Source organism: Brucella haematophila (assembly GCF_005938105.1).
Classification (GTDB): domain Bacteria; phylum Pseudomonadota; class Alphaproteobacteria; order Rhizobiales; family Rhizobiaceae; genus Brucella; species Brucella haematophila.
On sequence record NZ_VCPE01000010.1, the window covers coordinates 1 to 57,671 of the forward strand.

Genomic DNA, 57,671 nt, shown 5'->3' on the forward strand with positions numbered 1-57,671 from the left:
GAAACTTGACCGTGAATAAAAACCCGAACATTAATTAAAAGGCGGGTCAATTCTCGGTGGAAAAACCGGGTCACTTCTCAGCGGCAATCAACACTCGCCATCATATTCGGCGAGCGCAACAAGGCGTTGGCGATCGAGAATCTCGACCCGGTTTGAGCGGAAGAGGACAAGCCCTTCTTCGCGCAGATCCCGCAACATGCGATTGAGGTGGATTGGCGTTAGTCCCAGCGCATCGGCCAGCTGATATTGCGTCAGTGGACAGTAATAGGAATCGGGGTCGTCAATGCAGCAGGCTTTGACCCGGTCCGACAGTTCCAGCAGCAGATGTGCGGTGCGTACAAAGGCACTGCGGCGACCGACATTGGTCAGATGCTCGATCAGCATGGCGCGTTGTCGCGACAAAAGCTCGATGAAGATCATTGCCAGACGCGGAACACGCCGGATCGCGCTTTCAAGCGAAGCCAGTGGAATTTCAATGACTTTCATCGGCGTGATGGCCGATATCGTATTGTAGCTATAGCCGTCTGCGGTGCGAAGGCCGATGAAATCGCAACGCATTGGAAAGTCGATGATCTGCCTCTGGCCGCCGGACAGATCGCGATAGACGCAGCCCCAGCCGGACACGACCATATGCACGTTTCTGACGCGCTCACCCTGTTCTATGATGACGGTATCGGTGGTAAAATTGTTTTCTGTGATGACAAGAGAAGCCAAAGCACCAATCGCATGCGCATCAAGGTCCGCCAGAATCGGAGAAGATTCCAGTAAGTCGATCAGCACCCCCACCGAAGGTGCCGCAATGCCTCTACCACTATGCATAACACTTCCGTACTAAACGAAAGATATAGTTTTATATCTTCCTACTGTTTAAGTCGCTCTTACGGACAACATAAATTTTCGAACTTGCTAACATAAATTAATGACACGATTGCTTTGAGGTAGCAATATTAGCCCATGGAATGGCGGGAATTCGTCAATATAAGTCATAAGCATCATTTAAATACCGATCTTGCGGCGGGGCAGGACCGGCGGATCACTGTGTAGGAGTTAGTAAACCTTCGTGCCGGGGAGACGCGCCGATGTTGGATGCCAGGGGTGCCAGCCTGTGGGCTGTACCGGAAGAAAGAGACAATGGAGCGGTTGGTGTCGGCGTTCTGCCGAACAGTGACCGCCATCTGCTACTCGTATGCAAAAGCAATCTGGAGCGGGAGTGCCTTTTCAACGGCCTCCTGATGAATGGGTTGAAAATGCCGGTAACGTGCTACGCCTTTGTAGAGCAGGCGAAGGCGTTCAACGGCAGTGCTGTCATTTTGCTGCATATCGGCGCCAAGCGGCTTGCCGATCCGTTCTTCTCCGAAGAAATCCGCTCCCTCGTGGAAATGTGGTCGCCATCGCCGATTGTGCTTCTCGCCGAACGTGAGGAATGGGCGCAGGTGGTGCGGGCCATGGAAATCGGCGCAAGAGGCTATATCCCCACCTCGGTCGATGTTCGTGTCTGTGTCGAGGCGATCCACCTCGCCAGCGCGGGTGGCATGTATATTCCTGCTTCCATGGCCATCAAGTCGCCGCCGCCGGATATTGATGAGGATGTGCTGGGCGAATTGCTGACCGCACGCGAAATCGAGGTGGTGCATGCGATTCGCATTGGTCGCTCCAACAAGGTGATCGCTTTCGAACTGGGCATGAGCGAAGGCACCGTGAAGGCACATGTCCATAACATCATGCGCAAGATCGGTGCTGCCAACCGGACCGAAGTGGCCTGCAAGCTGCACAATATGTACAACAGCACTTTGGGCGACGATTGAGCGGTTTCGCGTTGGATAGTGCGTGAAAACAAAACAGGCTTTGAAAACGGTGCAGACAGGCATAGGCGGTTGCTTTCTCTCCGAAAACAGAGACATTACAGGCTCGCAATTCTAACAAACTCAGCGCGGGCAAAAAATGCAGCTTACCCCTCGTCACAATGCAATTCTGGACCTTGCCCGCCGTCAGGGGCAGGTCCTGGTGGACGATCTGGCTGCGGCTTTTGATGTCACGCCGCAAACTGTGCGCAAGGATCTCAACGATCTGTGCCGCGCGCGCCTGCTGCGCCGCATTCATGGCGGGGCGCTTTATCCATCCGGCGTTGAGAATATGGAATATGAGGCGCGCCGCCGGATCGCCGCCAATGAAAAAGAATCGATCGGCAAGGCGGCAGCCGAAATCATCCCGGATGGCGCATCCCTGTTCATCAATATTGGCACCACGACCGAAGCCGTCAGCCATGCCCTGATCGACCATAGCGAGCTGATGGTCATCACCAACAACATCAATGTCGCCAATACGCTTCGTGTGCACACTTCCATCGAAGTGGTCATTGCCGGCGGTGTGGTGCGCTCGTCCGACGGCGGCATCGTGGGTGAGGCGGCAGTGGACTTCATTCGCCAGTTCAAGGTCGATTATGCCATCATCGGCGCTTCGGCCATGGACGAAGACGGCGCGCTGCTGGATTTCGATTTCCGCGAAGTGAAAGTCGCGCAGGCGATCATCGCCAATGCGCGCCACGTCATCCTCGTTTCCGATTCCACCAAGCTGGAACGCACTGCACCGGTACGAATCGGCCATATTTCGCAGATCAACACCTTCATCACCGACCGTTGCTCGTCGCAGCAGCTGCGCGATCTGTGCGCGGAACATGAGGTTGAGCTGATCGAAACCCTTAATGATAGCGGGGCGGCGACCAAAGCGGGGTAGTTTCGTTTATTTTCGCTTTGCTTTCATATTAAATAGTTTTATATTCGCTTTGGTGTTCTGAGGCGCGTCCGGTGATGCGCTTTAAAATGAATGTTCGAGCGTCTGTCTGCTGCAAGCGCTCTGAAAGCCGCTTTCAAGGTTTGCCATGGTGCAGGAAAAAATATTCGACATTTTCGTCATCGGCGGCGGCATCAACGGATGCGGCATCGCGCGCGACGCGGTTGGGCGCGGCTTTTCTGTTTTCCTGGCGGAAATGAACGATCTGGCGAGCGGCACTTCGTCCCGCGCCACCAAGCTGATCCATGGCGGCCTGCGTTATCTGGAGCATTACGAGTTTCGTCTGGTGCGCGAGGCGCTGATGGAGCGTGAGGTTCTGTGGGCCAATGCGCCGCATATCATCCATCCGATGCGCTTTGTGCTGCCCTATCATAAGGGCGGGGTGCGTCCGGCATGGCTGCTGCGGCTGGGCCTGTTCCTCTACGATCATCTGGGTGGTCGCAAGAAGCTCCCGGCGACGCGCACATTGAACATGCGTACTGATCCTGCTGCTCAGCCGCTGAAGCCGCTTTTCACCAAGGCATTCGAATATTCAGATTGCTGGGTTGATGATGCCCGTTTCGTAGCGCTGACTGCGCGCGATGCATCCGACCGTGGCGCATCCATTCGCACCCGGACAAAGGTGGTGGCCGCACGACGCGACAGTCAGGGCTGGACGGTGACGATTGAGAATACTGACACCGGACATCAGGAAGAAATTCGCGCCCGTTTGCTGGTCAATGCCGCGGGTCCGTGGGCCGACAAGGTGTTGCAGGGCGTCGAAGGTGATCGCCAGTTGCACAATGTGCGTCTGGTGCAGGGCAGCCATATCGTGGTGCGCAAGAAATTTGCCGATCCGCGCTCTTATTTCTTCCAGAACAATGATGGCCGCATCATCTTTGCGATCCCCTATGAAGACGATTTCACCCTGATCGGCACCACCGATCAGGACTATAAGGGCGATCCCGCCAAGGTGGCGATCACCGAAGCCGAAACCGATTATCTTTGCGCGGCGGCAAGCGAATATTTCGCAGAACCTGTGCGCCGGGAAGATGTCGTCTGGACCTATTCGGGCGTGCGCCCGCTCTATGACGATGGCGCAAGCAAGGCGCAGGAAGCAACCCGCGACTATGTTTTGAAGGACGATGCACCAGCCGGTCTCGCGCCGCTCATCAATGTCTTCGGCGGCAAGCTGACGACGGCGCGCAAGCTTGCCGAACATATGCTGGAAAAGATCGAGCATCATCTGGGTAAGAAAGGCGCGCCGTGGACCCATGCGGCAGCGCTGCCGGGCGGGGATTTTCAGGAAGTTGCTTTCGAAAGCGAGTTGCGGAAAATACAATCGGCTTATCCGTTTCTGTCGCCAGCTCATGCCCGCCGCCTGTTCCGCCTTTATGGAACGCGTGTTCACGAGCTGCTTGGCAAAGCCGCATCGCTCGATGATCTTGGTCTCCATTTCGGCGCTGATCTCTATCAAGCCGAGGTCGCCTATCTCCTTGAAAATGAATGGGCTTGCACGGCAGAGGATGTCTTGTGGCGGCGCACAAAACTGGGCCTGCGACTGACCGCAGCAGAAGCAGAAGGGCTGAATAATTTCATAAAAAACCGAGAAGAAGTTTCATCGCGATTTGTTGCGGGTGTATAATAGCAATCAAATGATTGTAATTTTCAATTATTCTTTTGTGTGATAGTTTAACAGAGTACTTAAAGACTTTTTATACTTGAAAATTTTTAAAACTACTTTAAGAATGCGGTGCGGATGCCGATCGACTCCTCCCGATACCATTCTGTCCGATGTATTTAGGCCAGGGTGAGATCAACTAGATTGGTTCCGCACCGTTTATCAGAGCTTGAATCAAAAAGCGGCATGTGTGTGCGAAAATGGTGATTTTCGAGTACCGGAGCGGAGCGTACTATTGGTATGTGAGCACCGGAATGCAGAAAATTGCCATTTGCAGCCACACAGGACGACTTTTGGAACAGGCGCTCAGATGATGGCCTCTCACGAGGTTCATACCGCCGACAAATACATACCTCCCAAAGACCACACCGCACGCACGGCCCGGCGAATTTTTCCGCCGGGCCGTTTTTCTGGCTGGTTTCATCGCTTTGACGATGCGCTTGCCAGTTGTGGGGGAACAGGCCATTATCACTGGGAGCGTGCCCGGCAGGACTGTTTAGCGGTTCAGTCTTCGGGGATGTTCAGGGCGAATTCAGCGGTTCCAGCCTTCCTGGGAGGAGAAAGATGGGTGCACCGCAAGAACGGGTTCATGCGGACCGGATTCTGTCCGCAATCCACACCGGCGGGTCTGCCCGCTCGGCGCTGGTAGCGTCGTGGCAACGCTCCGCCGAACTGCACAAGCTCGACCCTGCCGATCCGGGCGCCGTGCGCACGCTTTCCGAAGGGGAGTTCCGCACCGCGCATGAGCGGGTGGAGCGGCTGGTCAGTGTGGCACAGGCCAGCATGGATCGTCTTTACATGGCGGTCGGCGGCGTCGGCTGCTGCGTGCTTCTGGCCGATAGTGAAGGCGTGCCGGTGGAGCGGCGGGGAGCCGCGAGCGACGACGACACATTCTACCGCTGGGGCTTATGGACAGGCGCGGTGTGGAGCGAGGAAAGCGAAGGCACCAACGGCATCGGTACCTGCATCGTCGAACAGCGTGCGCTCACCATCCATCGCGACCAGCACTTTCATTCGCGCAATATCGGCCTGTCCTGCACGGTGGCGCCGATCCACGACCATCAGGGCCGGATGATGGCGGCGCTCGACGTGTCGTCGTGCCGTTCCGATCTGACGGAAGCCTTTGCGCAGCTCATCTCCGTGGCGGTGATCGATGCGGCGCGCCGGATCGAGGCGGAAAATTTCCGGCAGGCTTTTCCAAAGGCCCGCATCATGCTGGCCCCAAGCGTGGACCGCAGCGGCGGTGCTTTGATCGCGGTCGACAAGGACGATCTGGTGATTGGTGCGACACGGGCTGCCCGTCTGGCGTTGGGTCTCGATGATGCGGCGCTGGCAGGCCCGCTGCCCGCTGCCGATATTCTCGGCTGGAATGCCGATCCGCGCGAGGATCTGGCTGAGTCTGAACGCGGGGTCATCCTGCGGGCGCTTGCCCGAGCCGAGGGAAATATTTCCGCCGCCGCCGGACTTCTGGGCATCAGCCGCGCGACGCTGCACCGCAAGCTGAACCGTCTCAAGATCATTCGCCCACATTAGAGCCTGTTCCAAAACTCGTCCTGTGCGGCTGCAAATGGCAATTTTCTACGTTCCGGTGCTCACGTACCTTTAAGTACGCTGCGCTCCGGTACTCGAAAATCACCATTTTCGCACTCACATGCCGCTTTTTGATTCAGGCTCTTAAACCTCTCTCAAAATCACCTGACGCAACTGTCTCAATATTGCGACACATGATCTTGCGAGCGTTAAAACACGGGATGACTCTCCCCCGCTATCGCGCGATCCTCCTTATCGAAGCGCTGTACACGACAGCTGCAAATTCGTCAGGCCGTGGCGAAAAGAGTGATTTTAGAGCACCGGAGCGCAACGTACTTCAAGGTACGTGAGCACCGGAGCGCAAAAAATTGCTCTTTGCAGCCCGGCGTCACGAAGAATGCAACTGTCGTGGTGGAGGCAGCGTTATTTCGGGAGGAAGTCATGAATAAGGTTGAATTCAGCCGGACGGTGAAGCCGGCTTTTGCCAAACGTTATGGAAACTTCATCGGCGGCAAATGGGTCGAGCCCAAGTCTGGCCGCTATTTCGAGAATACCTCGCCGGTCAATGGTCAGGTTCTGTGCGAAGTGGCACGGTCTGACGCAGCGGATGTTGAAGCAGCGCTCGATGCTGCTCATGCTGCCAAGGATGCATGGGGCCGTACCAGCGCAGCCGAACGCGCGCTGATCCTCAACCGGATTGCCGACCGTATCGAAGAAAACCTGCCCGCGCTCGCTGCTGCCGAAACATGGGACAATGGCAAGCCGATCCGCGAAACCACCGCTGCCGATCTGCCGCTGGCTGTCGATCACTTCCGCTATTTCGCCGGTGTCATCCGCGCACAGGAAGGCGGCATTTCGGAAATCGACCACGACACGGTCGCCTATCACTTCCATGAGCCGCTGGGCGTTGTCGGCCAGATCATTCCGTGGAACTTCCCGATCCTGATGGCGGTTTGGAAGCTGGCTCCGGCACTCGCCGCCGGCAATTGCGTGGTGCTGAAGCCCGCTGAACAGACCCCGGCCTCGATCCTCGTCCTGATGGAACTGATTGCCGATCTGCTGCCTGCAGGCGTGATCAATGTCGTCAATGGCTTCGGTCTTGAAGCGGGCAAGCCGCTGGCATCCAGCCCGCGCATTGCCAAGATTGCATTCACCGGCGAAACCACGACCGGTCGTCTCATCATGCAATATGCCAGCCAGAACCTCATTCCGGTTACGCTGGAACTTGGTGGCAAGTCGCCCAACATTTTCTTCAAGGATGTGGCTGCGGAAGACGACGATTTCCTCGACAAGGCCATTGAAGGCTTCGTCATGTTCGCGCTCAATCAGGGTGAGGTCTGCACCTGTCCGAGCCGCGCTCTTGTCCATGAGTCGATCTACGACAAGTTCATGGAAAAGGCGCTGAAGCGTGTGGAAGCCATTGTGCAGGGCGATCCGCTCGATCCGGCAACGATGATCGGCGCGCAGGCTTCGAGCGAGCAGCTTGAGAAAATCCTCAGCTATCTCGACATCGGTCGTCAGGAAGGCGCGGAAGTGCTGACCGGCGGTGAACGCAATGTTCTGCCGGGCGATCTGGCTGGCGGCTATTACGTGAAGCCGACCGTGTTCAAGGGTAACAACAAGATGCGTATCTTCCAGGAAGAAATCTTCGGACCGGTCGTGTCCGTTGCGACCTTCAAGGACGATGCGGAAGCACTGTCGATTGCCAATGACACGCTCTATGGCCTCGGCGCCGGTATCTGGACCCGTGACGGAACGCGGGCCTATCGCTTCGGTCGCGCTATTCAGGCTGGCCGTGTGTGGACCAACTGCTACCATGCCTATCCGGCCCACGCGGCCTTCGGTGGTTACAAGCAGTCGGGCATCGGTCGCGAAAACCATCTGAAGATGCTGGAGCATTACCAGAACACCAAGAACATGCTGGTGAGCTACAGCCCGAAGAAACTCGGCTTCTTCTAAGCCCTGACCGACTGCGAAAAGTGATGCGGGGAATTAACGTCTCCGCATTGCGTCTAATCAAAGCGTATTTACGTCTTCCATGTCAGTATTGCGTTGGAAGAACGGCATCGGTTCACCCTCCCAGGGGACTGCGAAGGGGCCTGGGCGAAAATGCCCGGGCAACCCTTGAATGGTCCTGCAAGTCGCCATTGCGTGGCGGGCTGGACGCGGCACCCGGGTGCTCCATATTCCTGTTACTCATTTCTTCCATCCCGTTTCGGGAAGCAGCTTGAAAGAAACTCAATTCGATAACGAAGGAGAGACTTCATGGCCAAGACAATGAAAGCGGCAGTGGTACGAGCATTTGGCAAGCCGTTGACGATCGACGAAGTGCCGATACCGGAACCGGGACCGGGACAGATACAGGTCGCCATTCAGGCTTCCGGCGTCTGCCATACCGATCTTCATGCCGCCGAAGGCGACTGGCCGGTGAAGCCCAATCCGCCATTTATCCCCGGACATGAGGGCGTGGGTTTCGTGTCGGGCGTGGGTGCTGGCGTCAAGCATGTGAAGGAAGGCGACCGCGTCGGCGTTCCGTGGCTTTATACGGCCTGCGGTCATTGCCGCCACTGCCTCGGCGGTTGGGAAACCCTGTGCGAGGAACAGCTCAATACCGGCTATTCGGTCAATGGCGGCTTTGGGCAATATGTGGTTGCCGACCCGAATTTCGTCGGCCACTTGCCGAAGAATATCGATTTCAATGAGATCGCGCCGGTGCTCTGTGCCGGTGTCACGGTCTATAAAGGCCTCAAGGTAACAGACACCAAACCGGGCGACTGGGTGGTGATCTCCGGCGTTGGCGGTCTCGGCCATATGGCGGTGCAATATGCCAAGGCGATGGGAATGAACGTTGCCGCCGTTGATATCGACGACAAAAAACTCGAACTGGCGCGTAAGCTTGGCGCGACGGTGACCGTCAATGCCAAGACCAACAAGGATCCGGCGGCCTATATCAAGAAGGAAACCGATGGCGGCGCACAAGGCGTGCTGGTGACGGCGGTTTCGCCCATCGCGTTCGAACAGGCGCTGGGCATGGTGGCGCGCGGCGGCACGGTGTCGTTGAACGGTCTGCCGCCGGGCGATTTCCCGCTGTCAATCTTCAACATGGTGCTGAACGGCGTCACCGTGCGCGGTTCCATCGTCGGCACCCGGCTTGATTTGCAGGAATCGCTCGATTTTGCTGCCGACGGCAAGGTCAAGGCGACCATCCGCACCGAGAAACTGGAAAATGTTAATTCCATCTTCGATGATATGCGCAAGGGCAACATCGAAGGCCGCGTCGTGATGGATCTGACGCAGTAAAGCGTGCAGGATAGGCTTTACATGTTCTGAACGGGCGGACCTGTTTCGCCCGTTCTCATGCGAGGGAGGAGAGAATGTTGCAAGAAAACCCGCAAAAGGGTTCTGCGAGGAATCCCGAAACGAGCGCTGGAGATGATGGCAAGGGCCAGGTCAGCGCCACGCCTGCCGCGCTGGATCTCATCGCCGAATTGCAGGCGGAATATGGACCGATCATGTTTCATCAGTCGGGCGGCTGCTGCGACGGTTCTTCACCGATGTGCTATCCGCAAGGCGAGTTTGTCGTCGGAGACAACGATGTCAAACTGGGCGAAATTGGCGGCGCGCCGGTCTATATCAGCGGCCCGCAATATGAAGTCTGGAAGCACACTGAACTCATCATCGATGTCGTTCCGGGGCGCGGGGGCATGTTCTCGCTCGATAACGGGCGTGAAGTGCGTTTTCTGACGCGCTCCCGCATATGTTCCATTCCCTGAAGCGTTTGGCCTTTTCGTTATCCGACGAACAGGCTAGTGGATTGAATTTGACGTTTGAATCCCGACTGACGCATATGCTGTTTCAAACGTCAAATTCGAAAAATCCACTAGATACATATACTTGCTAGTGGTCTTTTTGATTTCAACATTTGCTTAGCGCTTGTGCCGAGGGATGCAAATGTTGAAATCAGACCACTAGAGCATTTCCAACAAAAGCGTGTAGCGGTTTTGTGTTTGGGAGTGCGCAGAAGTAGCGAACGCTTCGAGGAGGAAGACGATCCCATATGGCTGCAACAGGCAAAAGAGCGACGATACACGATGTGGCGCGTCTGGCAGGCGTGTCGATCAAGACCGTTTCGCGTGTTTATAACGACGAACCGAATGTGCGCGAGGCGATCCGCGAAAAGGTGCGCGAAGTGGGGCAGGAACTGCGCTATCGGCCCAATGCGGCGGCGCGCAACCTGGTGGAGCGACGTTCGCATCTGATCGGTCTTTTCTTCGAAAACCCCAGTTCCAGCTATGTGACGGAATTGCAGATGGGCGCGCTGGAACGCCTGCGCGGTACGCGCTATCGCCTGCTGATCTTTCCGGTCGAGAACCGCGCCGATATTCGCGGCGCGCTGATCGAAACCGCCCATGCGTCAGGCCTCGACGGCATCATCGTGACGCCGCCCATGTCGGACGATCCGGAAATTTTGCAGGAGCTTTCAGCCTCGGCCATGCCGTTTGCGCGTGTGGCGGGCGACGTCAATGTGCATCCGACCGACAGTGTTTCCATCGACGATGAAGCAGCGACCGTCGATCTGATGGAGTATCTTCTGAAACTCGGTCACAGGAAGATTGCCATCATCATCGGCGACCCGACCCATCGTTCCGCGGAATTGCGGCTGGCCGGTTATCGCCGGGCGCTTGAAGCGGCAGGGATCGAGCGCAACCCCGATTATGAAGCGCAGGGCGGCTTCAGTTTTGCCAGCGGTCTTGTGGCGGGAAAGAAACTTCTGTCACTCGAAAATCGCCCGACGGCGATCTTCGCCTCCAATGACGATATGGCGGCGGCGGTGGTGCAGATGGCGCATGACCACAAACTGTCCGTTCCGCGTGATCTCACCGTGGTCGGTTTCGATGACAGCTCGATTGCCAGCATGGTATCGCCGCAGATCACCACCGTGCGCCAGCCGATCTTCGAAATGACGCGTGGCGCAGCCGATATGCTGTTGAACCATATCGAGAACGGCCAGACCTCACCGGCCCGAAAGATCGACTACAAGCTGATCATTCGCCAGTCTGCCGGCAAGGCGCCGGCATAAACACCGCGATCAGCTTTGTGAAGGGGCCGGGAAAAACCGGTCTCGCGCATAGCTGCTGCCAAAGATCATGTCATATTGCAGCATCTGGTAGTCGCGCAGGAGCGGCGCGAATGGCGGGCGCTGCTGCCAGCCTTCATCGGCATTTTCATCGCCATCGAACACGGCATGCGCATCAACAACGCGATACTGGTCGTGCAACTGACGCAGGAAGCCGGTGTAATAGGGATGCTGCATCCCGGCCATTTCGAGAATCTGCATCGGCAGGAAAGCCGGGCTGATCGTGCCGGTGCCGCGTTCTGCGCCGCGCTTGTTCGACCACAGCACCAGCGGCGTTTCATGCTGGAGAAGCATGTCGGCGGCAGGCGCAATGCGGCTTGCGACGCGATCCTGCATGAAGCCGGTTTCGGTATAGACCGGGCCGAGCGGTGGCAGATGATCGCCGAAGAACACCAGAATGGTCTCGCGTTCGCGCTTCGACGCCCAGTCCATCAGACGGGCGAGGCTGACATCGGCATCCATCGCCCCTTGCGAATAGCTACGGATCGACTGGCGCACAGCTTCGCTGGCGTCGGTCTGCACATCGAGCTTCGAATCCGGATAGCGGTTGGCCTCATAGGGGCCATGGCCTTGCAGCGAAACAGCGAAGAAGAAAAACGGATCTTGCTGCTCGTCTGCCTCGCGAATGATCTCGGTGGTCAGCGCATCGTCCGAGGCAAGCGTGCCGCGCTTTTCCAGCGGCGGCATGTTTTCTTCCGACATGAACTTGTCGAAGCCCATGTTTTCATAGACGGGACCGCGGTTCCAGAACCACTGGCGATAGGGATGGATTGCCCGCGTTGCATAGCCCTGTTCCTTGAAGAAGCTTGCAAGCGAAGGCAGCGGACGGCGAATATATTGCTGATAAGGAATGCTACCCGAAGGCAGGAATGCCTTTGAAAAGCCTGTCAGCGCTTCAAACTCGACATTGGCGGTCATGCCGCCGAATTCCGGCGAGAACACATAGCCGGATTGTTCTGCGCGCACGGTCGGGATCGGATCGGCGCTGAAGGCGACGCCCGGCAGGCGGGTCGGGTCCCAGAACGACTCGCTCATGATCATGATGACGTCGGGCTTGCCGGTATCAAGCGCGGCAGGGATGAGCTGCGCTGGCGGTTCAATCGACGCCATGGTTTCCGGGGAGTAGCCTTCCGGCGCGAAGACGGTTGCCATTGGCACGTTCAAAATGAAGGCCATGGTGAAACCGTTATGCGCGTAATTTTCCTTCTGGTCCCACATGATGGGCAGAACGCGCAGGCGGTCGCGCGCCAGCGAAAAACTGGAATAGTCGGAAATGAAAGCGAACCAGCCGAGCAGCGGCAGCGCGAAGGCCAGACGAAGCGCGCGCCCTTTCCAGGGAATACGGTCGAAACGACGCCACCAGAAAAGGCTCGCGGCAATCAGCAGTGCAGCGCTGGCAATCAGGAGAATGGCGATGCCGACAGCGCTCCACGGACGCTCACGCACCAGAAGCGGCAGCAGATCGACGATCTGGCGGGCATAGAGAAAATCGCTCGGATAGAGCGGGTCGCCGAGATAGAGGCTTTTTTCACGCGCCGTCGTGGCAGCAATCAGCGCCAGCGGTCCCACCACGAAGAGCCCGTAATGGATACGCCCGAAAAGCGCGTCGCTGGCGGTCAGTACCACGACGAAGAAGGCAACCGTTGTCCATGCCGGCTTGTGCGGGGTGCGAAAAAACTCGATGGCTTCGGCAAAGGAACCGCGGAAAATCCATTCGACGGAGAAGACGAGCAGAACGGACAGGACGATGGAGGCAAGCGCAACCCAGACGAAGCGCACCGGCCACGAGACATGCGAAGCGCCGAAAATGGCCGCATCGCTCCAGCGACGTTCGCCCGCGTTTTCCACTACTCCAGACATATCTTACCCGCTACTATTTCCTAATATGAGAAATTTCGTGTCACATTTCTGTCATGGAAATGTCAAGCCACGGTTGAGCGGCGGGTGATACCGGACGTGATCTGAATGCAGAATGAATAGAAAAAGCCCAATAAAAATAGGGCCGGAAGTGATTCCGGCCCTGTTCTTTAGGCGGTGACTATATTCGGGGTCTAGAGGACGTCCTCAAGACCCTTCGTCAGTTCCAGCGCCTGCCGTTCGAACAGACGACGGTAGATGCCGCCCGGCTTGCGGATCAGCGCATCGTGGTCGCCTTCCTCGATGATCTGACCCTTGTCGAAGACCAGCAACCGGTCGAGTGCGCGCACCGTCGAAAGCCGGTGAGCGATGACGAGCGTGGTGCGCCCGACCATCAGGCGTTCCATCGCCTGCTGGATCAGCACTTCCGATTCCGAGTCGAGGCTTGACGTCGCCTCGTCGAGGATCAGAACTGGCGCGTCGGCCAGAAACGCCCGGGCAATGGCCACGCGCTGGCGTTCACCGCCCGACAGCTTCACGCCGCGTTCACCCACCAGTGTCGCATAGCCCTTCGGCAGCCGGGTGATGAAGTCATGCGCGCTGGCAAGGCGTGCCGCTTCCTCAATCTGGCCTTGCGTCGCGCCGGGGCGGGCATAGGCGATGTTTTCGGCCAGTGTGCGGTGAAACAGGATCGGCTCCTGTTGCACGATGGCAATCTGCGACCGCAGCGACGCCTGGGTGACCTCGGCAATGTTCTGACCGTCAATGCGGATGGCGCCGTCCGTGACGTCGTAAAGCCGCTGGATCAGCTTCACGAAGGTGGTCTTGCCGGAGCCGGAATGGCCGACAAGGCCAACCCGCTCGCCCGCATCGATCTTGACCGAGAAGTCGCGGTAAAGTGCGTCTTCATGGTTGCCATAATGGAACGTGACGTGATCGAAGGTGATCTCGCCAGCACCGATCTTGATGGCGGGAGCGCCAGACCTGTCAGCAATGCCATAGGGATGTGCCTCGATATCGACCAGTTCTTCCATGTCGTTGACCGACCTTTGCAGGTTGCGGATATGCATGCCGACATCGCGCAGATAGCCCTGCAACATGAAGAAGGCTGTCAGAACGAAGGTGATGTCGCCTGCCGTGGCCTTGCCCTGGCTCCAGAGATAGAGCGCAAAGGCAATGACAACACCGCGCATGACCAGAAGGTTCGCGCCCTGAATGAAGCCGTTCAGCGTGCCGATCAGCCATGTGCGGCGCGTGCGACTGCGCCACTTGGTGACGACCCTGGACAGACGAACATCTTCACGGCTTTCCGCGCCAAATGCCTTCACGACAGCATTGCAGGAGATGGCATCGGCCAGCGAGCCGCCCATGCGCGTGTCCCAGCTATTGGCAAGCGTTGCGGCAGGGGCGACGAAGCCGAGCGAGATCACGATGGTGCAGACGATGAACAGCACAGAGCCGATGGCAACCAGCAGCCCCATCAGCGGCCAGTACCATGACAGAAGCACTACCGAACCAACCAGCATCAGGATTGACGGCAACAGCGCCACGATCAGCGTGTCATTGAGCAGATCAAGCGCCCACATGGCGCGCGAAACCTTGCGGACTGTTGATCCGGCAAAGGCATTGGCGTGCCAGTCGGTCGAAAACCGCTGCAACTTGTGGAACGAGCTTGCCGCCATGTCGCTCATGATCTTCAAAGTGAAGTCGGTGATGACATAGAAGGTGAGCTGGCGGGTGATCAGCGCCAGCGCGCCCAGCGCCAGCAGCACGACAAGCGCCTGAATGGCGGCATCCCATGCACCGTTATTGCCAAGCGAAAGCGCATCGACCAGCCGCCCTGAATAGAGCGGGGTCAAAACATCTGCGGCTGTTGCAAGCAGCATGCCGATTATCATCAGCGCCAGCCGCAAGGGCTGACTTCGCCAATGGCTGAAAGTGTAGCCGAGGACATTGCGGAACGCAGGTCCCCGGAAATCTAAACGAAACCGAGTCATATCCATATTACCAGCCTGTGCTCGCGCGCAGAACGGGCCCTTGATTGAGAAAACAAAACAGTCGGCTCCCGGAGGAGCCGCGAACAGCGATGCTTTTGGAAAGATGCTCCGAAGGAGCGATTTTAGCCCGCGAGGCGGGCCGCGGACCTAGCGATTAGAGGCGCCCGCGAAAACACTGGGCACCATTGGGAATGGATAATCGACACGCATCTCATACCTCCTGCCAGTGTTTCAGATGGCTGCACAATAAATGAGCAAAATCGTTTGCCAAGGCCTTAAATGCAATTTCTGGTTCGCAATGTGTGGGGTGTGGCAATTTTGCAAGAATGTTGATTTTGGGATTTTAAAAGTAATACTTTTCACATTTTCTGCTAAAAGCCCGTTGCAACCTTGCATTCGCTGGTTCGATGCGCGAATGAAAGTGAGATATATCAGAGCCGCACGGCTGATATCGGGAGAGAGAGTTCATATGACAATTCATCAGAATCTGATCGCTGGCGAGTGGGTTGGCGGTGACGGCACTGCCAACATCAATCCGTCCGACACCAATGATGTGGTGGGCACCTATGCCCGCGCGACGGCTGAAGACACGAAAGCGGCGATTGCAGCTGCGAAGGCCGCTTTCCCGGCCTGGTCACGTTCCGGCATTCTGGAGCGCCATGCGATCCTGCGTAAGGCAGCTGACGAGATTCTGGCGCGCAAGGACGAGCTTGGCCGTCTCCTGTCGCGTGAAGAAGGCAAGACGCTTGCCGAAGGCATCGGCGAAACCATCCGCGCCAGCCAGATTTTCGATTTCTTCGCAGGCGAGTGCCTGCGCCTTGCCGGTGAAACGCTGCCTTCGGCGCGTCCGGGCATCGGCGTGGAGGTCACCCGTGAAGCTGTTGGTGTCGTCGGTATCATCACGCCGTGGAATTTCCCGATCGCCATCCCGACTTGGAAGATTGCGCCCGCACTCTGCTACGGCAACACCATCGTCTTCAAGCCAGCCGACCTCGTGCCGGGCTGCTCCTGGGCGATTGTCGATATTCTGCACCGCGCCGGACTGCCGAAGGGCGTTCTCAACCTCGTTATGGGCAGGGGTTCGGTCGTCGGCCAGACCATTCTGGACAGCGCCGATGTTCAGGCAGTGACCTTCACCGGCTCGACCGGCACGGGCAAGCGCGTTGCCGCTGCCTCCATCGAGCACAATCGTCGCTTCCAGCTTGAAATGGGCGGCAAGAACCCGGTCGTCGTTCTGGATGATGCTGATCTCAATGTCGCGGTTGAATCCGTGGTCAATTCGGCCTTCTTCTCGACCGGCCAGCGCTGCACCGCATCCTCGCGCATCATCGTGACGGAAGGCATCCACGACAAGTTCGTTGCTGCTGCCATCGAAAGGCTGAAGGGCGTTGTGGTCGACAATGCGCTGAAGCAGGGCACGCATATCGGCCCGGTCGTTGACGAAAGCCAGCTTCAGCAGGACATGGACTATATTGAGCTTGGCCGCAAGGAAGGCGCGAAGCTTGCTTTTGGTGGTGAACGCCTGAACCGCGAAACGCCGGGCTTCTATCTCCAGCCAGCACTTTTCACCGAAGCCACCAACCAGATGCGCATCAGCCGCGAGGAGATCTTCGGCCCGGTCGCTTCGGTCATCCGCGTCAAGGATTACGAAGAAGCGCTGGCCACCGCCAACGATACGAACTTCGGCCTGTCGTCGGGCATCTGCACGACGAGCCTGAAATACGCCACGCATTTCAAGCGCAATTCGGAAGCGGGCATGGTGATGGTCAATCTGCCGACCGCCGGTGTCGATTTCCACGTGCCGTTCGGCGGGCGCAAGGGTTCGAGCTATGGTCCGCGCGAGCAGGGCCGCTACGCCGCCGAGTTCTATACGACGGTTAAGACGGCCTATACGCTGGCCTGACACTACAGTTGCAAATTCGTCAGGCCGGCATCACGAAGAATGCAGCTGTAGTGCTAATGGCGGTCTGAAGGAATGTGAAAACCGGCGGAGACCCCGCCGGTTTTTTTATGCGGTTTTTTTCGGCCAGGCGGCAAGCTTGCGGGCGAAATGCGACACCGTGCCGTGCAGCAGCATGGTGAAAGCCGCCAGCACGAACAGGCAGGCGAACATCAGATCCACCTTGGCGCGTCCATTGGCGAGCAGCATCAGATAGCCGAGGCCCTTCGATGCGCCCACCCATTCGCCCACCACTGCGCCGATGGGCGCATAGACGGCGGCAAGGCTCAGGCCCGACGCCAGTGAGGGAAAGGCGGAGGGGATGCGGATGCGAAACAGGATCGCCATGCGTCCTGCGCCCAGAATTTCCGCCGCGTCGATCAGGCTGCTATCGGTACGCCGCATGCCGTCGAAGAAGGTGGAAACAATGGGGAAGAAGATCATCAGCACCGTAACCGCGATCTTCGATGCAGGACCGTAGCCGAGCCACAAGGTTAAAATCGGGGCGAGCGCAAAGATCGGGATCGCCTGACTGAACACCATGGCGGGCATGACAAGCCGCTGCGCCAGCGGCGACATCATCAGGCAAATCGCGGTCGCGATGCCGACCGCACTGCCAAGGACGAGACCGCCCAGAACTTCGCCAATCGTGGCGGCGGCGTTTTCAGTGATCAACCCGGCATTGGCGATCAGCGCCTGCACCACATCCAGCGGGCCGGGCAGAATGAAACGCGGCATCTGGCCGATGCTCACCACCGTCTGCCAGATGGCCAGCGCCACCGCCGCTGACAGCAAGCCGTCGGCGATGCGCCTTGTGCGGGAACGATTTGAAATCGTAGCGTCCAACTAAGCCACTTTTCCTGAAACTGCTTTCAACCCCATCGACCAGAACTCGGCTTCGAGCCTGCTTGCGGTGGCAAAAATCTGGCAGAGTCTTGGCCAGCGCGGGCTTTTCTCGAAGTCGTCGCCGATGCGGTCTTTGGCAGCCTGATCAAACAGCTTGCCGACCGTGTGGCACATGTCCTGATATTCGGCCCCCGCATAGGTATCGATCCACTCCTGATAGGGCGTGCCGGGCAGGGCGGTCACGGCGAGATTGAGGCCGATCTCGCCATAGCCATGCGCGCAGGGCACAAGGGCGGTCAGGAGATCAAGGAAGTCGCCCGCCTGTCCGCAATCGAGCACATAGCGCGTATAGGCTAGATTTTCCGGCTCTTCCTTCGTCGCGTAAAGCTCGTCTTCGCTGATCCCCTCGCGGGCGCAGATGCTGACATGCAGCGGCAGCTCCATATGGGCGAGACCATGCATGATATCGGCGCAGAGCCGGGTTTCCTGTAGCGTATTGGCCTTGACGACACCAAGCGCAAAGGCGCGCGCATAGTGGTGCAGATAGACATAATCCTGACGGAGATAATGCAGGAAGGCGGCTTTCGGCAGCGTGCCATCACCCAATCCGCGCACGAATTCATGCTCGATATAGGGCTTCCAGTCGCCAGGCGTCGCGGCGCGCAGGCGCGTGAACAGTTCGGATGAATAATGCGGCTGCGGCTGGCTCATGACTTGCTCCCTTCGGCGTTGACGTCGATGGCGAATTTCTCGACCGGCAGGATGGAGGGCACCAGATTGTTTTCCTTGAGATAGGCCTCATAACGCTGCCAGCGACCATAATCGAGGCTTGCGGGGGAGCGCGAAAAGCGCGCGACAGTGTCTTTCCAGGCGCGCTGGTTCAACTCGTCCTTGAGTTCGGTGCTATAGGATGAAAACAGCTCATAACCCTTGTCCGGGTGATTGACGATATATTGTGCGGCCTTCTCGGTGGCCGAGAGGAAGCGCGAAATCTTGTTCTTTTCCGCCGCGTCCAGCTTGTCGGAAGCGGCGACATAGACCAGCTCGTCATAAACCGGCACGCCTTCTTCCTCGACAAAGAAGCATTTGCCGGGCACGCCTTCGACGGCCAACTGGTTCAGTTCGACATTGCGGTAAGCGCCCATAACCGCATCGACCTGCTTCGACATCAGCGATGGCGCCAGCGAGAAATTCACATTGATCAGTTCGACATCGGACAGTTTGACACCGTGCTGGCCGAGAATGGTGCCGAGCAAAGTTTCCTCGGTTCCGGCGACCGAATAACCGATCTTCTTGCCCTTGAGATCGGCGATGGAATTCACCGATCCGTCGTCGCGGGTCATCAGGCAGTTGAGCGGTGAGTCGATCAAGGTGCCGACGCGGATAAGCGGCAAGCCTTCATGCACCTGAAGATGCACCTGCTGCTGATAGGAAATGGCGAGGTCAGCCTGTCCCGCCGCCACCATCTTGGTGGGCGTCGAGGCATCGGCAGGCGCGACGATATCCACGTCCAGCCCGGCATCCTTGAAGTAGCCGAGCTTGTCGGCAACGATGATGGGGCCGTGATCCGGGTTCACATACCAGTCGAGAATGAGCTTTAGCTTGTCGTCAGCGTGAGCGGCGGTGGCAGCGGTGAAAGCGAGGCCGAACAGGGCGGCGAAGACGGTCTTTTTCATTTGCGTTGCCTTTCCATGGGAGTCTGCTCCAGAGCGTGGCCTGCATAAGCGCGGGTGGTTTCGATCCATTGGCGCAGGCGGCTTTCGGGGTCGGCATTGAGGGTGATGTCGGTGACGACGGAAACGATATCGGCACCCGCTTCAAAAACGCCCGGTGCGCGTTCGACGCTCATACCGCCGATCCCGACCAGTGGAATGTCGCCAATCCGCGCCTTCCATTGGCCAAGGCGGGGCAGGCCCTGTTCGTGCCATTTCATCTTTTTCAAAATGGTCGGGTAGATGGGGCCGAGCGCGATATAGTCAGGCTTTACCGACAGGGCACGGTCCAGTTCCGCCTCGTCATGGCTCGAAACACCCAGTTTCAAACCACCGGCGCGAATGGCGTCAAGATCGGCATCGTCGAGGTCCTCCTGTCCGAGATGGATGAAGTCGCAACCTTCCTCCAGCGCCAGCTTCCAGTAGTCGTTGACGATCAGCTGGCAGTCATGGGCAAGGCAGATTTCGCGTGCGGCGCGGATTTCACTGCGCAGCTCCGGCTCGGTCTTGTCCTTGGCGCGCAGCTGCACCAGTTTGACGCCGAGCGGCACCATGCGCTCCAGCCACTGTGCGCTGTCGAAAATCGGGTAGAACGGATCGAGGGCCATTACAAAAATGCCTTTCCGAGAAGAGGGGTTGATGGCGCGGCCATGTCGCGCGCTTCGATGGCGTCCGCTTCGAAAGCGAGCCGTCCGGCTTCAACCGCCAGTGCGAAGCCGCGCGCCATGGCGACGGGATCGCCAGCCTTGGCGACAGCGGTGTTGATGAGCACGGCGTCATAGCCCAGTTCCATCGCCGCAGCCGCATGGGACGGCACGCCGATGCCGGCATCGACAACAAGCGGAATATCGGGGAAATGCGCCCGCATGGTCTTCAGCGCATATGGATTGTTGAGGCCACGACCCGAGCCGATAGGCGCCCCCCAGGGCATCAGTACCTTGCAACCGGCTTCAATGAGCTTTTCCGCGACGACCAGATCGTCATTCATATAGGGAAAGACCTCAAAGCCATCGTCGCAGAGTATGCGCGCTGCTTCGACAAGACCGAACGGGTCGGGCTGCAACGTGTCGTGGTCGCCGATCACTTCCAGCTTGATCCAGTTGGTGCCGAAGATTTCACGCGCCATTTTGGCGGTGGTTACCGCTTCACGCGGCGTGTGGCAGCCTGCCGTATTGGGCAGAACGGCGACGCCCAGCTCGCGGATCAGCGCCCAGAAGTCCTGTCCGGCGCGCGCATCACCGCTTTCGCGACGCAGCGACACGGTGACGATATCGCTTTGCGAAGCGCGCACCGCATCGGCCAATATGGCGGGCGATGGATATTGCGCCGTGCCGAGCAGCAGACGGCTTTCAAATTGTTGGCCGTAGAATTCCAGCATCTCAGCCTCCCTGCATCGGGGCCAGAACTTCGATGCGGTCGCCAGCCGACAAGGTCGCGGCTGCGCGCTCGTCGCTGGCCACGAATTCGCCGTTCAGCGCGGTTGCAACAACCGCTTCGTCCAGTTCGATCTCGGTCAGCAGCGCCGCCAGATTGGCAGCTGCCGTGGTGATGACTTCACCGTTCAGCACGATCGTCATGCATAATCCTCCACAAATTCAGGCATGGTTTCGGGCGCGGTCGCGGCCGCAACCGCCATGCGTGCCACGGCTGGCGAAAGCAGGAAGCCGTGGCGGTAAAGCCCGTTGACATAGATGGTTTTGCCACGCCGTCTCACGCGGGGCAGGTTGTCTGGAAAGGCGGGGCGCGCATCGACGCCGGTTTCGAGAATCTCCGCTTCGCCGAAGGCTGGATGCAGGGCGTAAGCCGCGCTCAAAAGTTCCAGTGTGGAACGCACGCTGATGCCACTGCGCTGATCGCTTTCGATCATCGTCGCGCCGATCATGTGCACGCCGTCGCCGCGCGGCACGATGTAGAGCGGAATGCGCGGATGCAGGAGACGCACAGGCCGCGAAAGGTTGATGTCACGCGAGCGGACAACCAGCATTTCACCTTTGACGCCGCGCAGATCGGGCAGCGCATCGCGGGCGCTAAGACCACGGGCATCAACGATGATATCCGCGTCGATCTTCGCTTCATGCGCTTCCGTATTGAGGTGGAAGACGACGCCTTTTCTTTGCAGGTTTTCGGCCAGCTCGACCAATGTCTTGCGCGGATCGAGATGGCCTTCACGTGCGAAAAACAGGCCCTGCCGGAAACGCCCGGCCAGATCGGGTTCCAGTGCATCGATGCGTTCATGGTCGATTGTGTCGAAAGCTTCCGTCCGGCGGGCGAAACGGCGCAACTCGCTGGCGTCGCGGTTGTGCGACAGAACCAGCGTGCCTTCGCGCTTGACGCCGGAGACGTGCTTTTCCCACCAGCCAATCGCTTCCTGACCGAGCCGCACCACAGGTTCTTCGGCGCTTTCGCCTTCACACCATGGCGCCAGCATGCCGCCTGCAAGCCAGGAGCAGCAGTCGGAACCGATCTGCGGGCTGCGGGCAATCACCGTGACGGCATGGCCCTGATCGGTGAACTCGGCGGCGGTGGCTAGACCGGCGACACCCGCTCCGATGATGGTGACGCGCATCACGCAATCTCCTCCGTGCGGGTTTTCCAAAGGTCATGGAAATGGTGCACCGGCCCGTGGCCGTGTCCGATCTTCAATGTGTCGGCAGCGCGGATGGCCCCTTGCAGATAGGTGTGGGCTGCAAGCACGGCTTTTTCGAGCGGCAGGTTCCGGGCAAGCTCCGCAGCAATGGCCGAGGAGAGGGTGCAGCCTGTGCCATGGGTGTTGCCGGTCAAGATACGCGGCGCCTCGACACGCAGCGTCGGCTGATCGCGGCGAACGAGCAGGTCGACGCAGATTTCGCCTTCCGCATGGCCGCCCTTCATCAGAACGGCTTTCGCGCCGAGTTCGAGCAGTGCGCGGCCTTGTTGTTCGGCGTCTTCATCATCAAGCGCCAGACCGCTGCCGAGCAGGCAGGCCGCTTCAGGCCGGTTTGGGGTCAAAAGCGTTGCGAGCGGCACCAGTTTCTGGCGCAAAAGCGCAATGGCGCTTTCGCTCAAAAGCCGGTCGCCGGACTTGGCCACCATCACCGGATCGAGCACGATGGGGCCGGAAAAATGGGCAAGCCCCCGCGCAATGGCTTCGATGGTTTCGGGCACTGAAACCATGCCGATCTTCACTGCGGCAACGTCGAGATCGCTGAAAACGGCGTCGATCTGCCCTGCGACGATGGCGGGCGGGATATCGTGCACCGCGCTCACCGTGCAGGTGTTCTGCACGGTCACGGCGGCAATGACGCTCGCGCCATAGACGCCGAGCGCCGAAAATGTCTTGAGGTCGGCCTGAATGCCAGCACCGCCGCCGCTGTCGGAACCAGCAATGGTTACACAGATTGGGGGCACAGACCGTGTCTGGCCATTGTTGGATTTGGTTCGGGAGAAACTATGTTTCTGGTTCATCGTGTCGTCTCTCATTCCGAACGGAAAGATGAGACGTCATGAACCTGTATGGAGCATAAGCTCCGAGTGGGATGAACCCTGTCCGCGACGCGTCAAACTCCGTTCCCTACGCAGGTATTACCCGGATCAGGTTCAATGGGTTAACGCGTGAACGCGCCTCTCAGCCTCTTTCGAGGCACCCCAACGAATTTTGCATCCATAGGCATAGGCCGGAAGTTTTGAGCGGTCAAGCTATCTCAAGCAGTCTCGCGCGAGGTCTGACGCTATAAAAACAAGATCATCAGAAAAAACTAAATGAGTACCTCCTTCATATATGGTTTGTTAAAACCATTGGTCGTATTCTCCCTGCGGGGAAGTGCGTCCTGGTGGCGGTCCTCGCCTGTTTGTTCGTGCCTGTCTGGTCATGAACTCATGCGGAATATGATGTTCCAGTGAGAGGTTTTGTTGGCTAATTTAGACTGACGACATGTGTCGGCTTGGGGCAAGGGGTATATGATGGCGAAGCGGAAAGCCGGTCCGACAGAGGCGGGAGGCTCCATGGCGAGCACGTCCCAGCAGGATTTCCGTATCCTTTTCACCACCCATCCGACACCAATGTGGGTCTATGACCCTCAGACCCTCGGCTTCATCATCATGAACGACGCGGCCTATGCGCTTTACGGCTATACGCCTGATGAGCTGCCGGGCATGACTGTTCTCGATATTCGTCCGCAGACCGAGCGCGAGCGCATGCTGAGCGCTGTCCGGGATCGCAGCGATCTGGAGCGCCCCGAGCGCTGGCAGCACCGGCGTGCCACGGGCGAAATCATTGAAGTCCTGACTTACGGGCGGGAAGTGCAGTTCGACGGTAAGGACGCCATCCTCGCCATCGTGCAGGACAGGACTGAACTTGCCGAGGCCAACCGGCAGGCAATCCATGCGCAATCATTGCTCGATAGCCTTGTCAGCAATCTGCCGCTCGGCGTGTTCATCAAGGACATGCAGGACGAGGGGCGTTACGTGCTCTACAATCAGGCGGCATCGCAGGCGAGCGGCAAGGCAGTCGAGGCCGTGGTCGGCTTCACCGATGCGCAACTGATGACGGATCTGGAGCGCCGCCAATATGCGCAGCAGGATCGCCAGGTGATGAGCAAAGGCGAAGCGCTCAGCGTCGAATATAAATCCCGGCATGATGATGGGACGCAGCGCATTCTGCGTGTCATCAAGAGTTCCATTCCACCGGTCGACGACGGCACACCGCGCTATCTGATCGGCTTGATCGAAGACATTACCGAACGACGCGAAATCGAGGAGCGCATGGCCCATATCGCCATGCATGACAGCCTCACGCGGCTGCCCAACCGCGCCTATTTCTCCCATCATGTCGAGGACTTGCTGAAAAAGGGCGGCGATGCGGAGCCGTTTGCGCTTTTCTATATCGACATAGATCACTTCAAGAGCATCAACGACAATATCGGCCATCAGGCAGGCGACCAGCTTTTGCAGCAGGTGGCCGAGCGGTTGCGCCAGATCACCACGAGCGACCAGTTCATTGCGCGGCTCGGTGGCGATGAGTTCGCCGTCATTTATCGCAGCGGGACCGTCGGCCAGATCGCCATGTTTGCGGATCGGGTACTGTCTGCGTTTCAGGAGCCGTTCAAGCTCGGCGACAATTCCGAATTCGTCACATGCAGCATGGGCATCGCACAAGCGCCGCTGCATGGCGACAATTCCGACGTGCTGATGCGCAATGCCGATCTTGCGCTTTACGCGTCGAAATCGAGCGGTAGGCGCACCTTCCATTTCTACCAGCATTCGCTGCGTCTGGCCGCTGAAAAGCGCCACATCATGACGAGCGAACTGCGTCAGGCGTTGCTGTCCCAACAGTTCGAACTGCATTACCAGCCGATCTTCAATCTGGAGAGCGGGCTTATTTCCGGCTTCGAAGCGCTGATCCGCTGGCGTCATCCCGAGCGCGGCATGATTTCACCGGCGGAGTTCATTCCGCTCGCTGAAGAGACCGGACTGATCGGCCCTATCGGTGACTGGGTGCTGCTGGCCGCCTGCCGCGAAGCGGTTTCCTGGCCGGAGGATATCAAGGTTTCGGTCAATCTGTCGCCGGTGCAGTTCAGCCAAAGCTCGCTTTTGCGCTCTGTCACCGATGCGCTGGATGCGGCCCGCCTGTCGCCGAACCGGCTGGAACTGGAAATCACCGAGTCGGTGTTTCTGTCCAACAGCAAGCACAATATCGAATTGCTGTTCGAGCTGCGCCGCCTTGGCGCTCGCATTGCCATGGACGATTTCGGCACCGGTTATTCCTCGCTGAGCTATCTGCGCTCGTTTCCGTTCGACAAGATCAAGATCGATCGCAGTTTCGTTTCCGGTATTGAAGCCGATACGCGCGATCTCGCCATCATCCAGGCGGTGGCAACGCTGGGCGCTGGCTTCAACATTGTCACCACCGCCGAAGGCGTGGAAACGGCACAACAGCTTGAGCGACTGAGAACCGAACGTTTCGGCGAGGTGCAAGGCTATCTGACCGGACGCCCGATGCCAGCCAGCGATGTAAAGGCCTTTATCCAGAGCAATAACGGCACCGGCCTAGCCATGCCCCCGGCGCATAATCGGCTTCCGGTCTGATCAGAAAATCCGGAAAAACGCTTCCGCATTTCTGCTTTCAAAAAAAGCGCTTGACCTTCCAACGGTGGGAAGGATTACTTATATGGCAATTCAGAAATCTAGCCTCTGCTAGAGCATTTCCAGCAAAAGTGCGAAGCGGTTTTGCGTCGGATAATGCGTAAAAACAACAACTAGAGCGCCGATCCGATTGATCGGATCGAAACGCGCTCTAAGCGTGAAAAGAGACTGCTAAAGGTCTCGAAGAGGATTGCCATGAACAAGCCCGTCGATCACGAATCCATCAGCTTTCCCGTTCCCGTGGAAGGCATGAGCTGCGCATCCTGTGTTTCCTCGGTCGAAAAGGCCGTGTCGAAGGTCGCAGGCGTCGACAAGGTTTCCGTCAATCTCGCCACCGAGCGCGCCGATGTTACTTTCAAAGGTGCTCCGGATCTGCCTGCCGTCATCGATGCCATCCGTAAGGCAGGCTATGAGGTTCCGTCAGGTAGCGTTGATCTCGCCATTGAAGGCATGAGCTGCGCCTCCTGCGTCAGCAAAGTTGAAAAGGCGCTGAATGCAGTGCCGGGCGTGACCCGCGCCAGCGTCAATCTGGCGACCGAGCGTGCGCATGTGGAACTGGCCGGACAGGTCGAGACCGCCGAACTCGTCAAGGCCGTCGAGAAAGCCGGTTACGAGGCGCGGTCGCTGAATGATCGTAGCGAAGAGGCTCAAGCCGAAACCGGGCAAAAGACCCAAAGCGAAAAGCGCGATGCTGAAGCTGCGGAACTGAAAAAGAGCGTTCTGCTGGCGGCAGTTTTGACCCTTCCGGTCTTCGTGCTGGAAATGGGATCGCATCTCATTCCCGCCGTCCATATGTTCGTGATGGACCGGGTCGGCATGCAGAACAGTTGGTATCTGCAATTTGTACTGACCACGCTTGTCCTGTTCGGACCGGGTCTGCGCTTCTTCAAGAAAGGCATTCCGGCTCTGCTGCGCGCAACACCGGATATGAATTCGCTGGTCGTCGTGGGCACGCTTGCAGCCTGGGGCTTCTCGCTTGTTGCAACCTTCCTGCCGGGCGTTTTGCCTGCGGGCACGGTCAACGTCTATTTCGAGGCGGCCGCGGTCATCGTCACGCTGATCCTGATCGGGCGCTATCTTGAAGCGCGCGCCAAGGGACGCACCAGTGCAGCGATCAGCCGTCTGGTCGGCTTGCAGGCCAAGTCGGCCCGCGTGGTGCGCGATGGCGAGCCGGTCGATGTGCCGCTCGAAGACGTGCGCGCAGGCGATATCGTCCAGGTGCGCCCCGGCGAGAAAGTACCGGTCGATGGCGAAGTGATCGAAGGTTCGTCCTATGTCGATGAATCGATGATCACCGGCGAGCCGGTGCCGGTTGCCAAAGACAAGGGTGCGGAAGTGGTCGGCGGCACCATCAACAAGACGGGTGCTTTCACCTTCCGCGCCACCAAGGTTGGCCGCGACATGGTGATCTCGCAGATCATCCGCATGGTGGAGGATGCACAGGCCGACAAGCTGCCCATTCAGGCCAAGGTTGACAAGGTGACAGGCTGGTTCGTGCCCGCCGTCATGGCTGCCGCCGCACTGACCTTCGTGCTCTGGCTCGCCATTGGCGGCACGGCAATGCTCGGCTATGCGCTGGTCAATGCCATTGCCGTGCTCATCATTGCCTGCCCATGCGCAATGGGGCTGGCAACCCCGACGTCGATCATGGTCGGCACCGGTCGTGCAGCAGAGTTCGGCGTTTTGTTTCGCCGTGGCGATGCGCTGCAAACCCTGCGTGATGCAACGATCATCGCTGTCGACAAGACCGGCACGCTGACCCAGGGCAAGCCTGCTCTGGCGCATTTTGCAACGGTCGACGGTTTCGACAGACAAGAACTGCTGGCGCTGGTCGCCGCTGTTGAAGCCCGTTCCGAACATCCGATTGCCGACGCCATCGTGACGGCTGCAAAGGAAGAGGGCCTGAAGCTTGCTGATGTCTCGGCTTTCGAAGCAGTGCCGGGTTTCGGTCTCAAGGCGACGGTCTCAGGGCATGAAGTCGCCATCGGCGCCGACCGCTATATGGCAAAGCTTGGCCATGATGTGGCGGTGTTTGCCGAGGATGCGAAGCGTCTGGGTGATGAAGGTCAATCGCCGCTTTATGCCGCCGTTGACGGCAAGCTTGCGGCCATTGTGACCGTCGCCGACCCGATGAAGGAAACCACGCCTGCGGCCATTGCTGCGCTTCACGAGCAGGGGCTTACCGTGGCGATGATCACCGGCGACAACCGCCGTACCGCACAGGCCATCGCCAAGCGGCTTGGCATTGATGAAGTGGTGGCGGAAGTGCTGCCGGACGGCAAGGTCGAAGCGCTGAAGCGGCTTTCGGCTGGCGGCAAGCGGATCGCTTTCGTCGGCGATGGCATCAACGACGCTCCGGCACTGGCCGCAGCAGATGTTGGCATCGCCATCGGAACCGGTACGGATATTGCGATTGAAAGTGCAGATGTGGTGCTGATGTCGGGCGACCTGCGCGGTGTTGCAAACGCCATCGCCATATCCAAGGCGACAATCCGCAATATCAGCGAGAACCTTTTCTGGGCTTTCGCCTATAATGTGGCGCTCATTCCGGTCGCTGCCGGCATTCTCTACCCCTTCACCGGCACTTTGCTGTCGCCGGTTCTGGCAGCAGGCGCGATGGCGCTGTCGAGCATCTTCGTGCTCAGCAATGCGCTGCGGTTGCGCCGGTTCAAAAGTCCTCTGGGCTAACGAGGCCAGCACGGCAGGATTACGAAAACTGAAAACGGCGGCTCTTTTGGGCCGCCGTTTTTCGTGAACTGTTGACGTATTTTTGCGGGGGATTGACGGCATCATCGGCAATTGCCACCATAGGCTGTCATATTTACTTTTGCCTACTCTGGTCTTTTTCGTTTCACGCCTAATTTTATTTGAAGGCAGAGAGTGTTGCTGCATTCGAAATGCAACGGCGCTCCCACCCATCAGGACTTCTCGCATTCGATGTTTTCCGTGCATTCGGGTTCAGGCACGGCGGTCTGCAGTCACACTTGAAGGGGTAATATTTTGCTTATTTCCTTGACTTCTATCGTCCTTGTGCTGGTCGGGCTGGCGCTCGGCTGGGGCGGCGTCCAGCTCGTTACCCTGGGGGGCAGCTGGTACTATATCATTGCGGCTGTCGGCTTTTTGCTGACAGGCGCTCTCCTCTTGAAAAGAAGCGCTGCGGCCCTGTGGCTCTATGCGCTGATCGTGATCGGCTCGCTGGGCTGGGCCGTTTATGAAGTCGGCTTCGACTGGTGGCAGCTTGGCGCGCGCGGCGGCATCATTGTGCTGCTCGGCCTCTGGCTTCTGACGCCGTGGATCCGCAAGCCGCTGAACGGGGGCAAGGGTGGCGGCGGTCTGCCGCTGACGGTCGCGAGCGTGGTTGCGCTTGCAATCGCCGGCTATTCCATGACGCAGGACCCCTACAATATCGCGGGCAGTCTCCCGACAGACAAGGTTGCGGCGACACCCGATCTGGGTGGCAATGTTCCTGATGGTGAATGGCACCAATATGGCCGCACGCCCTATGGCCAGCGTTATTCGCCGCTGTCACAGATCACGCCGGACAATGTCTCCAAATTGCAGGTTGCCTGGCAGTATCAGACCGGTGACGTGAAGCAGCCGCAGGATGTCGGCGAAACCACCTATCAGGTGACGCCGCTCAAGATCGGCGACTCGCTCTATCTCTGCACGCCGCATAACTGGGCGATTGCGCTCGATGCCGCGACCGGCAAGGAAAAGTGGAAGTTTGATCCGAAAGTCGGCTTCAACACCGACCGCCAGCACCAGACCTGCCGTGGCGTGAGCTACTGGAAGGACGCCAATGCAACGGCTGGCGCCAAGTGCGCCGAGCGGGTCTATCTGCCGACCTCGGATGCGCGCCTGATCGCGCTTGATACGGCGACCGGTGAAATCTGCACCGATTTCGCCAATGGCGGCACGCTCGATCTCAGCCATGGCATGAAGTTCAATCCGGCCGGTTATTATTACTCGACGTCGCCTCCGGCTGTGGTCGGCGACAAGATCATAGTCGGCGGTGCCGTCAACGATAACTACTCGACGGAAGAACAGTCGGGCGTCATCCGCGCTTTCGACATCCGCACGGGCCAGCTTATCTGGAACTGGGATTCGGGTAATCCGGATGTCACGACGCCGCTGCCGGAAGGCCAGTTCTACACGACGAATTCGCCCAATAGCTGGTCGGTCTCCAGCGTGGATGAAAAGCTCGGTCTGATCTTCGTGCCGCTTGGCAATCAGGTGCCCGACCAGCTTGGCATGGGACGCAGCGAACATGTGGAGAAATATTCCTCCTCCATCGTCGCGCTCGATGTGAATACGGGTCAGGTGAAGTGGGTGCGCCAGACGGTCCACCACGATCTGTGGGATATGGACGTTCCGGCGCAGCCGGTTCTGCTCGATATCAACGGCACGCCAGCGCTGGTCGGTCCGACCAAGCAGGGCGACCTTTATGTGCTCGACCGTCGCACCGGTGAGTCGATCATTCCGATCAAGGAAATTCCGGCCCCGACCGGCACCATCCCGGAAGATCATTCGTCGCCAACGCAGCCGATTTCCGATCTGACCTTCAGCCCGCCAGCACTTCGCGAAAGCGATATGTGGGGCGTGACGATGTTCGACCAGCTCGCCTGCCGCATCAAGTTCCACCAGCTGGCTTATGAAGGCCGCTACACGCCGCCGTCGCTGAAAGGCACCATTGTCTATCCGGGCAATTTCGGCGTCTTCAACTGGGGCAGCGTGGCCGTCGATCCGGTGCGTCAGGTGATGTTCGGCATGCCGACCTATCTGGCCTTCACGTCACGCCTTGTTCCGCGTTCGGAAATTCCGCCGAAGGGACAGGATGAAAAGGGCAGCGAACAGGGCCTGAACCGCAATGATGGTGCGCCTTATGGCGTCTTCATGGGACCGTTCCTCGGCCCGCTCGGCATTCCGTGCCAGACCCCGCCATGGGGCTATGTTGCGGGCGTCGATCTGCGAACCGGCAAGACCGTCTACAAGCATCGCAATGGCACCATTCGCGATATGGCGCCGGTTCCGCTGCCGCTGAAAGTCGGCGTGCCGGGCATCGGTGGTCCGATGATCACGGCAGGCGGCGTTGCCTTCCTTGGCGCGGCTGTCGACGATTATCTGCGCGCCTATGACCTGACCAGCGGCAAGGTGCTCTGGGAAGCGCGTCTGCCTGCAGGCGGACAGGCGACGCCGATGTCCTATACGGTTGGCGATCAGCAATTCGTGCTGATGGTTGCCGGTGGGCACGGTTCGATCGGCACCAAGCCGGGCGATTATGTCATCGCCTATACGCTGCCGAAGAGCTAACTTCCAAAGGAAGTTGCAATAAAAACGCCGGGAGAAATCCCGGCGTTTTTATTGAATATGTGGGTTGGTCAGACCTTGCTGTGCAGCAATTCGCCCTTGCGCGCGGCGGGGCGCTTTCGCGGCTCGGCGGCATTTTCCGCAAGCTGGTGGATGATCGGGCAATCGGGGCGGTTGTCGCCATGGCAGTTCTTCGCCAGATGGCGCAGCGTGTCGGCCATTTCCTGAAGCTGGAGCATCTTGGCTTCCAGCTCCTCAACATGGACAAGCGCGACCTTCTTCACATCGGCGGATGCGCGGTTGCGATCACGCCAGAGCGCCAGCAGTTCCTTGATCTGCTCGACCTGAAAACCGAGATCGCGGCTGCGGCGGATAAAGCGCAGCGTCTCGACATCTTTTTGCGTATAGACGCGATAGCCGGAATCCGTGCGATCGGCAGCCTCGATAAGCTCGATGGTTTCATAATGGCGGATCATCTTCGCCGATATGCCTGATGCTGTGGCTGCCTGCCCGATATTCATTCCGTTCCTCACCCAATGTTGGTTTAACAGGATATAGGAGCGCAATATGGCTATTCAAAGGGGTACGGGCCGGTTCAGGCGTCTCTTCCGGCCTGTTTCATGAGATAATGTTCGAGGGTTTGAAAGCCGTCGAAGATCAGAATGGCCAGTGCCGCGACGACGAGGCCGCCTTGCAGCACGAAAGCGAGGTTGTTGGAGATGAGACCGGCAATGATCACTTCGCCAAGCGTGCTGGCCGCGACCGTCGAGCCGATGGTGGCGGTGGCAAGGCCGATCACTGCCGACAGCCTTATTCCGGCAAGGATAACCGGCATGGCAAGCGGCATCTCAACTTTGACCAGACGCTGCATTCCCGTCATGCCCATGCCGCGCGCTGCTTCCACGACTGGCGCGGGCAGAGTGGTCAGGCCGGTGAGTGTGTTTTCGAAAATCGGCAGAAGCCCATAGAGAAACAGCGCGATCAGCGTCGGCTTGTCGCCGAAACCGAAAACCGGCACAGCAAGCGCCAGAACCGCGACGGGCGGAAAAGTCTGGCCGATATTCACCAGACTGCGCGAAAGCGGCAAAAACTCTGCGCCTTGCCGTCTGGTCACGAAGATCGCCATGGCAACCGCCACCAGCGTGGATATCAGAGTGGCCAGCGCCACCAGCCCCAGATGCTGCAAGGTCAGCGTCATCAGATTGGCGCGGTCATAGATGACGGGTGCACCATCGCTGACCAGTGGGCGGAAGACGGGTTCGAACAGATGCGGCTGCATCAGAAACAGAACGAGCAACGCCAGAAGCGCCAGCCGGGGAATGATGGAAACGAAGAGCCTCATGCCGGGCGTTCCGCTTTCCGCAACAGTCTTTCCAGCGTCACGCGGCCGAGCGGCCTGCCGTCGCCATCGAGAACCGGCAATGCATTGCGACCCGACCATAAAAGCTCGGCCAGCGCATCGCGTTGCGAGGCGGAGACGGGCATGGCGTCGCCGCTGGCATCGCCCGGTTGCAGGACGGTTTTGAGATCGGTCAGCGAGAGCAGACGGAACGGGCGCTCACCGGTGCCAACCAGCCTTTCGACGAATTCCGTTGCAGGCCGCGCCAGAATTTCCGCAGGCGGGCCATATTGCAAAAGCTTTCCGTCATCCATGACCGCAATATGGTCGCCGAGCGAAATCGCTTCCTCCATATCATGCGTGACAAGCAGGATTGTAGTGCCGAAACGGCGCTGGATGGCCTTCAGGTCTTCCTGCGCCTTGGCACGAATGACCGGGTCGAGCGCGCCGAAGGGTTCATCCATCAGCAATATGTTCGGTTCCGCCGCCAGCGCCCGTGCGACACCAACACGCTGCTGCTGGCCGCCCGACAGTTCCTGCGGATAACGGTCGCGATAGTCCGCCGGTTCAAGCTGAAACAGATCAAGCAATTCATCGACGCGGGCATTGATCCGCTGTTTCGGCCAGCCGAGCAGAACCGGCACGGTGGCGATATTTTCGGCGACCGTGCGATGCGGAAAGAGCCCGTGCTGCTGGATGACGTAACCGATCCGCCGCCGCAAGGCGTGACCCGGCTCGTCCATATTGCTGTGCCCGTCGATGCGGATTTCGCCTTCGGTCGGCTCGACAAGGCGGTTGACCATGCGCAGCAAGGTGGTCTTGCCCGAACCGGACGTGCCGACAATGGCCGCAATGCTGTGCGGCTCGACGGAAAAACTGACCGCATCCACCGCAGCCCGGCCATTATAGCGCTTGGTAATCCGGTCGAACTCGATCATTGCGCGGTTCCCTTCCCGGCGATTTCAATGGCGGCATCGAGCAGAACGGCAGCGCCGAAGGCCAGCAGAACGGTTGGCAGCGCGCCAAGCAGCACGAGGTCCATGGCTGTCTGTCCGATCCCCTGAAAGACGAAGGTGCCGAAACCGCCGCCGCCAATCAGCGCGGCGATGGTGGTCAGGCCGATGTTCTGCACCATGACGATGCGAATGCCGGTGAGGATCACCGGAAACGCCAGAGGAAATTCGGTCTTGAACAGCCGTTGCAGACGCGTCATGCCCATGCCGCGTGCGGCATCGCTGACCGGCTCCGGCACCTGCGCCAGTCCCGCCACCGTATTGGCGACGATGGGCAGAAGCGAATAGAGAAACAGCGCGACAAAGGCGGGTGCCGCGCCGATACCGCGAATGCCGAGGCTCGCCGCCCATGGCGCGTTGGCCGCAAGCCACCCAAGCGGCGCAATCAATATGCCGAACAGCGCCATTGACGGTATGGTCTGAACGATGTTGAGGCTGTTCAGCACCAGACCGCGCAGCCGCGGCACACGATGGCAGATAAGCCCGAGCGGAATGCCGATAACCGTTGCCGCGACAAGCGAACCAAGCGCCAGTTCCACATGGCGACGGGCTTCATTCCAGAAACTGTCGGCGCGGCTCAAATATTCCTTCATGAAGGAGAGGTTGTCCCACAGCCCCGAGGCGAGCAGCGCATAGAGAAGAAGGGCAGCGAGTGTCAGCAAACCCACCCGCACCAGCGGCCGCACTTGCAGGCGCACCAGAGCATCGGCGACTGAAATGCCGCTGGTGAAGAGCAGCAGCCAGAAACCCGATGCAGGTGAAACGCGCGCGTAATTGTTGCCAGCTGGAGAAAGATACGTCGCCGCAAGCCCGATCGCGATCAGCATGGCGGCAAGCCCGATAAGGCTCGCGCCAAGCCGCAACATGCGACCCCAAGCAAATAGGGCGACCAACAGCCACGCAACGACAATGACGAGCAGCAGCGCGGCTTCACCGACCGGCAATGCGTCGAGCAGAAAGCGTGGCTCGCCCTGAACGATGCGGTTGGCGCGGAAGGTGGCAAACGGCAACAACAGTCCGGCGATGGCCAAAACGGTTATGACGAGACCAAGCCTGTCGACACGACGGAACAGGCCATGCGAGGCCTTTTCAGCATTCGCCGAATTGGAATGAGGGACTGCGATTCTATCCGGCAACGTGTCGCCTTTATCCGCCTATTTCAGAAAGCCGTTCTTCTTCAGGAAGTCCTCGGCGACCGCCTTGGCCGGTTCACCGCCAAGCTGAACGCGACCGTTCAGTTCCTGAAGCGTGGTCAGGTCGAGCTTTGCGAAAACCGGCTTCAGCAGTTCTTCGATCTTCGGGTTCTTTTTCAGCACGTCCTCGCGGATAATGGGGGCGGGCTGGTAGACAGGCTGCACATGCTTGTCGTCTTCCAGCACCACAAGACCGGACGGCGCAATGCCGCCATCCGTGCCATAGACCATTGCCGCATTCGCGCCGTTGGTCTGGTTGGCGGCGGCGGCAATGGTCGCAGCCGTATCGCCGCCAGACAGCGTGATCAATTGGTCCTGCTTCAGCGTGAAGCCATAGGCGGTCTGGAAAGCGGGCAGGGCGGCTGCCGAATTCACGAATTCCGACGAGGCGGCCAGAATGACCTTGCCGCCACCGGAAGCATATTTGCCGAAATCGCTGAGACTGGCGAGCTTGTTCTCGTCGGCCACGTCCTTGCGCAGCGCAATGCCCCAGGTGTTGTTGGCGGGCGAAGGCGACAGCCAGACAATCTTGTTGGCGTCGTAATCGAGCTTCTTTGCCGTCTCAAACGCCTTGGCCGGGTCTTTCCAGAGCGGATCATCCGCCTTGTTGAAGAAGAAGGCCGCATTGCCGGTATATTCGGGATAAATATCGATCTCACCGGCCACGATTGCCTTGCGCACCACCGGCGTCGCACCGAGCTGAATGCGGTCGGTTGTCTGAATGCCGTTGGCGTTGAGCATGGCGAGAATGATGTTGCCCAGCACACCGCCTTCCGTATCGATCTTGGATGAAACGACAACCTGTGATTGTGCTTGACTGGAAAGTCCCGTCGCGCCGACAATCAGGGTGACTGCGACGGCTGCGCCCTTCAGAAGACCTCGGTATGACATATTCCTCGTCCCATATTGCTTATTTGTGTTCCCAATAAACTATAGCGCGACCGCAAAAAGGAAACCTTGGGTGGAACCGGCTCCTGACAGCTGTCTGTCAGGAGGACTGGCGGCACGGCGCGAAACGGCATGAAATCACCGGCGTGGTCAGGTGCAATCGCGGCAGGGGAGCGTGCGGTTTGCCTATGTCGCGAAATGGTGCGCATGTCGTATTTATGGCGTCTTTTGACGCAAGCCTGCTGTCGGGTTTTCACAGGACACAATAGAAATATGATCAAAGGCTTCGTATGTGCCGTCAGGGCGCATGCGGTCGCGAAACTGGTGGTTGTTCATGTCCCGCTTTTCTGCAGCTTCTATTATCAAAAACGCGCTTTCCGGTAACAAGAACTGGGACCCGCAATGGCCCAATGCCGAACCCAAGGCCGAATATGACGTCATCATCGTCGGCGCGGGCGGGCATGGTCTGGGTGCGGCCTATTATCTGGCCAAGGAACACGGCATCACCAATGTCGCCGTGATCGAAAAGGGCTGGCTCGGCGGCGGCAATACGGGGCGCAACACCACCATCATTCGCTCCAACTATCTCTATGACGAGAGCGCGCATCTCTACGAACATGCGGTGAAGCTGTGGGAAGGTCTCAGCCAGGACCTCAACTACAATGTCATGTTCTCGCAGCGCGGCGTCATGATGCTGGCGCATACGGTGCATGATGTGCAGAGCTTCAAGCGCCATATCCATGCCAACCGCCTCAATGGCATCGACAATGAATGGCTGTCGAAGGAAGAAGCCAAGGAATATTGCCCGCCGCTCGATATTTCGCCCAATGCCCGCTATCCGGTGGTCGGCGCTACCTTGCAGCGTCGCGGTGGCGTGGCCCGTCACGATGCCGTGGCCTGGGGCTATGCGCGTGGCGCGACCCAGCGCGGCGTGGATATCATCCAAAATTGCCCGGTTCTGTCGATCCGTCGCGATGCTTCGGGCCGTGTGACCGGCGTGGAAACCGCGCGCGGCTTCATCAAGGCCAAGAAGGTTGCCGTTTCGACCGCTGGCAACACCTCGGTCGTCATGGATACGGCTGGCGTGCGCATGCCGCTTGAAAGCTTCCCGTTGCAGGCGCTGGTGTCGGAGCCGGTCAAGCCGATCTTCCCCTGTGTGGTCATGTCCAACACCGTTCACGCCTATATCAGCCAGTCTGACAAGGGCGAGCTGGTAATCGGTTCCGGTACGGACCAGTACACCTCCTACAGCCAGCGCGGCGGCCTGCCGCTGATCGAGCATACGCTGGCGGCAATCTGCGAAATCTTCCCGATCTTCACCCGCATGCGCATGTTGCGCAAATGGGGCGGCATCGTCGACGTCACCCCGGATCGCTCGCCGATCATCGGCAAGACGCCGGTTCCGGGTCTCTATGTCAATTGCGGCTGGGGCACTGGCGGCTTCAAGGCGACGCCGGGTTCGGCGCATGTCTTTGCCCACACCATCGCCCGCGACGAACCGCACTGGATCAACGCGCCGTTCACGCTCGACCGTTTCAAGACGGGTCGCCTGATCGACGAAGCGGCAGCTGCCGCAGTTGCGCACTAAAAGCATTTCCAGGAAAAGTGGAAGCCGGTTTTCCGTCCGGAAATGCGTTGAAAACAAGAGAAACACCATGCTTTTGATCCGTTGCCCTTATTGCGAAATGGAACGTCCGGAACTTGAATTTGCCTATGCGGGCGAAGCGCATATTGCGCGTCCTGCCGATCCTTCGACCTATTCCGATGATGAATGGCGCGATTTCCTGTTCATCCGCTCTAACCCGCGCGGGACGCATTTTGAACGCTGGCGGCACATCAATGGTTGCGGCCGCTTCTTCAATGCGGTGCGCGACACGGTGAGCGACAAATTCGTCACGACCTACAAGGCCGGTGAAGCGCGCCCTGTACTGGCAGAAACGCCCGCTGCGGAGACGAAATAATGACCGACATGCGTTTGAATAACAAAGGCCGCATCAACAAGGCCAAGCCGGTACGCTTTTCCTTCAACGGCAAGACCTATGCCGGCTTTGAGGGCGATACGCTTGCTTCGGCGCTTCTGGCCAATGGCGAGCATCTGGCGGGCCGTTCGTTCAAATATCACCGTCCGCGCGGCATTCTCTCCGCCGGTTCCGAAGAGCCGAATGCGCTGATGGGCGTTTCGCGTGGAGAGGGTCGTTACGAGCCGAACACCCGCGCCACCGTGCTGGAGCTTTATGACGGGCTGAAGGCGGAAAGCCAGAACCACTGGCCATCGCTCAAGCATGATGTCGGCGCGGTCAATGACGCCTTCTACATGTTCTTCTCGGCAGGCTTCTACTACAAGACCTTCATGTGGCCGAAGAGCTTCTGGAACAAGGTCTATGAGCCTTTCATCCGGGGGGCTGCGGGTCTTGGTAAGTCGCCGTCCGAGGCCGATCCCGACAGCTATGCCAGCCGCTATGCCTATTGCGACGTGCTGGTGGTGGGCGCCGGGCCTGCCGGTCTTGCCGCAGCCCTTGAAGCCGCCAAGAGCGGCGCGAAAGTTTTCCTCTGCGACGAGCAGGCGGAAATGGGCGGTTCGCTCCTGTCCGAACCCGAGCCCGTCATCAATGGCCGCACCAGCTGGGATTGGCTGAACGAAACGCTGGCGACACTGGGTTCGCTGCCGAATGTCACGCTTTTGCCGCGCACCACGGCGATTGGCTATTATCATCAGAACATGGTCGGCCTTTGCCAGCGCCTGACTGACCATCAGGCAAAGCCTGCCGCTAATGCCCCGCGTGAGCGCATGTGGCGCGTGCGTGCCAAGCAGGTGGTACTGGCGCAAGGCTCAATCGAAAAGCCGCTGGTCTTTGCGGGCAATGACCGTCCGGGTGTGATGCTGGCCGGTGCCGCACGCACCTATCTCAATCGCTATGGCGTCAAGGTCGGCGAAAAGGCTGTCGTTGTTACCTCGCATGATTCCGCCTGGCTTACGGCCTTCGATCTCGCGGTTGCAGGTGTCAAGGTTCCGGCCATTATCGATGTGCGCGAACACGTCGCGGACAGTCTGGTGAACCGCGCCAGGATGCTCGGTATCGAGACGCTGACCGGCTGGACCGTCAGCGATACGGCGGGCCGTCATCGTGTTTCCTCCATTCGTGTCAATCCGGTCAGGAACGGTTCGGTGGGCTCGGCGCGCACCATTGCCTGCGATGTCGTGCTGATGTCTGGCGGCTGGAACCCGAGCGTGCATCTGTTCTCGCATACCAAGGGTTCGCTCATCTGGGATGAGGAACGCCAGATCTATCTGCCGGGCGAGCGCACGGAAGAAAGCCGCTGTGCTGGTGCCGGTAACGGCAATTTCGATCTTCAAGCCGCCTTGCGTGAAGGTGCCGCCAGCGGTGCTGCGGCGGCAAATGATGCTGGATACAAGGCCAAGGCGCTGGAATATGCGGTCGCGGGCGACTTCGTCTGCGCAGGCGTCAACTGCCGCGAATTGCCGACGGATCGCGATCCCGGCAAGGCAAAGGCCTTTATCGATTTCCAGAACGACGTGACGGCCAAGGATATCCGCCTTGCAGTGCGCGAGGGCTTCCGCTCCATCGAGCATATCAAGCGCTACACCACCAACGGCATGGCGACGGATCAGGGCAAGACCTCGAATATCAACGGTCTTGCGGTCGCATCCGACGCGCTTAGCCGTCCTGCACCGCAGGTCGGTCTGACGACGTTCCGTCCGCCCTATACGCCGACGACCTTCGGCGCATTCTGTGGCTATAACCGTAGTAAGCTGTTCGACGTTACGCGGAAGACGCCGATTGACCCTTGGGCTGAAGAACAGGGTGCAGCTTTTGAGCCGGTGTCGCTGTGGCGTCGCGCATGGTATTTCCCGAAGGCGGGCGAAGACATGCACAAGGCTGTTGCGCGCGAGTGCAAGGCCGTGCGCACCAGCCTCGGCATGTTCGATGCATCGACGCTCGGCAAGATCGAGGTGGTCGGCCCGGATGCAGCCGAATTCATGAACCGCATGTACACCAATCCATGGACGAAGCTGGGTGTCGGGCGCTGCCGTTACGGTCTGCTGCTCGGTGAAGACGGCTTTATCCGTGACGATGGTGTTGTGGGCAGGCTGTCGCAGGACCGTTTCCATGTCACGACGACAACCGGCGGTGCGCCGCGCGTTCTCAATATGATGGAGGATTATCTCCAGACGGAATGGCCGGACCTGAAAGTGTCGCTGACGTCCACGACCGAACAATGGGCCGTGGTGGCGCTGAACGGACCGAATGCGCGCAAGCTCATCGAACCGATGGTCGAGGGCGTGGATCTTTCCGACGAAGCCTTTCCGCATATGTCGGTGGCGGAATGCACATTCCTCGGTGTGCCGGCACGTCTGTTCCGCATGAGCTTTACCGGCGAACTCGGCTTCGAAATCAATGTCCCGTCGCGTTACGGTCTGGCTCTGTGGAAGGCGCTTTATGAAGCGGGCCAGAAATATGACGTCACGCCTTATGGCACCGAGACCATGCACGTGCTGCGTGCCGAGAAGGGGTATATCATCGTCGGTCAGGACACGGATGGCACGGTGACGCCGGATGACGCCGCGCTCGGCTGGGCCATCGGCAAGCAGAAGCCGGATTTCGTCGGCAAGCGTTCGCTGGCGCGTCCGGATATGCTGAAGAAGGATCGCAAGCATCTGGTCGGCCTGCTGCCAAAGGACCCGAAACTGGTTCTGGAGGAAGGCGCACAGATCGTCGCCGATCCGAAACAGGCTGTGCCGATGACCATGCTCGGTCACGTCACCTCGTCCTATTGGAGCGAGACGCTTGGCCGCTCCTTCGCCATGGCGCTGATTGCCGGAGGCAAGGATCGCACGGGCGAGACCATCTATATGCCGATGCCGGATGGCACCGCGCATGAGGCGGAAATTACTGGGCTCGTCTTCTATGACCCAGAAGGCAAGAAGCTGAACGGATAAGGATCGCATCATGCTGCAACAGACCAACCCTTTTGCGAGCCGCGCGGTTGCCATTCCGGGACGGCTTGATATTCGCCCCGCCGCTGATGGCGCACGCTTTGTCCTGCGCTTCAATCCGGGAAAACTGGCGCTGGCGGAAAAGGCGCTCGGGGCCAGGATCCCGGCCAGGATCGGCGGACTTGAGAAAAACGGCGAGATCGCCGTTGCCTGCATCGGGCCGGATGAATGGTTTATCTGGGCCGATGATAGCAAGGCTGGCGCCATCATCGCGGCTTTCGCGAGCCTCTACGAGACGGAACCGCATGCGCTGGTTGAAGTGAGCCATCGCGAGACTGGTATCGATATTACAGGCCCGCAGGCCGAATGGCTGCTCAATGCCGCTTCACCGCTCGATCTGGCTTCGATGGCCGCACCCGGCGCTGCGCGCACCATCTTCGATCGCGTACAGATCATCCTGCTGAAATGGGATGCGGATCACTACCGCGTGGAAGTATGGAACTCGCTGGCCGACCATGTCTGGACGCTGCTCGAAACCGCAAGCCGCGAAGTCGAACTCGACGTCTGATCGCCCAACTTAGCGATCGCTCAATATTCAAAAACGCCGCCCGTTTCGGGCGGCGTTTTTGTTTTTTAGGGTAATTTCGGCCTTGCCTTCTATAAATCCATATGTGAAGACTATATTTACATAAGAAATTCATGAGGAGGGAATTTCCCGATGCCGGAAAATGAACTGCCGCTGAGCGGGCTCGTTGTTGTGGATATGAGCCAGTTTCTGTCGGGGCCTTATTGCTCGCTGCGCCTGATGGACCTCGGAGCGCGGGTTATCAAGATCGAGCGCCCGGACGGCGGGGACCTGTCGCGCAGGCTTTATCTGAGCGATACGGAGATCGGTGGGGATTCAACGATTTTCCATGCCATCAATCGCGGCAAGGACAGCCTGGCGCTGGACCTGAAAAACCCGGACGATGTTGAAGCGCTGAAGAAGCTCATCACCAAGGCCGATGTTCTGATCCAGAATTTCCGTCCCGGCGTCATCGAGCGGCTGGGGCTGGATTATGAATCCGCCAAGGCGATCAATCCGCGCCTCGTCTATGCCTCCATCAGCGGCTATGGCGAAGAGGGTCCGTGGGTCAAACGCCCCGGACAGGATCTGCTGGCGCAGGCGCGTTCGGGCCTGATGTGGCTCAATGGTGATGAAGGGCAGGGGCCGGTGCCGTTCGGTCTGGCTGTTGCCGACATGCTGGCGGGCGCTGCCGTGGCGCAAGGCATTCTGGCAGCACTCGTGCGGCGCGGCATTTCCGGCAAAGGCGCACATGTGGAAACTAGCCTTCTTGAAGCGCTCGTCGATTTCCAGTTCGAAGTGCTGACCACCCATCTCAATGACGGACGCCGCTTGCCGAAGCGTTCCGATTTCCGCAGCGCCCATGCTTATCTCTCCGCACCTTACGGGGTCTATCAGGCGGCAGATGCCTATCTGGCCATCGCCATGACGCCGATCCCCAAACTGGCGGCGCTGCTGGAAGCGGACACGCTGGCCCCCTATGCCGACGATCCGTCGAGCTGGTTCACCAAGCGCGACGAAATCAAGCGCCTTATTGCTGACCGCATTGCCCAGAAGACGGTGGATGAGTGGCTTGCCATTCTGGAGCCAGCCGACATCTGGTGCGCCCGCGTTCTCAATTGGGAAGAGCTGCTTGCCAGCGACGGCTTCTCGGTTCTCGACATGCTCCAGACCGTCACCCGTGAGGATGATGTCTCCATCACCACCACCCGCTCGCCGCTGCGCATCAACGGGCAGCGCCACAAGGTGGAGCGCGCAGCACCGCGCATCGGCGAAAACAGCAAGGCAATTCGTGAGGAGTTCGGTCTATGAGTGCGATCAAGCTGAAAGGCATGACCTGGAGCCACCCGCGCGGTTACGATCCGATGGTTGCGGGCGCCACGCAATGGCTGAGCGACAAGGGCGTCGAGATCGAATGGGAAAAGCGCTCCTTGCAGGATTTCGAGACCTTTCCGGTCGAGGAACTGGCGCGCAATTTCGATATGATCGTGATCGATCATCCGCATGTCGGCCAGATCACCAAGGAAGGCTGCCTGCTGCCGCTCGATGTGCCGGGCCGCGAAGCCGAGCTGAAAGCGCTTGCCGACGGTTCAGTCGGTCAATCCTTCCCGAGCTATAACTGGCAGAGCCATCAATGGGCGTTTCCGCTTGATGCGGCCACGCAGGTTCAGGCATGGCGTCCGGACCTGATTGAAAAGCCTGCCACCTCGTGGGGTGAGGTGCTGGAACTGGCGCGTGCGGGCACGGTGCTTTTGCCATTGCGCTCGCCGCATTCGCTGATGTGCTTCTATACTTTCGCGGCCAATAACGGTTCACCTTGCGCGACCGAAGGCGAGTTGATCAGCCTTGAAGACGGCGTGAAGGCCTTTGAACAGTTGCGGGAAATCGCCGCGCTGGTGAAGCCGGGCTGTTTCGCTATGGATCCGATTGCAGTGTTCGAAGAAATGGCAAAGCCCGATTCCGGCATTGCCTGTGCGCCTCTGATTTATGGTTATGTGAACTATGCCATGCCGGGCTTCCGCGACCGCCTGATCCGTTTTGCCGATATTCCGGCAGGTGCGAAGGGTGTTGCAGGTTCGGCTTTGGGCGGCACCGGCATTGCCGTTTCCGCCTTTACGAAACATCCCGAAGCGGCCATCGATTTTGCCTATTGGGTGGCAAGCGGCGCGGTGCAGAAGGGGCTTTATGCAGAATCCAACGGCCAGCCCGGCCATGCTGAAGCGTGGGAAGACGAGGGCGTGAATGCCGCCACGTCGGGCTTCTATCGCGATACGCGCGCAACGCTGGAAGGGGCATGGGTGCGCCCGCGCCACGATGGTTATATGCCGTTTCAGGAAGCGGCTTCGGAGCGCATCAACAGGGGGCTTCAGGGCAGTGAAGCGGCAGAACAGGTCATCGCCGATCTGAACCGGCTCTTCCGCGAAAGCTTCTGACGTCTGGTATTCGCCGCCCCCCTCATCCTGAGGAGACTCCTGAGCTTGCGAAGGAGGCATCTCGAAGGATCGAGGGATCCAAAGGGGAAATGCGGTGCCTGTCTCCTCACCCTTCGAGACGTCTCCCCGAGCTTCGCTCAGGGAGTCTCCTCAGGATGAGGGGGAAAGCGAGTGGGAAGCTTAAAGGTTCCAGATACGGCGCGCATTCTCAGACAGAAGGCGCGCCTTTTCGTCATTGCTGCAGCCTTCAAGCAGGGCATGGGTCGTTGCTACCCAAGTTGCTAGCCCGCCATCGACGGAGCTTGCCAGCGTGCAGACCGGCCAGTCGCTGCCCCACACCACGCGATCCCAGCCGAAAGCCTCGATGACGTGCTCGACATAGGGGCGGATCGTCTCGGCAGTCCAGCTTTGCGTGTCGGCATAGGCCACCACGCCGGAAATCTTCGCGACGACATTGGGCCTGCGGGCAATCTCGGTGATACCGTTCTGCCAGCTTTCCAGCGCACCCGACTTGATGTCCGGCACACCGCAATGATCGAGCACGAATTGCAGGCCCGGCGCGAGATCGGCGAGTGCAATGGCCTTGTCGATCTGGTGCGGCAGTGTGCAGAGGTCGAAAGTCAGGCGCGTGTTTTCCATGCGCTTCAGGTTTAGGCGAAACAGCGCGCCTTCGGAAAGCTCGTCCGGCACCACATGCAGAACACGGCGAAAACCTTTGACAAAGGGGTCGGCAAGCTGCCGCTCCAGATAGGCGGCAAAGCCGTCTTCCTCGGGGCGGCAGGAGCCGATAGCGCCTTCGATGAAGCCGCCGGAGCGGGCGGAAATGGCGCGCACATTCTCGGTTTCAGCCTGCATGGCTTCTGGTGCAACATCCACTTCCATATGCAGGGCGGCGGCAATGCCGCAGCGTTCCGCCTGCTGCCGGTAGGTGTCGAACAGAAAATCCCGATCAAGCGCAGGTACGCTGCCAAGCCATGGATAGCTGAGCGCGCTTTTGTCGATCAGGTGCAGATGGGTATCAATCAGCATGAGATTCCTCCTGCGCCCATATTTTCAAAAAAGAAGACTGTTTTCAAATAAGAATTTAATCGACCGTAGAGAGGTCAGCGCCGACAAGCTTCGACAGTTCCTGCACGGTCTTTTGCAGCAGGGTAATGGTTTGTGTGATGTCGGGTGCGGTAGACGAATTCACCAGTGTCACATAAGGGCATGTCAGTGCCGCGATGCAGGTACCGTCAGGACCGAGAATCGGGGCGGAGAGGTTATAGACGCCTGCAACCTGCGCACTCGGCATCATCTCGTAGCCGCGCTCGCGGATCTGGTCGAGGCGCTCATAGAAGCTCGCGTCGAGATCGACCCGCTCGCTTTCCTTGACATACTCGGCGATCATCATCTTGCGCTCTTCCGGGGAGCGGAAGGCAAGCAGCACATGGCCCGAGCCGGTGTCGAACAGGCTGATATGCGAGCCGACGCGGATCGAAATGCCCCAGTAATCCGGCGCTTCCTGCTGCGCAATCACCACCACCGAGCCGCGGTCGAACACGGCGAGCTGGTTTGCCTGCTTGGAACGGTCGGCAAGTTCACGCATGAAGGGCGTTGCAAAAGAGGCCAGACGGCGCACCGGCGCGTGCAATTGTGCAAGGCCAAACAGCTTCAGCGTCAGCGAATAGCGGTCGCCCTCAAGCTTGGTGACATAGCCGCGTTTCACCAGCCGGTCGAGCATGCGGTAGAATTCGTTCGGGCTGCGATCCAGATGCTTGGCGATCTCGGCCTGGGTCAGTCCGCCGTCAACGCCTGCCAGCAATTCGAGGATATCAAGGCCCTTGTCGAGCGCGGGTGCGCGGTAGCGATCATCGGTTTCCAAATGCGTCCCCCCAAGGTGGTCCTTCGTGAATTTCGTAATTCATATACAAACATTGTCAGGTGTGAAAGTCGTATATGCGCGATAAAACGCCTTGACCGTAATTGAATACTATGTTTGCATATAAATACAACCTTCACAACCGGGGGTGCGGACAGGGAGTGTCCGTTTTAGGAGGAGAAGAGATGCAGAATTTCAAATCGCGCATTTTGGCAGGCGTGGCGCTGATGGCCGTGGGGATGGCCCCGGCGATTGCAGCCGATCTGCCGGGCAAGTTTGAAGGCGTGACGATCAATGCCAAGCTCATTGGCGGCCAGCAGTATGAAGCGCTCTATTCGCGTATCGGCGAATGGGAGAAGGCCACTGGCGCCAAGGTCAACATCCTTTCCAAGAAGAACCACTTTGAGCTGGACAAGGAAATCAAGTCCGACATCGCTTCCGGTTCGATCAACTGGTGCGTCGGTTCCAACCACTCGTCTTTCGCACCGCAGTATACGACGCTGTACACCGATCTGAACGCGCTCGTGCCGAAGGAAGAAATCGAAGGCTTCGTGCCATCGGTCATCAAGGCTTCGACGCTCGACGGCAAGCTGATCATGTTGCCGCGTGCGCAGTTCGACGTTTCGGCGCTTTACTATCAGAAGAGCCTTTTCCAGGACGAAGCCAAGAAGAAGGCTTTCAAGGAAAAATACGGCTACGACCTCGCACCGGCCAAGACCTGGAAGGAAGTTTCGGATCAGGCTGTATTCTTCGCTGACCCGCCGAATTTCTACGGCACGCAGTTTGCTGGCAAGGAAGAAGCCATCAATGGTCGCTTCTATGAAATGCTGGTCGCTGAAGGCGGCGAATATCTCAAGGACGGCAAGCCTGCTTTCAACTCGGAAGCCGGTGTTCGCGCTCTCGACTGGTTCGTCAATCTCTACAAGGCAAAGGCCGTTCCTGCCGGTACGACCAACTATCTGTGGGATGAGCTGGGTGCAGGCTTTGCTTCCGGCACCATTGCGATCAACCTGGATTGGCCGGGCTGGGCGACCTACTTCAACGATCCGAAGTCGTCGAAGGTCGCTGGCAATGTCGGCATCGTTCCGGCGCCGACCGGTTCTTCCGGCAAGCGCACCGGCTGGTCGGGTCATCATGGTTTCTCGGTAACGGAAGCCTGCCCGACGAAGGAAGCCGCTGCATCGCTCGTCTGGTTCCTGACCAACGAAGATTCGCAGAAGCAGGAATCGGCTGCCGGCACGCTGCCGACCCGCACCGCTGTCTGGGATTACGTCATCGCACAGGCTGCTTCCGATCCTTACAAGAAGGAAGTGCTCTCGGTCTTCCAGGAAACGGCAAAGACCGCATTCCCGGTTCCGCAGACCCCGTCCTGGATCGAAATCTCCAACGCGGTTTATCCTGAGCTTCAGGCTGCGATCCTTGGCGACAAGACTTCCCAGCAGGCCCTCGATGACGCTGCCAAAAAGGCAACGCAGATCCTTGAGGATGCTGGCGAGCTTTGATCCTGCCTGAATAAAATCATGGGCCCGCCCTGAAACCTTTTTGGGGCGGGCCTTTTTTGCCAGTAGAACTGCCAAGGTCGGGAGCATGTTTTGCAGTTCCGCCGGTTGGCAGTTCCACTGTTTGCCAATCCACTGTCTGGAAGAGCAATGTTCAAGAGACTTTCCCCGCCGGTCCTGCTTCTGCTCCCGGCCTTTATCATCCTCGCAGCGGTGGTTCTGTTTCCTCTCGCGCTGTCGCTTTATTCGAGCTTCACGCCGTTCCGGCTGACGCGCCCCGAGAGCCTGTTCAACTTCATCGGTTTCCGCAACTATCAGCGCATTCTGACCGACTGGGTGTTCTGGGCGGCCTTCATTCGCACTGTGGTCTTCCTCACCATTGCGCTCAATCTGGAAATGCTGCTCGGCCTCGGCCTTGCGATGCTCGTCAACAAGGCGACGCGCGGTCAGCGCGTGTTGCGCACGCTGATGATGTTCCCGATGATGTTTTCGCCGGTGCTCGTCGGCTTCCAGTTCAAGTTCATGTTCAATGACAATATCGGTCTGGTCAACAATGCGCTGCAGTCGCTGGGCCTGACTAATACCGCTATTCCATGGCTGATCGACGGCAATCTGGCACTGATCGCCATCCTGCTGGCGGAAGTCTGGATGTCGACCTCGGTCTTCGCGATCCTCATTCTGGGCGGTCTTCTGTCCATGCCGCAGGATCCGGTGGAAGCCGCGCGCGTCGATGGCTGCACGCCATGGCAGACCTTCCGCTATGTCATCTGGCCTTACCTGATGCCTTTCGCCTATATCGCGATGACCATCCGTTCGCTGGATGTGGCGCGCGCCTATGACATTGTGAAGATCATGACCGATGGCGGCCCGGCGCGACGCACCGAGCTGATCTGGACGCTGGTTGGCCGCACGGCCTATGCGGATGCGCAGATGGGCATGGCCAATGCCATGGCCTATGTCGCGATCCTGCTCTCGATCCTCTTCACCGTCTTGTTCTTCCGCAAACTTGCGTCCGCACGCACGCAGATTGGAGCGGAGTGGTAATCATGGCAACAACAACACTCAGCAACAGCCAGCATCGTCTGCTGCGCCGTATCAAGAAAATCGGCTATCTGGTCGGCCTGTTTCTGGCGATGACCGTCATCTGCCTGCCCGGCCTGTGGATCGTGCTGTCCTCGCTGCGTCCGCCGGTCGAGATCATGGCGAAACCGCCGGTCTGGATTCCGCAGGAAATCACCTTCGAGGCCTATCGCGCCATGTTCTCGGGCGCAGGCGCTGGCGGTATTCCGGTCTGGGATTATTTCCGCAATTCGCTCATCATCTCGGTGACCTCCACCGTGATTGCGCTGATCGTCGGCGTATCGGGCGGCTATGCTTTCGCGCGCTTCCGCTTCTGGGGCAAGTCGGCAACCTTCCTCGGTTTCATGCTGACGCGTTCGGTGCCGGGCATTGCGCTCTCGCTGCCGCTCTTCATGGTGTTTTCCCGCGTTGGCATCATCGACACCCATTTCGGCCTCATCCTGACCTATGTGGCGCTGAATGTGCCATTCACGATCTGGCTGATCGACGGTTTCTTCCGTCAGGTGCCGAAGGATCTTGCGGAAGCCGCCCAGATTGACGGCTGCACGCGCTGGCAGGCTTTCTGGCAGGTGGAGTTTCCGCTGGCCGGTCCCGGCATCGCGACGGCAGGCATCTTTGCCTTTCTCACCTCGTGGAACGAATATGCGCTGGCTTCCCAGCTCACCCGTTCCGTCAATTCCAAGACCCTTCCAGTCGGTCTTCTCGATTACACCGCTGAATTCACCATCGACTGGCGCGGCATGTGCGCGCTGGCGGTCGTGATGATTATTCCGGCGCTGACCCTCACATTCATCGTCCAGAAACATCTTGTTGCTGGTCTGACGTTCGGCGCGGTTAAAGGTTGATATAGCAATGGCTCAGCTTTCCATCAAAAATCTCGTCAAGCGCTACGGCAATGTCGGCGTGGTGCATGGCATCAATCTCGAAATCGCGGACAAGGAGTTCGTGGCGCTGGTCGGTCCGTCCGGCTGCGGCAAGTCCACGACGCTGCGCATGATCGCGGGTCTGGAATCCATCACCGACGGCACGCTGGAAATCGGCGGCAGGCAAGTCAACGATCTGCCGCCGCGTGACCGCAACATCTCGATGGTGTTCCAGTCCTATGCGCTTTATCCGCATATGTCGGTGCGCGAGAACATGGGTTTCTCGCTGAAGATCGCCAAGCAGCCGCAGGCGGAAATCGACCGTCGCGTCAATGAAGCCTCGGCCATTCTGGGTCTCGAAGCGTTGATGGAACGCCGCCCGGCGCAGCTCTCCGGCGGCCAGCGCCAGCGCGTCGCCATGGGTCGCGCCATTGTGCGCAATCCGGAAGTGTTCCTGTTCGACGAACCCCTGTCGAACCTCGACGCCAAGCTGCGCACCCAGATGCGCACTGAAATCAAGAAGCTGCATGCCAAGGTGCAGTCAACGGTCGTTTACGTGACGCATGATCAGGTCGAAGCCATGACACTGGCCGACCGCATCGTCATCATGCGCGATGGCCATATCGAGCAGGCCGGAACCCCTGATGAAGTCTTCAAGCGCCCGGCAACGCAGTTTGTTGCCGGTTTCATCGGCTCCCCGCCAATGAATATGGGCGAAGCGACGGTGACGGGTGACGATCTGGTCTTTGCCAATGGCGACCGCTTGCCGCTGCCTGCCCAGTTCCGGGGCAAGGCCAAGGATGGCACCAAGGTGACATTCGGCCTGCGTCCGGATGATATCTTCCCGAAAGGTCACGGCATTTCCACCAGTGACGCCGTGCACGAAAAAGACATGCGCGTGTCGATCACCGAGCCGCTCGGCAATGAAACGCTGGTCTTCGTGGAATTCGCAGGCAAAGAGTGGGTAGCGCGCATGCTGAACCCGCGTCACCTGCAACCGGGCGAAACCATCACCATGCAACTCGATCTGTCGCAGGCGCATCTTTTCGATGCGGCAAGCGGCAAGACTTTGGCCCAGAATGGGGCCCAGAACGGGGCGGCTTAATCATGGCGCGTATTGAAAAAGTTGAACTGCGCATGGTCGACCTTCCACCGAAGGTCAAGCGCACCGACGCGATCCAGAGCTTCGTCAGCCAGGAAACACCGATTGTTACCATCACCGACAGCGACGGTGCGGTCGGCACGGGCTACAGCTATACGATCGGCACCGGCGGTTCGTCCGTCATGCGCCTGTTGAACGACCATCTCGTGCCACTGATCATCGGCGAGGACGCCGATTGCATCGAAGCCATCTGGCGCAAGCTGGAATTCGCAACCCATGCCACGACCATCGGCCCGATCACCGCGCTGGCGCTGGCCGCAGTCGATACTGCGCTTTGGGATCTGCGCGCCAAGAAGCAGGGCCTGCCGCTCTGGAAGCTCGCAGGCGGCGCCAAGGAAAGCTGCCCGCTCTACACGACAGAAGGCGGCTGGCTGCATATCGAGAAGGAAGCGCTGGTCGAGGATGCGTTGCAGGCCAAGGCCAAGGGCTTCACCGGCTCGAAGGTCAAGATCGGCAAGCCGCACGGTTCTGAAGATTATGCGCGCCTGTCCGCAGTGCGCGCGGCGCTGGGCGACGGCTTCGAAATCATGACCGATTGCAATCAGGGCTTTACGGTGGACGAAGCCATTCGTCGCGCCGAGCGTCTGAAGGAGCTTGATCTGGCATGGATCGAGGAGCCGCTTCCGGCAGACGATCTCGACGGTCATATCCGCCTGACGCGCTCCACCCCGACGCCGATTGCGGTGGGCGAATCCATCTATTCGATCCGCCATTTCCGCGAATATATGCAGAAGGGCGCTTGCTCCATCGTTCAGGTGGATGTGGCGCGCATCGGCGGCATCACGCCTTGGCTGAAAGTCGCCCATGCGGCTGAAACATTCGACATTCCGGTGTGTCCGCACTTCCTGATGGAGCTGCATGTCAGCCTCGTCTGCGCGGTGCAGAACGGTCGCTATGTCGAATATATTCCGCAGCTCGATGACCTCACCACCAAAGGCATGGAAATCCGCGACGGTCGCGCCATTGCACCGTCCGAGCCGGGTATTGGCATCGCGTGGGATTGGGACGCCGTGCGCGCCCGGTCGATTTCGGAATTCACCCGCGAGATCACGGAGGCGGCATGACGTCTCCCGCAAAACAGCGCATGGGCATGGTGATTGGCCTCAATGCGGAGAAGATCGCAGAATATAAGAAGCTGCACGCTGCCGTGTGGCCGGAAATTCTTGCGCTCATCTCGGAATGCAAGATCACCAATTATACGATCTTTCTCAAAGAGCCGGAAAACCTGTTGTTCGGCACATGGGAATATGTCGGCACCGACTTTGAGGCCGACATGAAGAAGATGGCCGATAACCCGAAAAATCAGGAATGGTGGTCCGTCTGCATGCCATGCCAGAAACCACTCGAAACCCGCAAAGAGGGCGAGTGGTGGGCAATGATGGAAGAGGTGTTCCATCATGACTGAGGCTTTCGATCCAAAGCGGCTGCGTCAGTGGTGGGCCAAGCCGTCCAAGCCGAAGCCCATCGTGATCTTCGGCGCGGGCAGCATTGTCGGTGACGCGCATCTGCCTGCCTATAAGAAGGGCGGCTTTCCGGTTGCCGGCATTTTTGATCCCAATCTGGACAAGGCTAAAGAATTAGCCGACCAGTGGGGCATCAAGGCTTTTGCCAGCGCTGAGGAAGCGCTTGCCCTCGAAGGCGCGATCTTCGATCTGGCAACGCCACCGTCAGCCCATGCAGCGATCCTGTCGCAATTGCCGGAAGGTGCGGCTGTTCTGATCCAGAAGCCGATGGGCAGCGACCTTGCCGCCGCAACGGAAATCCTGAAAGTCTGCCGCGCGCGCAATCTGAAAGCAGCGGTGAATTTCCAGCTGCGTTTCGCGCCGATGATGCTCGCGCTTTACGACGCTGTCGATAAGGGCCTGCTTGGCGAAGTTGTGGATTTCGACGCATGGCTGGCGCTTGCCACGCCATGGGGTCTGTGGCCGTTCCTGAAAGGTCTGCCGCGCATCGAGATTGCCATGCATTCGATCCATTATCTGGATTTCATTCGCGGTCTGCTCGGCAATCCGCTCGGTGTTCACGCCAAGACCATCGGTCATCCGAACCATGAAGTGGCCCAGACCCGCACCGCTGCAATCCTCGATTATGGCGACCGCGTCCGTTGTGCTCTGTCGGTCAATCATGACCATGATTTCGGCCGCAAGTTTCAGGCCTGCGAGTTCCGCATCTGCGGCGCGCAAGGTGCGGCCTATGTGAAACTGGGCGTCAATCTCGATTATCCGCGCGGCGAGCCGGACGAGCTTTGGATCAAGCCCAAGGGCGGTGATGACTGGGTTTCCGTGCCGCTCGAAGGGGCCTGGTTCCCGGACGCATTCCTCAATCGTATGGCGCAGTTGCAGCGTTTCGCGACAGGCGAAGATGCTGAACTGGTTGGTTCCGTCGAAGATGCCTGGCATACCATGGCGCTTGTCGAGGCCGCCTATCAGTCGAGCGCTGCGCCCGCCACGCCGCTTGCCGCAAAACCGGAGGTCTGATCATGGCCGAACAGAAAATCTACTACGAAGACTATGAAATGAATCATGTGCGCCTCACCACGGGCCGCACCATCACCGAAACCGATTTCGTGGTTCATGCCGGGCATACGGGCGACTTCTTCCCGCATCATATGGATGCGGAATTTGCCAAGACATTGCCGGGCGGCCAGCGCATTGCGCATGGCACCATGATTTTTGCCATCGGCGTCGGCCTCACGGCGACGCTGATCAACCCGGTTGCTTTTTCCTATGGTTATGATCGTCTGCGGTTTATTCGTCCGGTGCATATCGGCGATACGATCCGCACACGGGTGACGATCGCTGCCCGGGAAGACGATCCGAAGCGCGCCACTATGGGACGCGTGACGGAACGCTGCGAAGTGCTTAATCAGCGGGATGAAGTGGTGCTTGCTTGCGATCACATCCTGCTTGTCGAACGGAAGGCTTGAAAATGACGATACGCTTTGATGGAAAAACCGCGCTGGTGACAGCCGCAGCTCAGGGGATTGGCCGCGCCAGCGCGCTGGCTTTCGCGGAAGCGGGTGCCAAGGTCTATGCGACCGACATCAACACCGATGCCCTCAAGGAAATCGAGGGTGTCAACGGCATCATCACCCGCAAGCTCAACGTGCTTGACGAGGCTGAGGTGAACGCGCTTGTAGCCGAGATCGGCCAGGTGGACATCCTGTTCAATTGCGCAGGCGTCGTGCATGGCGGCTCCATTCTTGAAATGAAGGATGAAGACCTCGACTTCGCCGTCAATCTCAACGTCAAGGCGATGATCCGCACCATCCGCGCCGTGCTGCCGGGCATGCTGGAACGCAAGGACGGCGCCATCGTCAACATGGCTTCCGTCGCGTCGAGCGTGAAGGGCGTGCCGAACCGTTTCGCCTATGGCGTCACCAAGGCTGCCGTTATCGGTCTCACCAAGGCCGTCGCTGCCGATTACGTCGCCAAGGGCATCCGCTGCAACGCGATCTGCCCCGGCACGGTCGAAAGCCCGTCCTTGCAGGATCGTCTGCGTTCGCAGGGCGATTATGAAGAACAGCGCGCGGCGTTCATCGCCCGTCAGCCGATTGGCCGCATCGGTCAGCCGGAAGAAATCGCTGATCTCGCCGTGTATCTCGCCGGTGCGACCTACACCACTGGCCAGGCGTACAATATCGATGGCGGCTGGACGATTTAGTCCTAGCGCCCTCTCTTTTCATCCCCCCAAAGGAGTAAACTCATGAAATTTCTTCGTTACGGTGAAGCCGGTCAGGAAAAGCCGGGCATTCTCGATGCCGATGGTGCGATCCGCGATCTTTCCGCGCATGTAAGCGACCTTTCCGGTGCGGCTCTGGCCCCCGATGCGCTGGCTAAGCTTGGCGCTGTCGACGTCAATTCGCTGCCGAAGGTTGAAGGCAATCCGCGCCTTGGTCCCTGCGTTGCAGGCACCGGCAAGTTCATCTGCATCGGCCTCAACTATGCCGACCACGCCGCAGAATCCGGCATGGCTGTGCCGCCGGAGCCGGTTATCTTCATGAAGGCCACCTCGGCCATCGTTGGTCCGAATGACGACGTTCTCATCCCGCGCGGCTCGGAAAAGACCGACTGGGAAGTTGAACTCGGCATCGTCATCGGTAAGACGGCGAAATACGTTTCGGAAGATGATGCGCTGGACTACGTTGCTGGCTACTGCACGCTGCATGACGTTTCCGAACGCGCTTTCCAGATCGAGCGCTCCGGTCAGTGGACCAAGGGCAAGTCCTGCGACACGTTCGGCCCGACCGGCCCCTGGCTGGTGACGAAGGACGAAGTCGCCGACCCGCAGAACCTGAAAATGTGGCTCACCCTCAATGGTGAAACCATGCAGGACGGCTCGACCAAGACCATGGTCTACGGCGTTCGCTACCTCGTTTCCTATCTCTCGCAGTTCATGTCCCTGCAGCCGGGCGACATCATCTCCACCGGTACGCCTCCCGGCGTCGGCATGGGCATGAAGCCGCCTCGCTACCTGAAGGCTGGCGATGTCGTCGAACTCGGCATTGAAGGCCTTGGCACGCAGAAGCAGAACGTGCGCGCTGACATCTAGGTGTTTGTTTATGCATGATCCCAAGACCATTCCCATGTTTTGGGATCATGCCCTGATCACGGATATATCATGACGAAAATCACTGACCTGCGCGTCTTCGACCTGCGTTTCCCGACTTCGCAAAGTCTGGACGGCTCGGATGCCATGAACCCGGACCCGGATTATTCGGCGGCCTATGTCATCCTCGATACGGATGATGCGTCGCTGAAGGGCCACGGCCTCACCTTCACCATCGGACGCGGCAACGACATTTGCTGTCAGGCGATTCTCGCCATGCGCCATCTGGTCGTGGGTTCCTCGATGGATGATTTCCTCGCGGCCCCCGGCAAGTTCTGGCGCTACCTGACCGGCGATAGCCAGCTGCGCTGGATCGGCCCGGACAAGGGCGCGATGCACCTCGCCACCGGCGCTGTTGTCAACGCCTTCTGGGACCTGGCTGCAAAGCAGGCAGGCAAGCCGGTATGGCGGCTCGTGGCCGATATGTCGCCGGAAGAAATTGCCGATATCGTCGATTATCGCTATCTCACCGATGCGCTGACGCGTGACGAAGCCCTCGCGATCCTCCGCAAGGCGGAAGCTGGCAAGGCAGAGCGTATCGCCACGCTCGAAGCGGAAGGCTATGCCTGCTACACGACGTCGGCTGGCTGGCTTGGCTATGACGACGACAAGCTGCGCCGTCTTTGCCAGGAAGCCATCGATGAAGGTTTCGACCACGTCAAGATGAAGGTCGGCCGCGATCTCGAAGATGATATCCGTCGCCTGACCATTGCGCGCGAAGTGATCGGTCCCGACCGTTATCTGATGATCGACGCCAATCAGGTCTGGGAAGTCGATCAGGCCATCGAATGGGTCAACAAGCTGGCCTTCTCGAAGCCGTTCTTCATTGAAGAGCCGACCAGCCCGGACGATGTTGCGGGCCATCGCAAGATTCGCCAGGCCATTGGTGACGTGAAGGTTGCGACTGGCGAAATGTGCCAGAACCGCATCATGTTCAAGCAGTTCATAGCGGAAGGCGCCATCGACATCGTTCAGATCGATAGCTGCCGCATGGGCGGCCTGAACGAAGTTCTGGCCGTGCTGCTGATGGCTGCGAAGTTCGGCAAGCCGGTCTGGCCGCATGCGGGCGGCGTTGGTCTGTGCGAATATGTGCAGCATCTGTCGATGATCGACTATGTGGCCGTTTCGGGCACCAAGGAAGGCCGTGTGATCGAATATGTCGATCATCTGCACGAGCATTTCATCGACCCATGCGTGATCAAGGACGCAGCCTATATGCCGCCGTCGCTGCCGGGCTTCTCGATCGAGATGAAGCCGCAGTCGATTGCGGAATACACATTCAAGGGCTGAACCGGCATCCGCCCTGTGTAGAATACGAAAACGCCGCGCTGAGAAGCGCGGCGTTTTTATTTCGTCTCCTAGAGAAAACGGATCATCAACGCGCCAGTGAGCAGCAATACGGCTCCCACGACGCGTCCAGCGGTGATCTCCCGCACCGCAACGCCCATGAAGCCGATGCGGTCGGCGAGCAATCCCGCCATCAGCTGACCGGCCACGGCAAGGCCCATCACGGCTGCCGCGCCAATACGCGGTGTCAGCAGAATTGATGCGGTGACATAAATGCAGCCGAGCGCACCGCCCGCAACAAACAGCCAGCCTGCCGGCACATTGAATGTGGGAAGGTTGCCGGTCGCCTTTGCCGTGATGGTCGAGACGATGGCAAGAATAACTGCGCCAGCAAGAAACGAAATTGCGGCGGCGGTCGGTGGGGAACCAAGTCCACGCGCAAGTGCTGCGTTGATCGGTGCCTGAATGGCAATGCAGGCACCCGAAAGAATGCCGAACAAAGTCCACAGCATAGAATATCCTCTCCTGGGTTTCCCGTTTTACCGTCGGCTAGCCGCCAATGTTTCATCAGTGGTCCCCGACCATCCGATGAAAAGAGCAACGGGTAAGAATGCGCTAAAATGCTATCGCATAAAGCGGTGACAATTTATGATCACTTTTCAGGGAAAATTTGCCAAATCAAAGAGATGAATGGTGCTGCGAGAGAGGATTGAACTCTCGACCTCTCCATTACCAATGGAGTGCTCTACCACTGAGCTACCGCAGCATTCTCTTGAGTGCGGCGGACTTCTGACACATCATTACGCAAATCGCAAGCGACCAAATGCATTTCTTTTCACATAATGTGGAAATCTGCGTATAGCTGCGCATCAAGCCGCTTTTCTGGCGCTTTTTCTCGTAGTAAACACGGCTTATGAGTGAAAAACCGATCAATCAGGAACGACAAAACCAGCTGGACCGTCAAAAGAAGCGGCTGGCCGATCAGCTGCGCGCGAATCTGATGCGCCGCAAGGAACAGTCGCGTTCACGACGCTCCGGAGAGGCAGATGAGCGCAATGACGGCATTTCCACTGCTGGCAAAGAAACCGAATAGGCCTTTCTTGAAGAGAGACGTCGGCTAAGGTAAAAGCGCATCTCTGTTCTTGGTTGCCATTGTCGTTCGAAAGCGATTCGCGTTTGAACGTAATTCCGCCGCAAGACTCGTCATTTTGTCAGTATCGCCGCCGCGCCGTTCAGGCAGCAGCAACAGCACATCCCGAAAAGGGTGAACCGGTTTTCGGGCAAGATGTGCTTAAAAACAAACAGTTGGAATGCTGATCCGATTATCCCGATCGAAACGCGTTCCAACGGCTTCAAATCGATTACCGGGGGCAAGCCCCGGCCCAGAAGGGGAAACAGCATGGATCGCATCAAAATCGTCGGCGGTAATAAGCTGAATGGAATCATTCCGATCTCGGGCGCAAAAAATGCCGCTTTGCCCTTGATGATCGCTTCTCTCCTGACCGACGATACGCTGACGCTCGAAAATGTGCCGCATCTGGCCGATGTCGAGCAGCTGATCCGCATCCTCAGCAATCATGGCGTCGATTATTCGGTCAATGGCCGCCGCGAGCATCAGAACGGCGCCTATTCCCGCACCATCCATTTCACGGCCCGCAACATCGTCGATACAACTGCGCCTTATGAGCTTGTCTCGAAAATGCGCGCAAGCTTCTGGGTGATTGGCCCGCTTCTGGCGCGTATGGGCGAAGCAACCGTGTCGCTGCCGGGCGGCTGCGCCATTGGTACGCGCCCGGTCGATCTGCTGCTCGATTGCCTTCAGGCGCTGGGTGCCGAAATCGACATCGAAAACGGCTATGCCAAGGCGTGTGCGCCGAAGGGCGGGCTTGTCGGTGGCCGCTATCGCTTCCCGAAAGTTTCGGTCGGCGCAACGCATGTCATGCTGATGGCCGCTGTTCTCGCCAAGGGCGAAACGATCATCGAAAACCCGGCGCGTGAGCCGGAAGTCGTCAATCTTGCCGACTGCCTC

50 protein-coding genes, 1 tRNA gene, 1 pseudogene and 1 riboswitch (1 of these 53 running past the window's edge) are annotated in these 57,671 nt (G+C 58.8%); of the genes and pseudogenes, 32 read left to right on the forward strand and 20 right to left on the reverse strand.

Annotated elements, in window-relative coordinates:
* Positions 1-87: 87 nt before the first annotated feature.
* Complete coding sequence (locus tag FGI60_RS15235) at positions 88-819, reverse strand: Crp/Fnr family transcriptional regulator (RefSeq protein WP_138785927.1); 732 nt, start codon at positions 817-819, stop codon at positions 88-90.
* 260 nt (positions 820-1,079) lie between these two features.
* Here FGI60_RS15235 and FGI60_RS15240 point away from each other — a divergent pair, with 260 nt between their 5' ends.
* The 9 genes and pseudogenes from FGI60_RS15240 (at position 1,080) to FGI60_RS15285 (ending at position 11,060) form a co-directional block, all read left to right on the forward strand.
* Positions 1,080-1,805 carry a response regulator transcription factor gene (locus tag FGI60_RS15240; RefSeq protein WP_138785928.1) on the forward strand — a complete coding sequence of 242 codons (726 nt, stop codon included), beginning with the start codon at positions 1,080-1,082 and terminating at the stop codon, positions 1,803-1,805.
* 136 nt (positions 1,806-1,941) lie between these two features.
* Positions 1,942-2,733, forward strand: a complete 792-nt coding sequence (locus FGI60_RS15245; protein WP_138785929.1) for a DeoR/GlpR family DNA-binding transcription regulator — start codon at positions 1,942-1,944, stop codon at positions 2,731-2,733.
* 145 nt (positions 2,734-2,878) lie between these two features.
* Positions 2,879-4,414: a glycerol-3-phosphate dehydrogenase gene (glpD, locus tag FGI60_RS15250; RefSeq protein WP_138785930.1), complete on the forward strand. Its 1,536-nt coding sequence runs from the start codon at positions 2,879-2,881 to the stop codon at positions 4,412-4,414.
* Positions 4,415-5,014: 600 nt separating this feature from the next.
* Entirely contained in the window at positions 5,015-5,983 is a 969-nt protein-coding gene (locus tag FGI60_RS15255; RefSeq protein ID WP_138785931.1) for a GAF domain-containing protein, read from the forward strand.
* 34 nt (positions 5,984-6,017) lie between these two features.
* Positions 6,018-6,129, forward strand: a pseudogene (locus tag FGI60_RS15260) (flagellar basal body P-ring protein FlgI); the annotation flags it as partial.
* 292 nt (positions 6,130-6,421) lie between these two features.
* On the forward strand, positions 6,422-7,939 hold the full coding sequence (gene adh / locus FGI60_RS15265) for an aldehyde dehydrogenase (protein ID WP_078339603.1): 1,518 nt from the start codon (positions 6,422-6,424) through the stop codon (positions 7,937-7,939).
* A 306-nt stretch (positions 7,940-8,245) separates the two neighbouring features.
* Positions 8,246-9,280, forward strand: a complete 1,035-nt coding sequence (gene adhP / locus FGI60_RS15270; protein ID WP_138785932.1) for an alcohol dehydrogenase AdhP — start codon at positions 8,246-8,248, stop codon at positions 9,278-9,280.
* 74 nt (positions 9,281-9,354) lie between these two features.
* On the forward strand, positions 9,355-9,753 hold the full coding sequence (locus FGI60_RS15275) for a DUF779 domain-containing protein (protein ID WP_138785933.1): 399 nt from the start codon (positions 9,355-9,357) through the stop codon (positions 9,751-9,753).
* 284 nt (positions 9,754-10,037) lie between these two features.
* Positions 10,038-11,060: a LacI family DNA-binding transcriptional regulator gene (locus tag FGI60_RS15285; protein ID WP_138785934.1), complete on the forward strand. Its 1,023-nt coding sequence runs from the start codon at positions 10,038-10,040 to the stop codon at positions 11,058-11,060.
* A 9-nt stretch (positions 11,061-11,069) separates the two neighbouring features.
* Here FGI60_RS15285 and FGI60_RS15290 read toward each other — a convergent pair whose 3' ends face one another.
* Both FGI60_RS15290 and FGI60_RS15295 read right to left on the reverse strand, forming a co-directional pair.
* Entirely contained in the window at positions 11,070-12,977 is a 1,908-nt protein-coding gene (locus tag FGI60_RS15290) for an LTA synthase family protein (RefSeq protein ID WP_138785935.1), read from the reverse strand.
* 191 nt (positions 12,978-13,168) lie between these two features.
* Positions 13,169-14,971, reverse strand: a complete 1,803-nt coding sequence (locus FGI60_RS15295; protein ID WP_138785936.1) for an ABC transporter ATP-binding protein — start codon at positions 14,969-14,971, stop codon at positions 13,169-13,171.
* Positions 14,972-15,440: 469 nt separating this feature from the next.
* Here FGI60_RS15295 and FGI60_RS15300 point away from each other — a divergent pair, with 469 nt between their 5' ends.
* Positions 15,441-16,874 (forward strand): aldehyde dehydrogenase family protein, encoded by a 1,434-nt coding sequence (locus FGI60_RS15300; protein WP_138785937.1) that lies wholly within the window; start codon positions 15,441-15,443, stop codon positions 16,872-16,874.
* 105 nt (positions 16,875-16,979) lie between these two features.
* Here FGI60_RS15300 and FGI60_RS15305 read toward each other — a convergent pair whose 3' ends face one another.
* The 8 genes from FGI60_RS15305 to thiD are packed head-to-tail and all read right to left on the reverse strand — an operon-like array spanning position 16,980 to position 22,912.
* On the reverse strand, positions 16,980-17,756 hold the full coding sequence (locus FGI60_RS15305; RefSeq protein ID WP_138785938.1) for an ABC transporter permease: 777 nt from the start codon (positions 17,754-17,756) through the stop codon (positions 16,980-16,982).
* Positions 17,757-18,467, reverse strand: coding sequence for a thiaminase II (tenA, locus tag FGI60_RS15310; RefSeq protein ID WP_078337831.1), 711 nt, complete (start codon positions 18,465-18,467; stop codon positions 17,757-17,759).
* The gene (locus FGI60_RS15315; RefSeq protein ID WP_138785939.1) at positions 18,464-19,432 is read right to left on the reverse strand and encodes an ABC transporter substrate-binding protein; all 969 of its coding nucleotides are present in this window, start codon (positions 19,430-19,432) and stop codon (positions 18,464-18,466) included. The genes tenA and FGI60_RS15315 overlap by 4 nt, the downstream gene beginning before the upstream one ends.
* Positions 19,429-20,076 carry a thiamine phosphate synthase gene (locus FGI60_RS15320; protein ID WP_138785940.1) on the reverse strand — a complete coding sequence of 216 codons (648 nt, stop codon included), beginning with the start codon at positions 20,074-20,076 and terminating at the stop codon, positions 19,429-19,431. Before FGI60_RS15320 ends, FGI60_RS15315 begins: the two co-directional genes overlap by 4 nt.
* Entirely contained in the window at positions 20,076-20,846 is a 771-nt protein-coding gene (locus tag FGI60_RS15325; protein ID WP_138785941.1) for a thiazole synthase, read from the reverse strand. Before FGI60_RS15325 ends, FGI60_RS15320 begins: the two co-directional genes overlap by 1 nt.
* A gap of 1 nt (position 20,847) precedes the next feature.
* On the reverse strand, positions 20,848-21,045 hold the full coding sequence (gene thiS, locus FGI60_RS15330; RefSeq protein WP_061344887.1) for a sulfur carrier protein ThiS: 198 nt from the start codon (positions 21,043-21,045) through the stop codon (positions 20,848-20,850).
* Positions 21,042-22,034: a glycine oxidase ThiO gene (gene thiO, locus FGI60_RS15335; RefSeq protein WP_138785942.1), complete on the reverse strand. Its 993-nt coding sequence runs from the start codon at positions 22,032-22,034 to the stop codon at positions 21,042-21,044. The genes thiS and thiO overlap by 4 nt, the downstream gene beginning before the upstream one ends.
* The gene (thiD, locus tag FGI60_RS15340) at positions 22,034-22,912 is read right to left on the reverse strand and encodes a bifunctional hydroxymethylpyrimidine kinase/phosphomethylpyrimidine kinase (RefSeq protein WP_138785943.1); all 879 of its coding nucleotides are present in this window, start codon (positions 22,910-22,912) and stop codon (positions 22,034-22,036) included. Before thiD ends, thiO begins: the two co-directional genes overlap by 1 nt.
* A gap of 86 nt (positions 22,913-22,998) precedes the next feature.
* Positions 22,999-23,105, reverse strand: a riboswitch (TPP riboswitch).
* 302 nt (positions 23,106-23,407) lie between these two features.
* Here thiD and FGI60_RS15345 point away from each other — a divergent pair.
* The 3 genes from FGI60_RS15345 (at position 23,408) to FGI60_RS15355 (ending at position 30,898) form a co-directional block, all read left to right on the forward strand.
* On the forward strand, positions 23,408-25,531 hold the full coding sequence (locus tag FGI60_RS15345; protein WP_138785944.1) for a putative bifunctional diguanylate cyclase/phosphodiesterase: 2,124 nt from the start codon (positions 23,408-23,410) through the stop codon (positions 25,529-25,531).
* A 252-nt stretch (positions 25,532-25,783) separates the two neighbouring features.
* A complete protein-coding gene (locus FGI60_RS15350; protein ID WP_138785945.1) occupies positions 25,784-28,276 on the forward strand; it encodes a heavy metal translocating P-type ATPase in 2,493 nt (830 codons plus the stop codon).
* Between the two features lie 312 nt (positions 28,277-28,588).
* Positions 28,589-30,898: a glucose/quinate/shikimate family membrane-bound PQQ-dependent dehydrogenase gene (locus FGI60_RS15355; RefSeq protein ID WP_138785946.1), complete on the forward strand. Its 2,310-nt coding sequence runs from the start codon at positions 28,589-28,591 to the stop codon at positions 30,896-30,898.
* A 68-nt stretch (positions 30,899-30,966) separates the two neighbouring features.
* Here FGI60_RS15355 and cueR read toward each other — a convergent pair whose 3' ends face one another.
* The 5 genes from cueR to osmF all read right to left on the reverse strand — a co-directional run bounded on the left by cueR (position 30,967) and on the right by osmF (position 35,331).
* The gene (gene cueR / locus FGI60_RS15360; protein WP_113533713.1) at positions 30,967-31,416 is read right to left on the reverse strand and encodes a Cu(I)-responsive transcriptional regulator; all 450 of its coding nucleotides are present in this window, start codon (positions 31,414-31,416) and stop codon (positions 30,967-30,969) included.
* 74 nt (positions 31,417-31,490) lie between these two features.
* Entirely contained in the window at positions 31,491-32,237 is a 747-nt protein-coding gene (locus FGI60_RS15365) for an ABC transporter permease (RefSeq protein ID WP_138785947.1), read from the reverse strand.
* Positions 32,234-33,172, reverse strand: a complete 939-nt coding sequence (locus FGI60_RS15370) for an ABC transporter ATP-binding protein (RefSeq protein WP_138785948.1) — start codon at positions 33,170-33,172, stop codon at positions 32,234-32,236. The genes FGI60_RS15365 and FGI60_RS15370 overlap by 4 nt, the downstream gene beginning before the upstream one ends.
* Positions 33,169-34,371 (reverse strand): ABC transporter permease, encoded by a 1,203-nt coding sequence (locus tag FGI60_RS15375; RefSeq protein ID WP_138786080.1) that lies wholly within the window; start codon positions 34,369-34,371, stop codon positions 33,169-33,171. Before FGI60_RS15375 ends, FGI60_RS15370 begins: the two co-directional genes overlap by 4 nt.
* A gap of 30 nt (positions 34,372-34,401) precedes the next feature.
* A complete protein-coding gene (osmF, locus tag FGI60_RS15380) occupies positions 34,402-35,331 on the reverse strand; it encodes a glycine betaine ABC transporter substrate-binding protein OsmF (protein WP_138785949.1) in 930 nt (309 codons plus the stop codon).
* Positions 35,332-35,662: 331 nt separating this feature from the next.
* Between osmF and FGI60_RS15390 the strand changes: the two genes are divergently transcribed.
* From FGI60_RS15390 to FGI60_RS15415, 6 genes are all read left to right on the forward strand, one after another.
* Positions 35,663-36,916 (forward strand): sarcosine oxidase subunit beta family protein, encoded by a 1,254-nt coding sequence (locus FGI60_RS15390; protein ID WP_109368235.1) that lies wholly within the window; start codon positions 35,663-35,665, stop codon positions 36,914-36,916.
* A gap of 67 nt (positions 36,917-36,983) precedes the next feature.
* Positions 36,984-37,289: a sarcosine oxidase subunit delta gene (locus FGI60_RS15395; protein WP_113533710.1), complete on the forward strand. Its 306-nt coding sequence runs from the start codon at positions 36,984-36,986 to the stop codon at positions 37,287-37,289.
* A complete protein-coding gene (locus FGI60_RS15400) occupies positions 37,289-40,288 on the forward strand; it encodes a sarcosine oxidase subunit alpha (RefSeq protein ID WP_138785950.1) in 3,000 nt (999 codons plus the stop codon). The genes FGI60_RS15395 and FGI60_RS15400 overlap by 1 nt, the downstream gene beginning before the upstream one ends.
* A gap of 10 nt (positions 40,289-40,298) precedes the next feature.
* Positions 40,299-40,853: a sarcosine oxidase subunit gamma gene (locus tag FGI60_RS15405; RefSeq protein WP_138785951.1), complete on the forward strand. Its 555-nt coding sequence runs from the start codon at positions 40,299-40,301 to the stop codon at positions 40,851-40,853.
* Positions 40,854-41,003: 150 nt separating this feature from the next.
* Positions 41,004-42,161: a CaiB/BaiF CoA transferase family protein gene (locus FGI60_RS15410; RefSeq protein WP_138785952.1), complete on the forward strand. Its 1,158-nt coding sequence runs from the start codon at positions 41,004-41,006 to the stop codon at positions 42,159-42,161.
* Positions 42,158-43,282, forward strand: a complete 1,125-nt coding sequence (locus FGI60_RS15415; RefSeq protein WP_138785953.1) for an ABC transporter substrate-binding protein — start codon at positions 42,158-42,160, stop codon at positions 43,280-43,282. Before FGI60_RS15410 ends, FGI60_RS15415 begins: the two co-directional genes overlap by 4 nt.
* A 180-nt stretch (positions 43,283-43,462) precedes the next feature.
* Here FGI60_RS15415 and FGI60_RS15425 read toward each other — a convergent pair whose 3' ends face one another.
* On the reverse strand, positions 43,463-44,311 hold the full coding sequence (locus FGI60_RS15425) for an amidohydrolase family protein (protein ID WP_138785954.1): 849 nt from the start codon (positions 44,309-44,311) through the stop codon (positions 43,463-43,465).
* A gap of 55 nt (positions 44,312-44,366) precedes the next feature.
* Positions 44,367-45,146: an IclR family transcriptional regulator gene (locus tag FGI60_RS15430; RefSeq protein ID WP_138785955.1), complete on the reverse strand. Its 780-nt coding sequence runs from the start codon at positions 45,144-45,146 to the stop codon at positions 44,367-44,369.
* Between the two features lie 182 nt (positions 45,147-45,328).
* Here FGI60_RS15430 and FGI60_RS15435 point away from each other — a divergent pair, with 182 nt between their 5' ends.
* From FGI60_RS15435 to FGI60_RS15485, 11 genes are all read left to right on the forward strand, one after another.
* A complete protein-coding gene (locus FGI60_RS15435; protein WP_138785956.1) occupies positions 45,329-46,645 on the forward strand; it encodes an ABC transporter substrate-binding protein in 1,317 nt (438 codons plus the stop codon).
* Between the two features lie 147 nt (positions 46,646-46,792).
* Positions 46,793-47,686, forward strand: coding sequence for a carbohydrate ABC transporter permease (locus FGI60_RS15440; protein ID WP_078337853.1), 894 nt, complete (start codon positions 46,793-46,795; stop codon positions 47,684-47,686).
* Positions 47,687-47,688: 2 nt separating this feature from the next.
* Positions 47,689-48,567 (forward strand): carbohydrate ABC transporter permease, encoded by an 879-nt coding sequence (locus FGI60_RS15445; RefSeq protein WP_138785957.1) that lies wholly within the window; start codon positions 47,689-47,691, stop codon positions 48,565-48,567.
* A gap of 7 nt (positions 48,568-48,574) precedes the next feature.
* Positions 48,575-49,690 (forward strand): ABC transporter ATP-binding protein, encoded by a 1,116-nt coding sequence (locus tag FGI60_RS15450; RefSeq protein ID WP_138785958.1) that lies wholly within the window; start codon positions 48,575-48,577, stop codon positions 49,688-49,690.
* A gap of 2 nt (positions 49,691-49,692) precedes the next feature.
* Positions 49,693-50,811 (forward strand): mandelate racemase/muconate lactonizing enzyme family protein, encoded by a 1,119-nt coding sequence (locus tag FGI60_RS15455; protein ID WP_138785959.1) that lies wholly within the window; start codon positions 49,693-49,695, stop codon positions 50,809-50,811.
* Complete coding sequence (locus FGI60_RS15460) at positions 50,808-51,152, forward strand: L-rhamnose mutarotase (RefSeq protein WP_138785960.1); 345 nt, start codon at positions 50,808-50,810, stop codon at positions 51,150-51,152. Before FGI60_RS15455 ends, FGI60_RS15460 begins: the two co-directional genes overlap by 4 nt.
* Positions 51,145-52,224, forward strand: coding sequence for a Gfo/Idh/MocA family protein (locus tag FGI60_RS15465; protein ID WP_138785961.1), 1,080 nt, complete (start codon positions 51,145-51,147; stop codon positions 52,222-52,224). The genes FGI60_RS15460 and FGI60_RS15465 overlap by 8 nt, the downstream gene beginning before the upstream one ends.
* A 2-nt stretch (positions 52,225-52,226) precedes the next feature.
* Positions 52,227-52,673 carry a MaoC/PaaZ C-terminal domain-containing protein gene (locus FGI60_RS15470; RefSeq protein WP_138785962.1) on the forward strand — a complete coding sequence of 149 codons (447 nt, stop codon included), beginning with the start codon at positions 52,227-52,229 and terminating at the stop codon, positions 52,671-52,673.
* Between the two features lie 2 nt (positions 52,674-52,675).
* Positions 52,676-53,410: an SDR family oxidoreductase gene (locus tag FGI60_RS15475; protein ID WP_121537202.1), complete on the forward strand. Its 735-nt coding sequence runs from the start codon at positions 52,676-52,678 to the stop codon at positions 53,408-53,410.
* A gap of 42 nt (positions 53,411-53,452) precedes the next feature.
* Positions 53,453-54,298 carry a fumarylacetoacetate hydrolase family protein gene (locus FGI60_RS15480; protein ID WP_138785963.1) on the forward strand — a complete coding sequence of 282 codons (846 nt, stop codon included), beginning with the start codon at positions 53,453-53,455 and terminating at the stop codon, positions 54,296-54,298.
* Positions 54,299-54,367: 69 nt separating this feature from the next.
* Entirely contained in the window at positions 54,368-55,645 is a 1,278-nt protein-coding gene (locus FGI60_RS15485) for an L-fuconate dehydratase (RefSeq protein WP_078337862.1), read from the forward strand.
* 68 nt (positions 55,646-55,713) lie between these two features.
* On the opposite strand, the gene FGI60_RS15490 is transcribed toward FGI60_RS15485, so the two are convergent.
* The gene (locus FGI60_RS15490) at positions 55,714-56,154 is read right to left on the reverse strand and encodes a DMT family transporter (RefSeq protein WP_138785964.1); all 441 of its coding nucleotides are present in this window, start codon (positions 56,152-56,154) and stop codon (positions 55,714-55,716) included.
* Positions 56,155-56,333: 179 nt separating this feature from the next.
* Positions 56,334-56,408 (reverse strand) — tRNA-Thr (locus FGI60_RS15495).
* Between the two features lie 147 nt (positions 56,409-56,555).
* On the opposite strand from FGI60_RS15495, the gene FGI60_RS15500 reads away from it, so the two are divergent.
* Both FGI60_RS15500 and murA read left to right on the forward strand, forming a co-directional pair.
* Entirely contained in the window at positions 56,556-56,735 is a 180-nt protein-coding gene (locus FGI60_RS15500; protein WP_078337864.1) for a hypothetical protein, read from the forward strand.
* Between the two features lie 306 nt (positions 56,736-57,041).
* Positions 57,042-57,671, forward strand: the 5' portion of a protein-coding gene (gene murA, locus FGI60_RS15505) for a UDP-N-acetylglucosamine 1-carboxyvinyltransferase (RefSeq protein WP_138785965.1). It continues 663 nt past the right edge of the window; the window shows 630 of its 1,293 coding nt (coding positions 1-630); its start codon is at positions 57,042-57,044; its stop codon lies beyond the right edge, outside the window.

Excerpts from the sequence above, each read along its gene's own strand:
- FGI60_RS15235 (WP_138785927.1), bottom strand. The coding sequence starts at position 819 with ATGCATAGTGGTAGAGGCATTGCGGCACCTTCGGTGGGGGTGCTGATC.
- FGI60_RS15240 (WP_138785928.1), top strand. The coding sequence starts at position 1,080 with ATGTTGGATGCCAGGGGTGCCAGCCTGTGGGCTGTACCGGAAGAAAGA.
- FGI60_RS15245 (WP_138785929.1), top strand. The coding sequence starts at position 1,942 with ATGCAGCTTACCCCTCGTCACAATGCAATTCTGGACCTTGCCCGCCGT.
- glpD (WP_138785930.1), top strand. The coding sequence starts at position 2,879 with ATGGTGCAGGAAAAAATATTCGACATTTTCGTCATCGGCGGCGGCATC.
- FGI60_RS15255 (WP_138785931.1), top strand. The coding sequence starts at position 5,015 with ATGGGTGCACCGCAAGAACGGGTTCATGCGGACCGGATTCTGTCCGCA.
- adh (WP_078339603.1), top strand. The coding sequence starts at position 6,422 with ATGAATAAGGTTGAATTCAGCCGGACGGTGAAGCCGGCTTTTGCCAAA.
- adhP (WP_138785932.1), top strand. The coding sequence starts at position 8,246 with ATGGCCAAGACAATGAAAGCGGCAGTGGTACGAGCATTTGGCAAGCCG.
- FGI60_RS15275 (WP_138785933.1), top strand. The coding sequence starts at position 9,355 with ATGTTGCAAGAAAACCCGCAAAAGGGTTCTGCGAGGAATCCCGAAACG.
- FGI60_RS15285 (WP_138785934.1), top strand. The coding sequence starts at position 10,038 with ATGGCTGCAACAGGCAAAAGAGCGACGATACACGATGTGGCGCGTCTG.
- FGI60_RS15290 (WP_138785935.1), bottom strand. The coding sequence starts at position 12,977 with ATGTCTGGAGTAGTGGAAAACGCGGGCGAACGTCGCTGGAGCGATGCG.
- FGI60_RS15295 (WP_138785936.1), bottom strand. The coding sequence starts at position 14,971 with ATGACTCGGTTTCGTTTAGATTTCCGGGGACCTGCGTTCCGCAATGTC.
- FGI60_RS15300 (WP_138785937.1), top strand. The coding sequence starts at position 15,441 with ATGACAATTCATCAGAATCTGATCGCTGGCGAGTGGGTTGGCGGTGAC.
- tenA (WP_078337831.1), bottom strand. The coding sequence starts at position 18,467 with ATGAGCCAGCCGCAGCCGCATTATTCATCCGAACTGTTCACGCGCCTG.
- FGI60_RS15315 (WP_138785939.1), bottom strand. The coding sequence starts at position 19,432 with ATGAAAAAGACCGTCTTCGCCGCCCTGTTCGGCCTCGCTTTCACCGCT.
- FGI60_RS15320 (WP_138785940.1), bottom strand. The coding sequence starts at position 20,076 with ATGGCCCTCGATCCGTTCTACCCGATTTTCGACAGCGCACAGTGGCTG.
- FGI60_RS15325 (WP_138785941.1), bottom strand. The coding sequence starts at position 20,846 with ATGCTGGAATTCTACGGCCAACAATTTGAAAGCCGTCTGCTGCTCGGC.
- thiS (WP_061344887.1), bottom strand. The coding sequence starts at position 21,045 with ATGACGATCGTGCTGAACGGTGAAGTCATCACCACGGCAGCTGCCAAT.
- thiO (WP_138785942.1), bottom strand. The coding sequence starts at position 22,034 with ATGCGCGTCACCATCATCGGAGCGGGTGTCGCCGGTCTAGCCACCGCC.
- thiD (WP_138785943.1), bottom strand. The coding sequence starts at position 22,912 with ATGAACCAGAAACATAGTTTCTCCCGAACCAAATCCAACAATGGCCAG.
- FGI60_RS15345 (WP_138785944.1), top strand. The coding sequence starts at position 23,408 with ATGGCGAAGCGGAAAGCCGGTCCGACAGAGGCGGGAGGCTCCATGGCG.
- FGI60_RS15350 (WP_138785945.1), top strand. The coding sequence starts at position 25,784 with ATGAACAAGCCCGTCGATCACGAATCCATCAGCTTTCCCGTTCCCGTG.
- cueR (WP_113533713.1), bottom strand. The coding sequence starts at position 31,416 with ATGAATATCGGGCAGGCAGCCACAGCATCAGGCATATCGGCGAAGATG.
- FGI60_RS15365 (WP_138785947.1), bottom strand. The coding sequence starts at position 32,237 with ATGAGGCTCTTCGTTTCCATCATTCCCCGGCTGGCGCTTCTGGCGTTG.
- FGI60_RS15370 (WP_138785948.1), bottom strand. The coding sequence starts at position 33,172 with ATGATCGAGTTCGACCGGATTACCAAGCGCTATAATGGCCGGGCTGCG.
- osmF (WP_138785949.1), bottom strand. The coding sequence starts at position 35,331 with ATGTCATACCGAGGTCTTCTGAAGGGCGCAGCCGTCGCAGTCACCCTG.
- FGI60_RS15390 (WP_109368235.1), top strand. The coding sequence starts at position 35,663 with ATGTCCCGCTTTTCTGCAGCTTCTATTATCAAAAACGCGCTTTCCGGT.
- FGI60_RS15395 (WP_113533710.1), top strand. The coding sequence starts at position 36,984 with ATGCTTTTGATCCGTTGCCCTTATTGCGAAATGGAACGTCCGGAACTT.
- FGI60_RS15400 (WP_138785950.1), top strand. The coding sequence starts at position 37,289 with ATGACCGACATGCGTTTGAATAACAAAGGCCGCATCAACAAGGCCAAG.
- FGI60_RS15405 (WP_138785951.1), top strand. The coding sequence starts at position 40,299 with ATGCTGCAACAGACCAACCCTTTTGCGAGCCGCGCGGTTGCCATTCCG.
- FGI60_RS15410 (WP_138785952.1), top strand. The coding sequence starts at position 41,004 with ATGCCGGAAAATGAACTGCCGCTGAGCGGGCTCGTTGTTGTGGATATG.
- FGI60_RS15415 (WP_138785953.1), top strand. The coding sequence starts at position 42,158 with ATGAGTGCGATCAAGCTGAAAGGCATGACCTGGAGCCACCCGCGCGGT.
- FGI60_RS15425 (WP_138785954.1), bottom strand. The coding sequence starts at position 44,311 with ATGCTGATTGATACCCATCTGCACCTGATCGACAAAAGCGCGCTCAGC.
- FGI60_RS15435 (WP_138785956.1), top strand. The coding sequence starts at position 45,329 with ATGCAGAATTTCAAATCGCGCATTTTGGCAGGCGTGGCGCTGATGGCC.
- FGI60_RS15440 (WP_078337853.1), top strand. The coding sequence starts at position 46,793 with ATGTTCAAGAGACTTTCCCCGCCGGTCCTGCTTCTGCTCCCGGCCTTT.
- FGI60_RS15445 (WP_138785957.1), top strand. The coding sequence starts at position 47,689 with ATGGCAACAACAACACTCAGCAACAGCCAGCATCGTCTGCTGCGCCGT.
- FGI60_RS15450 (WP_138785958.1), top strand. The coding sequence starts at position 48,575 with ATGGCTCAGCTTTCCATCAAAAATCTCGTCAAGCGCTACGGCAATGTC.
- FGI60_RS15455 (WP_138785959.1), top strand. The coding sequence starts at position 49,693 with ATGGCGCGTATTGAAAAAGTTGAACTGCGCATGGTCGACCTTCCACCG.
- FGI60_RS15460 (WP_138785960.1), top strand. The coding sequence starts at position 50,808 with ATGACGTCTCCCGCAAAACAGCGCATGGGCATGGTGATTGGCCTCAAT.
- FGI60_RS15465 (WP_138785961.1), top strand. The coding sequence starts at position 51,145 with ATGACTGAGGCTTTCGATCCAAAGCGGCTGCGTCAGTGGTGGGCCAAG.
- FGI60_RS15470 (WP_138785962.1), top strand. The coding sequence starts at position 52,227 with ATGGCCGAACAGAAAATCTACTACGAAGACTATGAAATGAATCATGTG.
- FGI60_RS15475 (WP_121537202.1), top strand. The coding sequence starts at position 52,676 with ATGACGATACGCTTTGATGGAAAAACCGCGCTGGTGACAGCCGCAGCT.
- FGI60_RS15480 (WP_138785963.1), top strand. The coding sequence starts at position 53,453 with ATGAAATTTCTTCGTTACGGTGAAGCCGGTCAGGAAAAGCCGGGCATT.
- FGI60_RS15485 (WP_078337862.1), top strand. The coding sequence starts at position 54,368 with ATGACGAAAATCACTGACCTGCGCGTCTTCGACCTGCGTTTCCCGACT.
- FGI60_RS15490 (WP_138785964.1), bottom strand. The coding sequence starts at position 56,154 with ATGCTGTGGACTTTGTTCGGCATTCTTTCGGGTGCCTGCATTGCCATT.
- FGI60_RS15500 (WP_078337864.1), top strand. The coding sequence starts at position 56,556 with ATGAGTGAAAAACCGATCAATCAGGAACGACAAAACCAGCTGGACCGT.